This is a genomic window from Gallibacterium faecale (assembly GCF_027920745.1).
Lineage (GTDB): Bacteria > Pseudomonadota > Gammaproteobacteria > Enterobacterales > Pasteurellaceae > Gallibacterium > Gallibacterium faecale.
The window spans coordinates 1-52,389 of record NZ_JAQIBB010000023.1; the positions used below are offsets into that span (position 1 = coordinate 1).

At 37.4% G+C, this 52,389-nt stretch carries 65 protein-coding genes, 9 tRNA genes and 1 CRISPR repeat array; of the genes, 61 read left to right on the forward strand and 13 right to left on the reverse strand.

Annotated elements, in window-relative coordinates; genetic code table 11:
* Positions 1-98: 98 nt before the first annotated feature.
* Genes PF272_RS01660 through PF272_RS01670 form a run of 3 tightly spaced genes read right to left on the reverse strand, consistent with a single transcriptional unit; the run spans position 99 to position 2,538 of the window.
* Positions 99-293 (reverse strand): hypothetical protein, encoded by a 195-nt coding sequence (locus PF272_RS01660; protein ID WP_271141394.1) that lies wholly within the window; start codon positions 291-293, stop codon positions 99-101.
* Positions 294-295: 2 nt separating this feature from the next.
* On the reverse strand, positions 296-2,263 hold the full coding sequence (locus PF272_RS01665; RefSeq protein ID WP_271141395.1) for a Mu transposase C-terminal domain-containing protein: 1,968 nt from the start codon (positions 2,261-2,263) through the stop codon (positions 296-298).
* 8 nt (positions 2,264-2,271) lie between these two features.
* Entirely contained in the window at positions 2,272-2,538 is a 267-nt protein-coding gene (locus PF272_RS01670; protein ID WP_271141396.1) for a helix-turn-helix domain-containing protein, read from the reverse strand.
* Positions 2,539-2,724: 186 nt separating this feature from the next.
* On the opposite strand from PF272_RS01670, the gene PF272_RS01675 reads away from it, so the two are divergent.
* From PF272_RS01675 to cgtA, 10 genes are all read left to right on the forward strand, one after another.
* Positions 2,725-3,420 (forward strand): XRE family transcriptional regulator, encoded by a 696-nt coding sequence (locus PF272_RS01675; RefSeq protein WP_271141397.1) that lies wholly within the window; start codon positions 2,725-2,727, stop codon positions 3,418-3,420.
* A 224-nt stretch (positions 3,421-3,644) separates the two neighbouring features.
* The gene (locus PF272_RS01680) at positions 3,645-3,833 is read left to right on the forward strand and encodes a 5-deoxy-glucuronate isomerase (protein WP_413789411.1); all 189 of its coding nucleotides are present in this window, start codon (positions 3,645-3,647) and stop codon (positions 3,831-3,833) included.
* A 47-nt stretch (positions 3,834-3,880) separates the two neighbouring features.
* Positions 3,881-4,867 carry a TRAP transporter substrate-binding protein gene (locus tag PF272_RS01685; RefSeq protein ID WP_271141398.1) on the forward strand — a complete coding sequence of 329 codons (987 nt, stop codon included), beginning with the start codon at positions 3,881-3,883 and terminating at the stop codon, positions 4,865-4,867.
* A 66-nt stretch (positions 4,868-4,933) separates the two neighbouring features.
* Positions 4,934-5,419 (forward strand): TRAP transporter small permease, encoded by a 486-nt coding sequence (locus PF272_RS01690; RefSeq protein WP_271141399.1) that lies wholly within the window; start codon positions 4,934-4,936, stop codon positions 5,417-5,419.
* Between the two features lie 22 nt (positions 5,420-5,441).
* Complete coding sequence (locus PF272_RS01695; protein WP_271141400.1) at positions 5,442-6,749, forward strand: TRAP transporter large permease; 1,308 nt, start codon at positions 5,442-5,444, stop codon at positions 6,747-6,749.
* Between the two features lie 26 nt (positions 6,750-6,775).
* The gene (locus PF272_RS01700) at positions 6,776-7,192 is read left to right on the forward strand and encodes a YgjV family protein (protein ID WP_271141401.1); all 417 of its coding nucleotides are present in this window, start codon (positions 6,776-6,778) and stop codon (positions 7,190-7,192) included.
* A gap of 217 nt (positions 7,193-7,409) precedes the next feature.
* Positions 7,410-7,646: a 50S ribosomal protein L28 gene (gene rpmB, locus PF272_RS01705; protein ID WP_065234023.1), complete on the forward strand. Its 237-nt coding sequence runs from the start codon at positions 7,410-7,412 to the stop codon at positions 7,644-7,646.
* 11 nt (positions 7,647-7,657) lie between these two features.
* Positions 7,658-7,828, forward strand: coding sequence for a 50S ribosomal protein L33 (gene rpmG / locus PF272_RS01710; RefSeq protein ID WP_065234024.1), 171 nt, complete (start codon positions 7,658-7,660; stop codon positions 7,826-7,828).
* Positions 7,829-7,995: 167 nt separating this feature from the next.
* On the forward strand, positions 7,996-8,949 hold the full coding sequence (locus PF272_RS01715; RefSeq protein ID WP_271141402.1) for a DMT family transporter: 954 nt from the start codon (positions 7,996-7,998) through the stop codon (positions 8,947-8,949).
* A 3-nt stretch (positions 8,950-8,952) separates the two neighbouring features.
* Positions 8,953-10,122, forward strand: coding sequence for an Obg family GTPase CgtA (cgtA, locus tag PF272_RS01720; protein WP_271141403.1), 1,170 nt, complete (start codon positions 8,953-8,955; stop codon positions 10,120-10,122).
* A 26-nt stretch (positions 10,123-10,148) separates the two neighbouring features.
* Here the strand turns inward: cgtA and murQ are convergent, their stop codons facing one another.
* The 6 genes from murQ to PF272_RS01750 all read right to left on the reverse strand — a co-directional run bounded on the left by murQ (position 10,149) and on the right by PF272_RS01750 (position 12,693).
* Positions 10,149-11,072: an N-acetylmuramic acid 6-phosphate etherase gene (gene murQ / locus PF272_RS01725; RefSeq protein WP_271141404.1), complete on the reverse strand. Its 924-nt coding sequence runs from the start codon at positions 11,070-11,072 to the stop codon at positions 10,149-10,151.
* 9 nt (positions 11,073-11,081) lie between these two features.
* Entirely contained in the window at positions 11,082-12,203 is a 1,122-nt protein-coding gene (locus PF272_RS01730) for an anhydro-N-acetylmuramic acid kinase (RefSeq protein WP_271141405.1), read from the reverse strand.
* Between the two features lie 104 nt (positions 12,204-12,307).
* Positions 12,308-12,383: transfer RNA gene (locus PF272_RS01735), tRNA-Val, on the reverse strand.
* 32 nt (positions 12,384-12,415) lie between these two features.
* A tRNA-Val gene (locus tag PF272_RS01740) sits at positions 12,416-12,491 on the reverse strand.
* A gap of 29 nt (positions 12,492-12,520) precedes the next feature.
* A tRNA-Val gene (locus tag PF272_RS01745) sits at positions 12,521-12,596 on the reverse strand.
* A 21-nt stretch (positions 12,597-12,617) separates the two neighbouring features.
* Positions 12,618-12,693: transfer RNA gene (locus tag PF272_RS01750), tRNA-Val, on the reverse strand.
* A gap of 179 nt (positions 12,694-12,872) precedes the next feature.
* Between PF272_RS01750 and gltX the strand changes: the two genes are divergently transcribed.
* The 46 genes from gltX (at position 12,873) to murA (ending at position 45,780) form a co-directional block, all read left to right on the forward strand.
* Complete coding sequence (gene gltX / locus PF272_RS01755) at positions 12,873-14,321, forward strand: glutamate--tRNA ligase (RefSeq protein WP_271141406.1); 1,449 nt, start codon at positions 12,873-12,875, stop codon at positions 14,319-14,321.
* Positions 14,322-14,425: 104 nt separating this feature from the next.
* Positions 14,426-14,501, forward strand: a tRNA-Ala gene (locus PF272_RS01760).
* Positions 14,502-14,670: 169 nt separating this feature from the next.
* The gene (gene speA / locus PF272_RS01765) at positions 14,671-16,602 is read left to right on the forward strand and encodes a biosynthetic arginine decarboxylase (protein ID WP_156545357.1); all 1,932 of its coding nucleotides are present in this window, start codon (positions 14,671-14,673) and stop codon (positions 16,600-16,602) included.
* A 5-nt stretch (positions 16,603-16,607) separates the two neighbouring features.
* A complete protein-coding gene (gene speB, locus PF272_RS01770) occupies positions 16,608-17,525 on the forward strand; it encodes an agmatinase (protein ID WP_271141407.1) in 918 nt (305 codons plus the stop codon).
* Positions 17,526-17,789: 264 nt separating this feature from the next.
* Positions 17,790-18,641, forward strand: a complete 852-nt coding sequence (gene alsR, locus PF272_RS01775; RefSeq protein ID WP_271141408.1) for a transcriptional repressor AlsR — start codon at positions 17,790-17,792, stop codon at positions 18,639-18,641.
* Between the two features lie 10 nt (positions 18,642-18,651).
* Entirely contained in the window at positions 18,652-19,590 is a 939-nt protein-coding gene (alsB, locus tag PF272_RS01780) for a D-allose transporter substrate-binding protein (protein WP_271141409.1), read from the forward strand.
* Between the two features lie 144 nt (positions 19,591-19,734).
* Positions 19,735-21,276 carry a D-allose ABC transporter ATP-binding protein AlsA gene (alsA, locus tag PF272_RS01785; protein WP_271141410.1) on the forward strand — a complete coding sequence of 514 codons (1,542 nt, stop codon included), beginning with the start codon at positions 19,735-19,737 and terminating at the stop codon, positions 21,274-21,276.
* Positions 21,269-22,210 (forward strand): D-allose ABC transporter permease, encoded by a 942-nt coding sequence (alsC, locus tag PF272_RS01790; protein WP_271141411.1) that lies wholly within the window; start codon positions 21,269-21,271, stop codon positions 22,208-22,210. Before alsA ends, alsC begins: the two co-directional genes overlap by 8 nt.
* Before the next feature lie 13 nt (positions 22,211-22,223).
* Positions 22,224-22,904: a D-allulose 6-phosphate 3-epimerase gene (gene alsE, locus PF272_RS01795; protein ID WP_271141412.1), complete on the forward strand. Its 681-nt coding sequence runs from the start codon at positions 22,224-22,226 to the stop codon at positions 22,902-22,904.
* Between the two features lie 16 nt (positions 22,905-22,920).
* Positions 22,921-23,805 carry an allose kinase gene (alsK, locus tag PF272_RS01800; protein ID WP_271141413.1) on the forward strand — a complete coding sequence of 295 codons (885 nt, stop codon included), beginning with the start codon at positions 22,921-22,923 and terminating at the stop codon, positions 23,803-23,805.
* A gap of 8 nt (positions 23,806-23,813) precedes the next feature.
* Complete coding sequence (rpiB, locus tag PF272_RS01805; protein WP_271141414.1) at positions 23,814-24,263, forward strand: ribose 5-phosphate isomerase B; 450 nt, start codon at positions 23,814-23,816, stop codon at positions 24,261-24,263.
* A gap of 139 nt (positions 24,264-24,402) precedes the next feature.
* The gene (locus PF272_RS01810) at positions 24,403-24,996 is read left to right on the forward strand and encodes an XTP/dITP diphosphatase (RefSeq protein WP_271141415.1); all 594 of its coding nucleotides are present in this window, start codon (positions 24,403-24,405) and stop codon (positions 24,994-24,996) included.
* Positions 24,993-26,129, forward strand: coding sequence for a radical SAM family heme chaperone HemW (hemW, locus tag PF272_RS01815; RefSeq protein ID WP_271141416.1), 1,137 nt, complete (start codon positions 24,993-24,995; stop codon positions 26,127-26,129). The genes PF272_RS01810 and hemW overlap by 4 nt, the downstream gene beginning before the upstream one ends.
* Before the next feature lie 17 nt (positions 26,130-26,146).
* Positions 26,147-26,806, forward strand: a complete 660-nt coding sequence (gene rpiA, locus PF272_RS01820) for a ribose-5-phosphate isomerase RpiA (RefSeq protein ID WP_065234034.1) — start codon at positions 26,147-26,149, stop codon at positions 26,804-26,806.
* Positions 26,807-26,833: 27 nt separating this feature from the next.
* Entirely contained in the window at positions 26,834-28,072 is a 1,239-nt protein-coding gene (gene serA / locus PF272_RS01825) for a phosphoglycerate dehydrogenase (protein ID WP_065237305.1), read from the forward strand.
* A 182-nt stretch (positions 28,073-28,254) separates the two neighbouring features.
* Positions 28,255-28,944, forward strand: a complete 690-nt coding sequence (locus tag PF272_RS01830) for a pirin family protein (RefSeq protein WP_271141417.1) — start codon at positions 28,255-28,257, stop codon at positions 28,942-28,944.
* Between the two features lie 267 nt (positions 28,945-29,211).
* Positions 29,212-29,523, forward strand: a complete 312-nt coding sequence (gene rpsJ / locus PF272_RS01835) for a 30S ribosomal protein S10 (protein ID WP_001181005.1) — start codon at positions 29,212-29,214, stop codon at positions 29,521-29,523.
* Between the two features lie 17 nt (positions 29,524-29,540).
* Positions 29,541-30,170, forward strand: coding sequence for a 50S ribosomal protein L3 (rplC, locus tag PF272_RS01840; RefSeq protein WP_065231803.1), 630 nt, complete (start codon positions 29,541-29,543; stop codon positions 30,168-30,170).
* Between the two features lie 15 nt (positions 30,171-30,185).
* Positions 30,186-30,791 (forward strand): 50S ribosomal protein L4, encoded by a 606-nt coding sequence (gene rplD / locus PF272_RS01845; RefSeq protein WP_065234037.1) that lies wholly within the window; start codon positions 30,186-30,188, stop codon positions 30,789-30,791.
* Complete coding sequence (rplW, locus tag PF272_RS01850; protein ID WP_065234038.1) at positions 30,788-31,087, forward strand: 50S ribosomal protein L23; 300 nt, start codon at positions 30,788-30,790, stop codon at positions 31,085-31,087. Before rplD ends, rplW begins: the two co-directional genes overlap by 4 nt.
* A 16-nt stretch (positions 31,088-31,103) precedes the next feature.
* Positions 31,104-31,925, forward strand: coding sequence for a 50S ribosomal protein L2 (gene rplB / locus PF272_RS01855; RefSeq protein ID WP_065234039.1), 822 nt, complete (start codon positions 31,104-31,106; stop codon positions 31,923-31,925).
* Between the two features lie 27 nt (positions 31,926-31,952).
* Positions 31,953-32,228 (forward strand): 30S ribosomal protein S19, encoded by a 276-nt coding sequence (gene rpsS, locus PF272_RS01860; RefSeq protein ID WP_013745959.1) that lies wholly within the window; start codon positions 31,953-31,955, stop codon positions 32,226-32,228.
* 10 nt (positions 32,229-32,238) lie between these two features.
* The gene (gene rplV, locus PF272_RS01865) at positions 32,239-32,571 is read left to right on the forward strand and encodes a 50S ribosomal protein L22 (protein WP_013745958.1); all 333 of its coding nucleotides are present in this window, start codon (positions 32,239-32,241) and stop codon (positions 32,569-32,571) included.
* 18 nt (positions 32,572-32,589) lie between these two features.
* Positions 32,590-33,297, forward strand: a complete 708-nt coding sequence (rpsC, locus tag PF272_RS01870) for a 30S ribosomal protein S3 (RefSeq protein ID WP_065231801.1) — start codon at positions 32,590-32,592, stop codon at positions 33,295-33,297.
* A 13-nt stretch (positions 33,298-33,310) separates the two neighbouring features.
* On the forward strand, positions 33,311-33,721 hold the full coding sequence (rplP, locus tag PF272_RS01875) for a 50S ribosomal protein L16 (RefSeq protein ID WP_013745956.1): 411 nt from the start codon (positions 33,311-33,313) through the stop codon (positions 33,719-33,721).
* The gene (gene rpmC / locus PF272_RS01880; RefSeq protein ID WP_066108030.1) at positions 33,721-33,912 is read left to right on the forward strand and encodes a 50S ribosomal protein L29; all 192 of its coding nucleotides are present in this window, start codon (positions 33,721-33,723) and stop codon (positions 33,910-33,912) included. Before rplP ends, rpmC begins: the two co-directional genes overlap by 1 nt.
* Entirely contained in the window at positions 33,912-34,166 is a 255-nt protein-coding gene (gene rpsQ / locus PF272_RS01885; protein WP_065231800.1) for a 30S ribosomal protein S17, read from the forward strand. Before rpmC ends, rpsQ begins: the two co-directional genes overlap by 1 nt.
* Positions 34,167-34,498: 332 nt before the next feature.
* Positions 34,499-34,870, forward strand: coding sequence for a 50S ribosomal protein L14 (rplN, locus tag PF272_RS01890; RefSeq protein ID WP_013745953.1), 372 nt, complete (start codon positions 34,499-34,501; stop codon positions 34,868-34,870).
* 13 nt (positions 34,871-34,883) lie between these two features.
* Positions 34,884-35,207, forward strand: coding sequence for a 50S ribosomal protein L24 (gene rplX / locus PF272_RS01895; protein WP_065231799.1), 324 nt, complete (start codon positions 34,884-34,886; stop codon positions 35,205-35,207).
* A 14-nt stretch (positions 35,208-35,221) separates the two neighbouring features.
* Positions 35,222-35,761 carry a 50S ribosomal protein L5 gene (gene rplE, locus PF272_RS01900; protein ID WP_065231798.1) on the forward strand — a complete coding sequence of 180 codons (540 nt, stop codon included), beginning with the start codon at positions 35,222-35,224 and terminating at the stop codon, positions 35,759-35,761.
* Positions 35,762-35,772: 11 nt separating this feature from the next.
* Entirely contained in the window at positions 35,773-36,078 is a 306-nt protein-coding gene (gene rpsN, locus PF272_RS01905; protein WP_065231797.1) for a 30S ribosomal protein S14, read from the forward strand.
* 38 nt (positions 36,079-36,116) lie between these two features.
* A complete protein-coding gene (gene rpsH / locus PF272_RS01910) occupies positions 36,117-36,509 on the forward strand; it encodes a 30S ribosomal protein S8 (RefSeq protein WP_065231796.1) in 393 nt (130 codons plus the stop codon).
* A 14-nt stretch (positions 36,510-36,523) separates the two neighbouring features.
* A complete protein-coding gene (rplF, locus tag PF272_RS01915; RefSeq protein ID WP_271141418.1) occupies positions 36,524-37,057 on the forward strand; it encodes a 50S ribosomal protein L6 in 534 nt (177 codons plus the stop codon).
* A 13-nt stretch (positions 37,058-37,070) separates the two neighbouring features.
* Entirely contained in the window at positions 37,071-37,424 is a 354-nt protein-coding gene (gene rplR / locus PF272_RS01920) for a 50S ribosomal protein L18 (RefSeq protein WP_013745947.1), read from the forward strand.
* Positions 37,425-37,439: 15 nt separating this feature from the next.
* Positions 37,440-37,940 carry a 30S ribosomal protein S5 gene (gene rpsE, locus PF272_RS01925; protein WP_065234040.1) on the forward strand — a complete coding sequence of 167 codons (501 nt, stop codon included), beginning with the start codon at positions 37,440-37,442 and terminating at the stop codon, positions 37,938-37,940.
* 6 nt (positions 37,941-37,946) lie between these two features.
* A complete protein-coding gene (gene rpmD, locus PF272_RS01930; RefSeq protein WP_013745945.1) occupies positions 37,947-38,126 on the forward strand; it encodes a 50S ribosomal protein L30 in 180 nt (59 codons plus the stop codon).
* Between the two features lie 3 nt (positions 38,127-38,129).
* Entirely contained in the window at positions 38,130-38,564 is a 435-nt protein-coding gene (gene rplO / locus PF272_RS01935; protein ID WP_065234041.1) for a 50S ribosomal protein L15, read from the forward strand.
* A 7-nt stretch (positions 38,565-38,571) separates the two neighbouring features.
* Entirely contained in the window at positions 38,572-39,894 is a 1,323-nt protein-coding gene (gene secY, locus PF272_RS01940) for a preprotein translocase subunit SecY (RefSeq protein WP_065234042.1), read from the forward strand.
* Between the two features lie 37 nt (positions 39,895-39,931).
* A complete protein-coding gene (gene rpmJ / locus PF272_RS01945; protein ID WP_005548767.1) occupies positions 39,932-40,045 on the forward strand; it encodes a 50S ribosomal protein L36 in 114 nt (37 codons plus the stop codon).
* A gap of 148 nt (positions 40,046-40,193) precedes the next feature.
* Positions 40,194-40,550 carry a 30S ribosomal protein S13 gene (gene rpsM, locus PF272_RS01950; RefSeq protein WP_013745942.1) on the forward strand — a complete coding sequence of 119 codons (357 nt, stop codon included), beginning with the start codon at positions 40,194-40,196 and terminating at the stop codon, positions 40,548-40,550.
* A 15-nt stretch (positions 40,551-40,565) separates the two neighbouring features.
* Positions 40,566-40,955 carry a 30S ribosomal protein S11 gene (gene rpsK / locus PF272_RS01955; RefSeq protein ID WP_012072238.1) on the forward strand — a complete coding sequence of 130 codons (390 nt, stop codon included), beginning with the start codon at positions 40,566-40,568 and terminating at the stop codon, positions 40,953-40,955.
* A 28-nt stretch (positions 40,956-40,983) separates the two neighbouring features.
* Positions 40,984-41,604, forward strand: coding sequence for a 30S ribosomal protein S4 (rpsD, locus tag PF272_RS01960; RefSeq protein ID WP_065234043.1), 621 nt, complete (start codon positions 40,984-40,986; stop codon positions 41,602-41,604).
* Positions 41,605-41,632: 28 nt separating this feature from the next.
* Entirely contained in the window at positions 41,633-42,616 is a 984-nt protein-coding gene (locus tag PF272_RS01965) for a DNA-directed RNA polymerase subunit alpha (protein ID WP_065234044.1), read from the forward strand.
* Positions 42,617-42,657: 41 nt separating this feature from the next.
* Positions 42,658-43,047, forward strand: a complete 390-nt coding sequence (gene rplQ / locus PF272_RS01970; RefSeq protein WP_271141419.1) for a 50S ribosomal protein L17 — start codon at positions 42,658-42,660, stop codon at positions 43,045-43,047.
* Positions 43,048-43,322: 275 nt separating this feature from the next.
* Positions 43,323-44,333: an extracellular solute-binding protein gene (locus PF272_RS01975; RefSeq protein WP_413789412.1), complete on the forward strand. Its 1,011-nt coding sequence runs from the start codon at positions 43,323-43,325 to the stop codon at positions 44,331-44,333.
* Positions 44,334-44,505: 172 nt separating this feature from the next.
* On the forward strand, positions 44,506-45,780 hold the full coding sequence (gene murA, locus PF272_RS01980) for a UDP-N-acetylglucosamine 1-carboxyvinyltransferase (RefSeq protein ID WP_271141421.1): 1,275 nt from the start codon (positions 44,506-44,508) through the stop codon (positions 45,778-45,780).
* A gap of 220 nt (positions 45,781-46,000) precedes the next feature.
* Positions 46,001-46,963: direct repeats of the CRISPR family, unit length 32 nt; unit sequence GCAGCTACGTTCACGTAGCTGTGTGTTGAAAC.
* Positions 46,964-47,068: 105 nt separating this feature from the next.
* Here the strand turns inward: murA and pyrG are convergent.
* The 3 genes from pyrG to PF272_RS01995 form a co-directional block, all read right to left on the reverse strand.
* Positions 47,069-48,706 carry a glutamine hydrolyzing CTP synthase gene (gene pyrG / locus PF272_RS01985; protein ID WP_065234048.1) on the reverse strand — a complete coding sequence of 546 codons (1,638 nt, stop codon included), beginning with the start codon at positions 48,704-48,706 and terminating at the stop codon, positions 47,069-47,071.
* Positions 48,707-48,851: 145 nt separating this feature from the next.
* A complete protein-coding gene (locus PF272_RS01990; protein ID WP_065239076.1) occupies positions 48,852-49,625 on the reverse strand; it encodes an ABC transporter permease in 774 nt (257 codons plus the stop codon).
* Positions 49,618-50,250 carry an ABC transporter ATP-binding protein gene (locus PF272_RS01995; RefSeq protein WP_271141422.1) on the reverse strand — a complete coding sequence of 211 codons (633 nt, stop codon included), beginning with the start codon at positions 50,248-50,250 and terminating at the stop codon, positions 49,618-49,620. Before PF272_RS01995 ends, PF272_RS01990 begins: the two co-directional genes overlap by 8 nt.
* Positions 50,251-50,299: 49 nt before the next feature.
* On the opposite strand from PF272_RS01995, the gene PF272_RS02000 reads away from it, so the two are divergent.
* Positions 50,300-50,614, forward strand: a complete 315-nt coding sequence (locus PF272_RS02000; RefSeq protein ID WP_065235153.1) for a DUF2322 family protein — start codon at positions 50,300-50,302, stop codon at positions 50,612-50,614.
* A gap of 3 nt (positions 50,615-50,617) precedes the next feature.
* On the opposite strand, the gene coaA is transcribed toward PF272_RS02000, so the two are convergent.
* Positions 50,618-51,550: a type I pantothenate kinase gene (gene coaA / locus PF272_RS02005; protein WP_271141423.1), complete on the reverse strand. Its 933-nt coding sequence runs from the start codon at positions 51,548-51,550 to the stop codon at positions 50,618-50,620.
* A 363-nt stretch (positions 51,551-51,913) separates the two neighbouring features.
* Here coaA and PF272_RS02010 point away from each other — a divergent pair.
* From PF272_RS02010 to PF272_RS02025, 4 genes are all read left to right on the forward strand, one after another.
* A tRNA-Thr gene (locus PF272_RS02010) sits at positions 51,914-51,989 on the forward strand.
* Between the two features lie 32 nt (positions 51,990-52,021).
* Positions 52,022-52,106, forward strand: a tRNA-Tyr gene (locus PF272_RS02015).
* 28 nt (positions 52,107-52,134) lie between these two features.
* Positions 52,135-52,209 (forward strand) — tRNA-Gly (locus PF272_RS02020).
* Between the two features lies 1 nt (position 52,210).
* A tRNA-Thr gene (locus PF272_RS02025) sits at positions 52,211-52,286 on the forward strand.
* Positions 52,287-52,389: the final 103 nt, after the last annotated feature.

Sequence of the window (52,389 nt, forward strand, 5' to 3'; positions counted from 1 at the left end):
CGTTTTACCCAAACCTGCTGCACCGGTGATAACATTAATGTCGCCCTCAACATGAGCAAAATGCACAACATCTTGGCAACGGCGAGCTGCAAACGTCATCACAAAGGTTGCGTTAAACTGACGCTCTGACGTTCGAGTAAGCGTTTGACCGCTTCGTCAACATCATCAGTTCGTCCCGCATAAGTGCCCTTTAAATATTGATTAATTACCGCCACACTTTTACCCAACGCTTTAGCGACTTGTGTTTGTGTTGACCTCGTTTGTTCCATGTAATGCAATAATTGTTCTTTCATCTTTATGCTCCCATTGCTTTTTTGCGTTGATATTCAAGCTCTGACGGCAGTATTGCGACCCGTTCTTCGTTTTTCTGTTTTATGACTTGGTTTAAACCGTGCAATAAATCAGTACTTGGTTGATGTTCAATCGTAATAACTGGATTGGCTTCAGCTCTGATTTCATCGACTTGTTCTTGTTTAAGTTTCATTCGGCGTTGATGACGTTCTTTGCGAGCTTTATCCACAAACGTTTCAGCAAATGCGGCACGTTTATTACCGTTCCAGATAGCTTCACAAAGATAAGTGCCGTCTTGTTTGCGGATAATCACACTGTTGGCGTCGTGGATATCAAACGCAACAACCACTTTTTCGCCGTCAACATCCAGCAATCTTTGACTAAAGTAATCGTTGTTAAAGAGTGATACCCAACCACGTTGAGCAACACGCAACACTTGCGGTCTAAACATATCGCGAGCTTCAATCGGCGTAACTCTAATAATGTCGTCATCATTTAATAACTGTTGACGTTTACGAGCGGGCGTCATACCGATTTCGCGGTGGATATGTTCGTTGTTGTACCAATCCACCCCAATTTGCACCGCATCGATAAACTGTTGCCAGGTTGGCAATTTGCCTTTTGCCCACTGCTGTTTATCGGTTAATTCGGTTCGTCCATCTCTTAAAGCCTTGTCTAAACTAATGACAGCGGTTGAGGTTTTACGCACTGTTTCGCGGTCTGCTCCTGTGCCGTGATAAGTGGCAAATTGGCGAGCAATGCGTAACGCTAAGGTTTGGTTTACACGTTCAATAATCCCACGTGCCTGCGGATTACCCGGTATCCCGGTTTGGTGATTAATACCTAGTCTTGGTAAAATCCCTGTAATGTCTGCATCTAACATCCAGTTTTTCTCACCACCACCGTTATCTGAGTAGTAAATTGCCGGGATACCGTGTTTTTCGACACCGTAGCGGATTGCGTCAGCCACAGCTAAACAGTTTTCCGCGAGTGATACCGACCAACCAACAATAAAGCGACTTGCGGTATCCATCACTAAGGTTAATTCAGGGATAAACGGGCGACCGTGTTCAAGGTGAGCAACTTTCATCTTCATTGAATGACCATCACCAACCCAGACATCATTGGCTCTTAATACTGACCAGTCGCGTTTTACATAGGTATTTAATGCACGTAATTCCGCACCCGTTTTACGTCCAATCGCTCGCATATACGGATTAAGTTTTTTCAATCCACGTCTTACAGCAGAGAGCGATGGCAAAATTTCAAGCATATAAGGCTGATCTGCATAATGTTCCGCTGCTTGTGAGATATATTGAGTATAGGCTTCGGCAATATTGACGCCGTTCGTGTTGCGATACACCGCTAAAAAGTGTGGCAACCAAACCAACTCATTGAGCTCTTTTTCTCGTCTTTGTAGAGGAGCAAGACGTTGTAATCTTTCGGCTGGGGTTTTACATTTTTCGTAATCAAGTACCCATTGATTGAGAGTTCTAGTAGAGAGCGTTCTATTACTTTTACCATCTTTATTACGTGCATTAGCAATATTGACTAACTCTTGTACGTGTTCAGGTAGCGTATTTTGTTTTGCCTGTTCGCAAAAATATTGGATTGCTTTATAACGTACATGTAATTGTTCCAACTGTTTTACATAAGCAACGATAGCCATTCTTGCATCAGCGATAGCACGTTGTTTATCTGTAAGCTCATCTATATTTACAGGCTTAGTAACAACTTCACTTTTTGGTTTTGTCATTACTGATACAGCAAGTTTTTGTTTAATTTCATCTTGCACGTCTCGAGGTAATGATGCTAATTCATATTCATAACCACCACCTTTACCAACTCGTTTACGACCAATCCAAAATTGTTTTTTAGCTTGATGATTTACTCCTTGCCTTGTATTAGGTAAACAGGCTAAACTTAAATTAGCTAATTCAGTGGCGGTGTAATGCGTTTTTAGGTTATTCATGTTTTTTCTTAACCTCTATTCGCGTACTTTTTACTTTTACGGTGAGCATAACGTTCTGGCCAGATTTTCTCTGGTGGTTCGCCAATAGCTTCCGCAATAATGCGTTCTCCTTTTAACCAAGGTCGATCAAAAGCATTTTTTAAAGTACTGCCATTGCTATATCCGTGATATAGAGATAGTTGTCTTAAAGACCATCCTTTTTTAGCTAATGCAGCTTTGATGTCTTCCCTATGCCAATCAAAAGCTGCTTTTTTATCGTTAATTAATGTCCGCATTAGATAACTCCTTTCGTTTAATCTATGCGGTAAACATATACCTGTTTTCAGGTAAAGCAAGCTGTAAAACAACTCTTTTACAGTTAAAAAATAATAAAATTAACCTGTAATTTGGTAATTTATTGATTTTCAAACAAATTTTTTAACTGTAAAAAGTGAAAAAATAAATGTAGAGATTTTCTGGTTATGGATTTTAACTGTAAAAAGGTTAATGGATTAGGTGAACGCATTAGGAATTGCCGAGAAATAGCTAAATTGTCTAGGGCAGCAGTATCTGAAAGATTAAATGTTGCAACATCAACTTTGCAAGCATGGGAAAGTGGGGAGAGAGAACCTCCTGCTTCAGGGATAGTTGGTCTAGCAGAAATACTAAACACTTCAATAAATTATTTACTGTATGGGGTAGAGTTACAAAATACCGATATTCAGGTAAATACAACACCAGATGTATTACAAGACGAATATGATGGCTCCGTATGTATAAATGATTATAGGAATATTTTCGTTTCGGCTGGCTTTGGGCGATTTAACGAAGAAGTGAGAAACCCTGACTATGTTCGTATTGATTCTAACTGGGTAAAAAGTAGGGGGTTTAAAGCCAGTGAATTAGCTATGTTCAAAGTTAGTGGGGATAGCATGTACCCTACACTCAAAGATGAAGAAGATATTATTATTCATACTGCACAGAAAAAACTCAAAGAAGGGAAAATATATGTCATTAATCATCAAGGAGCAATGTGGGTTAAAAAAATTAGATTTGAACTAAGTGGTGTTAAGTTAATTAGTGATAACCCAATGTATCCACCAATCCCATTAACTTGGGATGAAGCTAACGCTTTAATTGTTATTGGGCAAGTTGTTAGAGGATATAGAGATTTTTAAAATTTAAAAGTGATCACACGATTTTTAAAAACAGATTAAAACGTTTTTAAACGTGGATCACTTTATGCAAAAAATAACGCATTTTTCGCTCATTTCTGATCAAATTCATTTCCTTTATATTTTGCATAAAATATCAAAGATTTCCACAGCAAGTCATTGTTTCCTTTAAATTTTTTTTCGACCAATTCATATTCTTTTTTTGTTTTTATTTTTATGCAAAATCAATCAGTACCCCACATGAGCCAACAGAAACTCGTCATATTGTAGTACGAGATAAACAATTAATTATTTCACCAAGCTGGTCAATTCATTCTGGTTGCGGTACGAAGAATTACAGCTTTGTTTGGGGTATGGCTGGCGAAAACCAAACTTTTGATGATATGGATTTTATTCCAATGCAAGAGTTACGTTAGCAATATTTCTTTATTTTTATACACACTATCCAATACAGGAGAGCAATATGAAAATCTTCAAATTATCAAAAAAAGCTACACTTTTAGCAACAGCCATTACAGCACTTTATTCTTCTTATGTTACCGCCGCAACAGAATTAAAAGTGGCTTTTAATCAGTCAGATAAACATCCGCAATATCAAGCATTAAAACAGTTTGGTGAAGATCTTGCAAAAGCGACCGATGGTCGTTACAAAGTGAGTGTATTTCCGAATGAATTATTAGGTGACCAACGTGCTTCATTAGAATTAGTACAAAATGGTGCTATTCAAATGGCTGTTGTTGCAAATCCATTAGTTGAAAATTTTGATAAAACATTTGCGGTATTGGGGATTCCTTATGTTTATGCAAATACAGCACACCAAGAAAAAGTCTTTACTTCTGGTATCTTAGATGAGTTATTTGCTTCAACCAAAAAATTCGGCTTTGAGGTATTAACCGCATATACCGCAGGTGCAAGAAGTCTTTATACCAAAGGCGCACCAATTAAAACAAAAGAAGATTTAAAAGGTAAGAAAATCCGTGTATTACAATCAGATACGATGATTAAGATGCTTGCTTGTATGGGTGGTACGGGTGTTCCGATGAACCAAGGTGAAGTTTACACTGCAATTCAACAAGGTGTATTAGATGGAGCAGAAAATAACGAAATTACCTATGCAGATTTAAAACAATATGAAGTCGCACCTTATTTCTCTCGTACAGGGCATTTACGCGTTGCTGACTTATTAGTCGTGAGTGAATCATTCTTATCTTCAATGACACCAGAAGATCAAGCTACTTTGAAAAAATTAGCGAAAGAAAGTACTAAAAAAGAATTTGAATTATGGAATGCTCAAATTAAAAAAGCGGAAGCTTTGGCTAAAGAAAAAGGTGCAACCTTTGTGGAAGTAGATACTACGCCATTCCAAGAAAGCTGCAAACCATTACAAGAAGAATTAATTAAGACGCCAACCCAAAAAGCGTTATACGAAAAGATTATCGCATTGAAATAAGCAAAAAAGAGGATAGGTGAAATATGCCTATCCTTATTTATTTGAGGCGATGCGTGGAGGTGTGTGGTGTTTAAAGCATTATTTGCAATTAAAAAGATACTGGATAAGGTCATTGAAGGAATCTGTATTTTCATTGTTGGTTTAATGACAATTCTGATTACTTATCAATTTGTTGTCCGTTATGTATTTAATAGTCCAAGTGCAGTTAGTGAAATTTTATCTCGTTATTTATTTGTTTGGTTAATTCTATTTGCGGGTGCTTATGTTTTTGGATTAAGAGAGCATATGGAAATTGGTTTCTTAAAAAATAAGCTTCCACCAAAATTACAAATTGTTGCTGATTCTATTTCAGAACTTGCGATTGCTGCATTTGCAATTGGAGTAATGATTATTGGTGGTTATAGCGCCACAGTTAGACAAATGTTTCAACTTGATTCGGCGTTACAAATTCCAATCGGTTTTATTTATTCAGCGATTCCAATTAGTGGTGGAATCATCGTTTTTTATTCAATCTGTAATTTAGTGAAATTTTATCAACGTCCAAAAGCGTAGATAGATCTAGAAGGAATATATTATGGATTTAGCAACAACTGCCGCCTTAATCATGCTTGTCGGCACAGTCTTTTTCTTAGTAATAGGTGCGCCTATTAGTATTAGTGTTGGAATTTCCTCTGTTGCTGCAATGTTAGCAATATTGCCGTTTCAAGGAGGAATGGTCACTTCTGCACAACGTATTTTTGTTGGCTTAGATTCTTTTGCCTTATTAGCAATACCATTTTTTATTTTAGCTGGAAATATAATGAATAGTGGTGGAATTGCTATCCGTTTAATTAATTTTGCTAAGATTTTTAGTCATTTCTTACCAGGTTCATTAGCACAAACCACAATAATTTCTAATATGTTATTCGGTTCTATTAGTGGATCTGGTGTTGCTTCTGCGGCAGCGGTGGGCGGAATCATGACGCCAATTGAGAAAAAAGAGGGATATGATCCACGCTATAGTGCAGCGGTAAATATTGCATCTGCACCAACGGGTATGTTGATTCCGCCAAGTAATACGGTGATTGTATATGCAACGGTTGCTGGAAGTGTATCTGTGTCTGCATTATTTATGGCAGGTTATTTACCAGGTATTCTATGGGGCGTTGCGGTGATGATTATAGCTGGATTCATGGCAAAGAAACGTGGATATGTGGCAAAAGAAAAAATCACCTGTGCTGAAAGTGTGAAAGTAGCGTTAGCAGCCATTCCAAGTCTTTCATTAGTTATTATTGTTATTGGAGGAATCTTGGCAGGAGTTTTCACTGCAACAGAAGCTTCTGCAATAGCGGTGGTTTACTCTTTATTTTTGAGTTTATGTTATCGTACATTCTCTCTTAAAATGTTACCGCAAATTTTCTTACAAACTGCAAAAATGTCTGCCATAGTGATTTTTATGTTGGCGACTTCATCAGTAATGTCGTGGGTAATGGCATTTACACAAATTCCTAATATGATCGCATCTGGATTATTGTCTGTTACCGATAATCCAATCTTAATTTTATTAATTATTAATGTGATTCTGTTGTTGGTGGGAACGTTTATGGATCCAACACCTGCCGTGTTGATCTTTACACCGATTTTCTTACCAATTTGTACCTCTTTAGGAATGAGTCCTGTACAATTCGGAATTTTACTCGTATTTAATCTTTCATTAGGTACAATTACCCCACCAGTTGGACCAATTCTATTTACTGGTTGTAAGGTAGGAAATGTTGAAATTGAGCAGGTAATCAAAACATTATTACCTTTCTTTTTCGCGATTTTCGTGACTTTAATGTTAGTGACTTATATTCCTGCTATTTCAATGTCTATTCCAGAGTTAATGGGATTAGTTAAATAAGAGGGATTCAGGGAGATTAATGCTATATGTTGGAGCAGCTGTTTAATCTACCGCACTTTCTCTTACTTGGCTCGCAGGTGTCGGCACTGAGTTCTCTGTTATCAGCGTGCCGTACGGCAACAGCGATCTATGTTTCTTCTAAATATGTAGCCCTGTTTTTTGTGATTATTGGGATTACATTTGGTTATGTTGTTTCAGATTCAATTTGGCAATTTTTTCCAATTTTAGGTACTACAATAGGAACAATTTCACTATTTCTATTGAAAGGAATTCCGATGCGATTATTAATGTTGGTTGGATCGGGGTGTTGGTTGACAAATAACATTATCGTGGGATCTTTGGGTGGAATTCTGCTCGAATCTACTGTGATAGTGATGAATTCAATCACTATTTTACGTTTAGTGTTACAAAATAAAGAAAAACAGCGAGTTATCTCTGAATAGAAGAAATTTAGGTAAAATATTCATCTTTTTAGCGATCTATTTTTATGATCAGGCTTGAGAAATCAAGATAAAGTGAGTATAATCCACGACCTTTAATATAGTTAGTAGCGGGTCGGGTTTCATACCTGACGAGGTAGCTAACAAATCTAAACCAATTAGAATGTTGGTAATCCGAACCGTAGAGCTTAAGCTTTAGTTAATTATTGGAGAATTACAAATGTCCAGAGTCTGTCAAGTAACAGGCAAACGCCCGGCAGTTGGTAACAATCGTTCACATGCGATGAATGCAACTCGTCGTCGTTTTTTACCAAACCTTCACACTCACCGTTTCTGGGTTGAAAGTGAAAACCGTTTCGTAACTTTACGCTTAACAGCGAAAGGTATGCGTATTATTGATAAAAAAGGCATCGATGCAGTTTTAGCTGATCTTCGTGCTAACGGCGAAAAAATCTAAGGAGCTGAAAAATGGCAGCAAAAGGTGCTCGTGAGAAAATCAAACTTGTTTCTACTGCAGAAACAGGTCATTTCTACACTACAACTAAAAATAAACGTAACATGCCAGAAAAAATGGAAATCAAAAAATATGATCCAGTTGTTCGTAAGCATGTTATTTATAAAGAAGCAAAAATTAAATAATCGCTTTTTTATAAGACACATTTTTTAAATTTAACTGCACCCAACGGTATTTACTGATGGGTGCAGTTTTTTATCTATTATGGAATAGCTTAATACTATTTCCTTCATTGAGTCAGAGTGTAATCGGTAGTATTCTGAACTATAACGTAAGTTATTAAGGAAAACTAATGAGGCAAGTCGAACGACCATTATCAGGTTTTTTATTGGCATTAACGACAGCGATTTGTTGGGGATCACTGCCGCTTGCTTTACAACGAGTATTAACCGTTTTAGATAGTTATACCATTGTATGGCTACGCTTTCTGATTGCGATGTTAGGTTTAGCAGTTATCTTAACGGTAATAAGGAAATTGCCAAAATTTAAGATTGCATTTAATCGCCGTTTTCGTTGGATTACCCTAGTAGGATGTATTGGGCTCGCTGTTAATTTTATCTTGTTTAATACATCGCTGGAGTATATTAACCCTTCTGTTTCTCAAGTTTTGGGGCAGGTATCGCCTTTCTTTATGATGTTGGCAGGGGTAATTATTTTTAAAGAGAAGTTAAAGTGGAACCAAAAATTAGGGGCAGTGTTACTATTTATTGGTTTATTAACTTTTTTTAATGAGCGTTTAATAGAATTATTTACCAGTTTAACGACCTATACCAAGGGTGTGCTAATTTGTGTTTCAGCGGCAATTATTTGGGTATCATATGCGATTGCACAAAAATTACTATTACGCCGTTTTAATTCACAACAAATTTTATTCATCTTTTATATTGGTGCAGCACTAATTTTTACGCCATTTAGTCGCCCGACAAGCCTATCGGGATTAAATTGGGTTACGGGATTATGTTTGGTCTATTGTTGTTTAAATACTTTAGTGGCATATGGTGCATATGCAGAAGCATTAAACCGCTGGGAAGTTGCAAAAGTCAGCTCAATTATCACGTTAACGCCGTTATTTACAATTGTCTTTGTTGAGATATTTCATCGTATGTTCCCTGATGTTGTTGCTGCATCTAACTTGAATTTTTTGGCATATGTCGGGGCATTTATTGTAGTATTAGGCGCATTGTGTTCAGCGGCGGGGCACAAATTAATTAAAACACGTCGGTTTGACGTCATAGGAGATAAATAAAGTATGAAGTTTATTGATGAAGCATTAATTAGAGTGGAAGCTGGTGATGGTGGTAATGGTTGTGTCAGCTTCCGCCGTGAAAAGTATATTCCAAAAGGTGGCCCTGATGGCGGTGATGGCGGTGATGGTGGTGATGTCTATTTAATTGCTGATGAAAACTTAAATACACTTGTTGATTACCGTTTTGAAAAGCGTTTTGCGGCTGGACGTGGTGAAAATGGCCGTAGTTCAAATTGTACAGGACATCGTGGTAATGATATTACATTACGTGTACCAGTCGGAACACGAGCAGTAGATAACGATACTCGTGAAGTGTTGGGCGATTTAACTGAACATAATATGAAACTACTCGTGGCAAAAGGTGGTTATCATGGTTTGGGAAATACACGTTTTAAATCTTCTGTGAATCGAGCACCACGCCAAAAAACTAATGGAACACCTGGTGAAAAGCGCGATTTACAATTAGAACTGATGCTATTAGCGGATGTAGGCATGTTAGGGTTGCCAAATGCAGGTAAATCAACGTTTATTCGTGCTGTATCCGCAGCGAAGCCAAAAGTAGCAGATTATCCATTTACAACATTGGTACCAAGCCTTGGTGTGGTGAAAATTGATGCCAATCGTAGTTTTGTGATTGCTGATATTCCTGGATTAATTGAAGGTGCTTCTGAAGGGGCAGGCTTAGGAACACGTTTCTTAAAGCACTTAGAGCGTTGTCGCGTATTAATTCATTTGGTTGATTTATTGCCAATTGATGAAAGTGATCCTGCAGATAATATTGCAATTATTGAAACAGAATTATTCCAATACAGTGAAAAATTAGCAGATAAACCTCGTTGGTTAGTATTTAATAAGATTGATACGATGGATGATGCAGAAGCACAACAACGAGCAGCTGATATTGTTGAACGTATTGGTTGGGAAGAGGATTATTATTTAATTTCTGCGGCGACAGGACGTAATGTACCTGATTTAGTACGCGATGTAATGGACTTTATTGAAGCAAATCCTCGTGAAAAAGCTGTTGTTCCTGAGAATGAAGAAGTTAAGTTTAAATGGGAAGACTATCATCAACAACAATTGGCAGATGCAGATATTGAGGATGACGATGATTGGGATGATGATTGGTCAGAAGAAGATGAGGAAGGGGTAGAGATCATCTATAAACCTTAAATGAATGAATTGATGTAAATGGCGGATTACTCCGCCATTTTTATTTGTTGTAATGCAGCTTTTAAATGACCTTGTGTCCCTTGTAATAATTGTTCTGCGTCTGAACGAGAGAGTTGACCTAAAATCATCATAATAGCCAGTTTGGCTTGATTATCGGCTAGTTTTAGGTAATGAGCTGCCGTTTGTTGATCACAATCTGTTGCTTGCATCACAATCTTCACGGCACGATGGCGTAACTTTTCATTTGTTGCTTGTACATCAACCATTAAGTTTTGATAACACTTACCCATTTGTACCATACTTGCTGTGGAGAGCATATTGAGAACCATTTTTTGTGCAGTACCTGCCTTTAAGCGTGAAGAACCAGTTAATATTTCTGCACCTACAACGGGGGTAATTGCGATATCAGCGATTTTTGCCATAGCAGAATTTGGATTACAACTTATGGCAATTGTTGTAGCTCCGATTTGTTTTGCGTATTTTAGTCCACCTAACACATAGGGTGTTCTGCCACTAACCGCTAAGCCCACTAAAATATCTTTTTCTGAACATTGTAACTGTTGAAGATCAGTTTCTCCGGCACGTTCATTATCTTCGGCATTTTCAACTGCTTGGCGAATAGCAGTATCACCACCAGCAATAATACCGATAACTTGTGTTGGCTTGACACCAAACGTAGGTGGACATTCCGAGGCATCTAAAACACCAAGACGACCGCTTGTACCAGCCCCTTGATAAATTAAACGACCACCGTGGCGAAATGCTTTCACAATTGCATCAACGGCCAAGGCAATGTAAGGAAGCTGTGATTGTACGGCTAAAGCGACTTGTTGATCTTCATTATTCATTAGTGTGACTAATTCGAGTGAAGACAGCTGATCGAGATGCCAAGAGTTGGGATTACGTTGTTCAGAGGTTAATTGATCAAGTGTATGAGTAAGAGAAGACATATTATTTCCCTAAGAAAAGAAAGTATCGGCTAAATGAATTGCTCCTAGAATAGCAGGCTGTGATGCACCAGTAACCGCAGGTAGATTTCCTGGTTGATGATGCATAGTTTGATAGGCTAGCCAAGCAAAAGCAGTAGCTTCAACAAAATCAATATCAATGCCTTTGGCATTAGTGGTGAGAATTTGCCATTGTGGTAATAGGTATTGTAAGCGTTGCATTAATAATTGATTTTTAGCACCACCGCCACAGACCAGTAATTGATAAGGTTGTGATTCGGTTATTTGGGGTAATTGTTGTGCGATCGATTGTGCTGTTAATTCAACTAATGTAGCTTGAATATCAACAGGCGAGATAGGTGGTAATGAAGCCAGTTTCTGTTGTAACCAAGTTAGATTGAATAACTCTCTGCCGGTACTTTTGGGCGGTAATAGTTGAAAGTAATTTTCATTAAGACAGGCTTTTAGAAGTGTATCATTTATTCTGCCCTGTGCAGCCCATTCTCCATTTTTGTCAAAGCGTTGCCCTTGGTGTTGTTGGATCCAATTATCAAGTAGCGTATTACCTGGACCTGTATCAAATCCAGCGACAGTACCATTAGGTGGTAAGAGTGTAATATTACTGATTCCTCCGATATTCAGTACCACAGTAAATGCGTTAGGCTGTGAAAAAATTGCTTGATGAAAAGCAGGAACGAGTGGAGCACCTTGCCCACCATAAGCCATATCTTTACGGCGGAAATCTGTGATAGTCGTAATGCCTGTTTTGGCGGCAATTAAGTTACCGTCAACGAGCTGCATAGTAAAAGGATATTTTCCTTGTGGAGAATGCCAAACAGTTTGTCCGTGACAGCCAATCGCACAAATTTGTTGTGGTTTAAGTTTTGTAGTTTGTAATAAGTGCTGAATCTGTTCAATGTAACAGTAGGAAAGTTGTTGTTCGATTTCACCTAATTGCTGCAAATTTGTCTGACCTTGCATTAGTTTATTTAAGGTATGCCGTAATGAGTCTGGCATAGGGGAAAATTGCGTAGCAACCATGTGTGGTTGTTTATTTGTAAAATCCAGTAATGCAAGATCAATACCATCTAGGCTGGTACCTGACATAATGCCGATATAAAGAGAGGATTGCATATTATTATTTATAACTATGTAATGAAAAAAACGAAGTTATTATAAACAATAAATTTGTGTGTTGTTTAGAAAACGTAAATAAATGAATAAAGAGATAGAGAAGATGGTGGGCGATACCGGTCTCGAACCAGTGACCCCCTCCTTGTAAGGGAGGTGCTCTCCCAACTGAGCTAATCGCCCGAATAGAAAATATTCGTTGCTATTAACAAGCGTGGTGGGCGATACCGGTCTCGAACCAGTGACCCCCTCCTTGTAAGGGAGGTGCTCTCCCAACTGAGCTAATCGCCCACGCTGTTAATCTTGGGTGATGTCATAAGTGGTGGGCGATACCGGTCTCGAACCAGTGACCCCCTCCTTGTAAGGGAGGTGCTCTCCCAACTGAGCTAATCGCCCTTATGACAAAAAAACAAAATATGGTGGGCGATACCGGTCTCGAACCAGTGACCCCCTCCTTGTAAGGGAGGTGCTCTCCCAACTGAGCTAATCGCCCATATTTTGTGTTCGAGGCATTATAATTATAATTTATAAGCAGTCAATCGCTTTTTATAGCTTTAGTGTTAATTGTTGTAAAAGTAAGCATAAAATAGAACTTTTTGTTAAGAATCACGCCAAGTCGTAGTAAAATAACGCGGTTTTTTGACATTGAATTATGATTAATAGGCAAAGACGATGGAAATCAAAAGTTTATTTAATTTAGATCCTAATGTGAAAGTGCGTACTCGTTTTGCCCCGAGTCCAACAGGTTATTTGCATGTAGGTGGTGCAAGAACAGCACTTTATTCTTGGTTATATGCAAAACATAATCAAGGTGAGTTTGTATTACGCATTGAAGATACTGATTTAGAGCGTTCAACGCAACAAGCAACAGATGCTATTTTAGATAGTATGGCATGGTTAGGACTTTCTTGGGAACATGGTCCTTATTACCAAACCAAACGTTTTGATCGTTACAATCAAGTGATTGATCAAATGTTAGAACAAGGATTGGCATATCGTTGTTATTGTAGTAAAGAGCGTTTAGAAGCGTTAAGAGAAGAACAAGAAAAAAATAAAGAAAAACCGCGTTATGACCGTCATTGTTTACATGACGATAGCCATGATCCAAGTGAGCCGCATGTGGTGCGCTTTAAAAATCCTACTGAGGGTTCAGTTATTTTTGATGATGCAGTACGTGGTAAAATCGAAATCAGTAATAGCGAATTGGATGACTTAATTATTCGCCGTACTGATGGTTCTCCAACCTATAATTTCTGTGTCGTTGTGGATGACTGGGATATGGGAATTACCCATGTTATTCGTGGTGAGGATCATATTAATAATACACCTCGTCAAATTAATATCTTAAAAGCATTAAATGCACCTATTCCACAATATGCACATGTATCAATGATTCTTGGGGATGATGGACAAAAATTATCAAAACGTCATGGTGCAGTGAGTGTAATGCAGTATCGTGATGAAGGTTATTTACCAGAAGCACTATTGAATTATTTGGTGCGTTTAGGTTGGGGGCATGGCGATCAAGAAGTCTTTTCAATTGAAGAGATGATTGAGTATTTTGATATTCATGGAGTGAGCCGTTCTGCAAGTGCGTTTAATACAGAAAAATTGTTATGGTTAAATCATCACTATATTCGTGAGTTGCCAGCAGAAAAAGTAGCGAAGTATCTTGAATGGCATATGCAGGATCAAAATATTGATACTACTCATGGTCCAGCATTGACAGAGATTGTGAAGGCGTTAGGTGAGCGCTGTAAGACCTTAAAAGAAATGGTTGCTTCTAGTCGTTATTTCTATGAAGATTTTACTGAATTTGATGAAGCTGCCGCGAAAAAACATCTAAAATCTGCTGCTTTAGCACCATTATCTGAAGTATTAGAACAGTTAGATTTACTAGAAACATGGGAGGCTCATCAATTACACCAAATCATTGAGCAAACTGCGGCGAAATTAGAAATTGGTATGGGTAAAGTCGGTATGCCTTTACGTGTTGCTGTTACAGGTGCAGGACAATCGCCATCACTTGATATTACGATGGAGTTAATTGGTAAAACACGTTGTTTAGCCCGTATTCAACAAGCAATAGACTTTATTAAGAATAAAGCAGAAGCCGTATAATATGGTTTCTTTTTAGCCAAAAGGGAAGTCGAAATTCCTTTTTGGCTAAATTACATTGACATCCAGAAAGGTGACAATTAATATTAGCAACGTTCAATATATGTGGGGATATAGCTCAGTTGGGAGAGCGTTTGAATGGCATTCAAAAGGTCGTCGGTTCGATCCCGATTATCTCCACCATCCTAAATTCTTTTACTTCACTTATTTCTCTCCAAAAAATAATTTAGTCACTGATCCCTAGCATTGAAGATACTTTTGCTTTATTCTTGCATTTCTATTTTTTAGTCTAATGGCTATGTTATAGCTGTTCATTTTGCATACATTGTTCAAAATAAGGAGCCTTAAATCAGTGGAAAAAACTGTCCTCAATCCTGAACTCCAAGCTGTTTCTAGTAATGCTGATACTATTCGTGAAGCCTGCAATATTAATTATTGGGGAATGAATTACTACAATGTGGATGAGAATGGTGAAATTTATGTTTGCCCTAATCCAGAAAAGCCAAATAGCAGAGTGTCTTTAGCTAAATTAGCTGAAAATATGCAGCAGCAAGGTGCTCGCCTACCAACATTATTCTGTTTCCCACAAATTATTCAGCACAGACTTCGTTCTATTAATGCTGCTTTTGCTCAAGCAAGAGAGGAGTTTGGCTATGAAGGGAATTACTTTTTGGTTTATCCAATTAAAGTAAATCAGTATCGTCGGATTATTGAATCATTGATTACTTCAGGGCAACCACTAGGATTAGAGGCGGGATCTAAAGCTGAATTAATGGCTGTGCTGGCTCATGCGGGTCAAACTAAAACAGTGATTGTCTGTAATGGTTATAAAGATCGTGAATATATCCGTTTTGCGCTAATGGGAGAAAAATTAGGGCATAAAGTTTATTTGGTGATTGAGAAAATTTCTGAGATTTTCTTAGTATTGGAAGAGTCAAAGAAACTTAATGTGCGTCCTCGTTTAGGCGTAAGAGCAAGATTAGCTTCACAAGGTTCTGGAAAATGGCAATCCTCTGGTGGTGAAAAATCAAAATTCGGTTTATCTGCTTCTCAAGTATTAGAGTTAGTGAATTTATTGAAAGAACAATCAAGTTTGGATTGTTTACAGTTATTGCATTTCCACTTAGGTTCTCAACTAGGCAATATTCGTGATGTAGCAACGGGTGTACGTGAAAGTGCACGTTTTTATGTTGAATTACATCGTTTAGGGGTAAATATTCAGTGCTTTGATGTGGGTGGCGGTTTAGGTGTTGATTACGACGGTAATCGTACTGAATCTGATTGTTCAGTGAATTATGGGTTACGTGAATATGCTGAAACCGTAGTTTGGGGAATTGGGCAAGCTTGTCGAGAACATAATTTACCACACCCAACGATTATTACGGAATCAGGACGTGCAGTGACCGCACATCATGCAGTATTAGTATCTAATGTGATTGGGGTTGAACGCTATTTACCAACAGAATTGGCTCCGCCAAAAGAGAGTGATCCGCGTGTATTACACAGTATGTGGGAAACCTGGACAGATATTTTATCTTCGCGGGAAAAACGTTCTTTACGCAGTTGGATTCATGAGAGTCAATTCGACCTTTCTGATGTACATAACCAATATAACGTTGGTTTAATTAACTTAGAGCAACGTGCTTGGGCAGAGCAATTATATTTAAATATTTGTCATGAAGTAGGAGAGTTATTTAGTGAACGCCATCGTTCACACCGTACTATTATTGACGAATTACAAGAACGCTTTGCGGATAAACTTTACGTGAATTTTTCTTTATTTCAATCGCTACCAGATGCTTGGGGAATCGATCAATTATTTCCAGTATGTCCACTGACTCAATTAAATGAACCTGTGAGTCGTCGAGCAGTATTGTTAGATATTACTTGTGATTCGGATGGTACCATTGATCACTATATTGATGGTGACGGGATTACAACAACGATGCCAATGCCAAATTATGCAGTCGATAATCCACCGTTAGTCGGCTTCTTTATGGTGGGTGCATATCAAGAAATTTTAGGTAATATGCATAATTTATTTGGTGATACCACAACAATTGATATTGTGTTAGATGATCAAGGTGAAGTAAAAGTATTAGCGCATGATGCAGGTAATACAGTGGCGGATATGTTGCATTATGTGTATTTAGATCCTAAACAATTAATCGCGCGTTATCGTGAACAGATAGAACATTCAACATTACCAGCTTCGGAAGCCTTACAATTCTTAAAAGAGTTGGAAGATGGGTTAAACGGTTATACTTATTTGGAAGAAGAGTAAAGCGTATGTTTAATACACTTGGTCATAAAGAAGATATTTCATTAGTTTCTAATAATTTTGGCTTTTTGCGTTTGCCATTAAATTTTATGCCACAACAAAGTGATGCAGACTGGGTGATTACTGGAGTGCCTTTTGATGCCTCTGTATCAGGGCGTTCAGGGACACGCTTTGGTGCGGAGGCAATACGCCGTGCATCAGTTAATTTAGCGTGGGAACATTGCCGTTTCCCGTGGCATTTTGATGTTCGTGAAAAATTAAAGATTGTTGATTGTGGGGATTTAGTTTATTCCTACGGAGATAATCAAGATTTTGTTGAACAATTAGAAGCACACATCAGTTCGTTATTACAAGCCGGAAAACGTTGCTTAACGTTAGGTGGCGATCATTTTATTACGTTGCCTGTATTACGTGCATATGCCAAACAATTTGGTAAATTGGCAATGATCCATTTTGATGCACATACAGATACGTATGAAAATGGCAGTCGTTATGATCACGGTACGATGTTTTATCATGCCCCTAAAGAAGGGCTGATTGATCCTAAACATTCTATACAAATTGGGATTCGTACAGAATATGATCGTCATTTAGACTTTACTGTGTTAGATGCTCCATTAGTTAATGATCTTAGTGTAGAAGAGGTTGTTAACCGAATTAAACAGACAGTAGGTTCTGAATTACCAGTTTATTTAACCTTTGATATCGACTGTTTAGATCCAGCCTTTGCACCAGGTACAGGAACACCAGTGTGTGGCGGTTTAACCACCGATAAAGCATTAAAAATTTTACGTGGTTTGGCGGATGTGAATATTGTAGGAATGGATGTGGTAGAAGTATCTCCTGCGTATGATCAGTCTGATATTACAGCATTAGCAGGTGCAACAATCGCATTAGAAATGTTGTATTTGCAAGGTAGTAAATAGCAACATAATAGATAAAAAAGTGCATTTGTTTTATGCATGGCAAAGACAAATGTACTTTATTTATATGAAGCCTATAAGCTATATTCATTAATATTTTTATTGTCTTATATACCCATTCATTTTTAAATTTTTATCATCTTTTTTCTTATTTCAGAACAAACTTTATTAAAATTTTAATTTTGTGAAGTTGATCTCTTTTTAAAACCATTTTATATGGTATAAAGTGATTAATTTTTACAAAATTAAAATTTTTATAAAGTTTATATGAATACTGAAAATTCGATTATTCCTCAAATAAGAATGATGCAAGAGCAGATGACAGTGACAGAAAGAAAGGTTATTGATTATCTGCTAAGTCCTAGTAATTTTGAACAGCATACCTCATTAAAAGAAATTGCAGATAGATTGAGTGTTTCTGAAGCACTAATTGTTAAAGTAGCAAAAATTTTAGGTTTTAAAGGATTTAGAGAATTAAGAACTATTTTAGTGGAACAGTTACAATCTCAAGAGATAGGAAGCTTTGAATTATCCCAAAATGATAGTACTCAAGATTTAATTAATAAAGTATTTAATCTGTCATATCAAACAATCTCTGAGGGTAAATCTATTATTTCTCCTCTTATTATGGAACAGGCTGCAAAATGTTTTTTTGAAGCCAAGCAACGCGATCTCTATGCAGTTGGAGGTTCTAATACCATTTGTGATGATATATTTCATAAATTTTTACGTATTGGTGTACGTTGTAATAGTTATAGAGATATTCATTTGATGATGATGTCTGCCTCTTTGTTGACAAAAGATGATGTTGTATTAGTTGTGTCACATTCAGGAAAAACAAGTGATTTATTACGTGCTATAAAAATTGCAAAACAAAATGGGGCAAAAATTATTTGTATTACTCATAGTAATATTTCACCCATTGCAGCCCTTGCTGATTTTGTGATTTGCACACCTGCACCGAATACCCCTCTATTGGGTAAAAATGCATCTGCTCGGATTTTACAATTAATCCTAGTGGATGCTTTCTTTGTTTCTGTTGCTAAACAGGATCTTCAATTTTCAGAAAGAAATTTGGAGAAAACTTCACTAGTGACAGAATATTTTAGGCAAAAATGAGGACTAAATTATGAATAAACCAATGAAAAAATTTCTCACTTATTTTGCTGCTGCTGGTCTATTTTGCTCAATGAATAGCTTTGCAGCAGATTATGCGGTGATTTTAAAGACATTATCTAATCCATTTTGGGTAGGAATGAAGCAAGGTATTGAAGAACAAGCAAAAACAATGAATGTGGAAGTTGATGTTTTTGCTTCGCCGTCAGAAGGTGATTACCAATCACAGCTTCAATTATTTGAAGATTTGATTAATAAAAATTATAAGGGGATTGCATTTGCACCGCTTTCCCCAGCAAACCTTGTCATTCCTACAGCAAAAGCCTACCAGAAAGGTATCTATTTAGTCAATTTAGATGAAAAAATTGATTTAGATAATCTTCATAAAGCAAAAGGTAATGTAGAAGCTTTTATTACTACTGATAATGTTGCTGTTGGTGCAAAAGCTGCACAATTTATTGTCGATCAGTTAGGCTCACAAGGCGGGGAGGTTGCAATTATTGAAGGTAAAGCTGGAAATGCCTCTGGTGAAGCGAGACGCCGTGGAGCAAAAGAAGTTTTTGAGAAAAATCCACAAATTAAATTAGTTGCTAGTCAACCAGCAGACTGGGATCGCATTAAAGCATTAGATGTAGCGACAAATGTTCTTTCACGTAATCCAAACATTAAAGCTTTTTATGCGGCTAACGATACTATGGCAATGGGAGCAGCGCAAGCAGTAGCTAATGTTGGTAAATTAGATAAGGTTATTGTTGTTGGTACTGATGGTGTACCAGAAGCTAGAAAAATGGTTACTGAAGGAAAGTTAACGGCAACTGTAGCTCAAGATCCAGCTAAAATTGGAGCGAGGGGACTAGAATTATTAGTTGAATCTGTTAAATCAGGTAAAAAAATTACAGTCAATCAAGAACCAAAATTTGAAACAGTTGATTCTATCTTAATTACAAAATAAGCGTTTTTAATAGAGAAAATGTATTCAGCATTGTAGTAAATGGAATAAAAGGTCTCGTTTACGCATAATTTTATTAAAGGCAGATTGTTAAATTGCTTATAGGGTAATGATCTGCCTAAAAATTAGTGATTAGGAGGAATTACCATGTCAGAACTTTTGGTAAAGATGCAAGGTATTGCCAAAAATTTTGGTGTAGTACAAGCATTAAAAAAAGTGGATCTTGATATTTATACTCATGAAATTCATGCTTTATTGGGTGAAAATGGGGCAGGTAAATCTACACTGATGAAAGCTCTTTCTGGATTACATCGCCCAAGTGCAGGCGAAATAATTATTAAAGAAAAATCTTATTCATATCTTGATCATAAAACAGCAGCAGAATTAGGTATAGGAATTATTTACCAAGAACTAAGCTTAATTGATGAGCTTTCGGTATTGGAAAATCTCTATATTGGAAGATTACCTTATAAAACGGTATGTGGAATTCGTCTAGTTGATTGGCAAAAAATGCGAAAGCAAGCAGCTATTACATTACTACGTTTAGGAATTAAAGTCGATCTAGATGAAAAAGTAGCAAATCTATCTATTTCATATAAACAGATGGTTGAAATTGCTAAAGTGCTAATTTCTGATGTAAATATTATTATTATGGATGAGCCTACCTCATCGTTAACTAATACAGAAATTGAGTTTTTGTTTGTAGTTATGCGGCAACTAAAAGCTGATGGTAAGGCTATTATCTATATATCTCATAAATTAAATGAAATTAGGCAAATTTGTGATCGTTATACTGTTTTAAAAGATGGTAGCAGTGTAGCATCAGGAATGATCAGTAACGTCAGTAATGATGACATTATCAAATTGATGGTGGGGCGTGAGTTACAATCTCGTTTTACTATTGCATCACATAAATCATCTAACGAAATAATCTTTTCCGTACAAAACCTTACAAGTAAAAAAATAAGGCAAGTTAATGATGTTTCTTTTGAACTTAAAAAAGGCGAAATTCTAGGATTTGCAGGTCTAGTTGGTTCAGGAAGAACAGAATTAATGAATTGTATTTTTGGTGTAGATAGAAAAGTAAGAGGTAAAGTCTATTTATATCAACAAGAAATTACACCTGATTCACCATTTCAAGCTGTTAAACGTGGGATGGCATATATTACTGAGAATCGGAGAGGTAATGGATTTTTTGCCAATTTTTCTATTCAACAAAATATTGCTATTAGTAAAAGTCTTAAAGCTAGCAAATTCAGAGGGACATTAGGTTTTATAAATTTCTCATTAGAACAAGAGATAGCTGAGCAACAGCAACAAAATCTACAAATTAAATGTTCTTCAATAAAACAAAATATTACGGAGCTATCTGGCGGTAATCAACAAAAAGTCATTATTGGTAAGTGGATTGCATGCCAACCTGATGTATTGATTTTTGATGAGCCAACACGTGGTATTGATGTGGGGGCTAAAGCAGAAATTTACAAAATTATGCGGGAGTTGGCAGCAGCAGGTAAAGCTATTTTAATGGTTTCATCAGAATTACCAGAGATTATGGCGGTATGTGATCGAATTGCTGTTTATCGAGAAGGCAGAATAGCTACTATTCTAGAGAATACTGATTTACTTAGTGAGGAACAAATTATGAAATATGCTTTTCCTATCACTTCAGGAGTTGTTTATGAATAAGATTAACTTCCCACAATTTTGGGATAAGTATGGTACGTTTTTTATTCTTAGTATTATTGTAGTGATTTTTGGTTTTCTATCACCTCAATATTTTTTAACTGTAAATAATATTCAGCAAATTCTTGTACAGAGCTCTGTGACTGTATTAATTGGCGTTGGAGAGTTTTTTGCTATTTTAATTGCAGGTATTGACCTTTCTGTAGGAGCTATTCTGGCTCTTTCTGGCATGGTAACAGCAAAACTTATGCTATCTGGAATAGATCCTTTCTTGGCAGCATTAATAGGGAGCTTTATTGTCGGTGGTGGCTTAGGAGCAATTAATGGATTGCTTGTGAATTACACAGGGCTACATCCATTCATTATTACATTGGGTACAAATGCCATTTTTAGGGGGATTACTTTAGTAATTTCTGATGCAAATTCTGTTTATGGATTTTCTTTCGAGTTTGTTAACTTTTTTGCACAGGACCTAATAGGTATTCCTGTTCCAGTTATTTGTGCATTGATAGTTGCAATAATACTTTGGGTTCTTACTACAAAAATGCGTTTAGGTAGAAATATTTATGCTTTAGGAGGGAATCGCGAGTCAGCTTATTATTCAGGTATTGATGTTAAATTCCATACTTTAGTTGTCTTTATTATTTCAGGTATCTGTGCTGGGTTTGCAGGAGTTGTTTCTACTGCTCGGTTGGGAGCAGCTGAACCTTTAGCTGGTATTGGGTTTGAAACTTATGCCATTGCGAGTGCCATTATTGGTGGAACAAGTTTTTTTGGTGGTAAAGGTCGTATTTTTTCTGTTGTGATTGGCGGTTTAATTATTGGTGTTATCAATAATGGTTTGAATATTCTACAAGTACAAACCTATTATCAATTAGTTGTGATGGGTGGTTTGATTATTGCTGCAGTCGCTCTTGATCGTCTGATTAGTCGTTAAAAAGGATTATAAAATGAAAAAAGTATTAATTTCCCCATCTTTAATGTGTATGGATCTACTTAAGTTTAAAGAACAAATTGAATTTCTTGATCAGCATGTTGATTATTTTCATATTGATATCATGGATGGGCATTATGTGCCTAATCTGACATTATCACCATTTTTTGTACAACAAGTTAACCGTATTGCAACGAAGCCTTTAGATTGTCATTTGATGGTAACAAAACCAGAAAATTATATAGATGATTTAGCTAGAGCTGGGGCTGATATGATTACTTTACATGTAGAGACTATTTCAGGACAGGCTTTTCGTTTGTTTGATAAGATTAATAATTTAGGCATGAAGATAGGTCTAATTTTTAATCCTGAAACTTCATTAGAATCAGCAAAATATTATTTACATAAAGTGGATAAGGTTACGGTTCTTACGGTTGATCCTGGTTTTGCGGGACAGTCTTTTATTCCAGAGATGTTACAAAAAATTGAGGAGCTAAAACAATATCGTCAACAACAACAACTAAATTATCAAATTGAAATAGATGGTTCTTGTAATCCAAGCACATTCCAAAGTCTACTCAATTCTGGAGCTGATGTGCTAATCGTGGGTTCATCAGGTTTATTTAATAATGATCCAGATATTGTTAAAGCTTGGCAAGTTATGCAAGATGCAATCAACGCTGTTTGTTGGAAATAATTTTTAAGGGGGCAATATGGATAAAGATATTGTTGTTGGTATTGATATGGGAGCAACACATATTCGTATTTGTATAATGAATTTATGCCAACAAGTTTTTTTAACTCAAAAAAGTCGTACTTCAGATGTTATAAATAGAGGCTTATTAGATGGAATTCGTGATTTTATTCAACAATACTGTGTATCCTATACGATTAGAAAAATTGTGATAGGGCTACCTGCTGCTATATCTAGAGATCGTAAGCATATTCTTTCAGTACCAAATTTAGTTCTTGATCAAACTCAGATAGAACAATTGGTTGTTTATCTTCAGGATATGTTTAACTGCTCTGTACAGTTAGAACGGGATGTTAACTTACAATTACTTTATGATGTACATCATTTTGAATTGCAAAATAAAAATGTTGTTGGTGTTTATCTAGGAACAGGATTAGGCTTCGCAATTTATCAGCAAGGTAACTTATATTTAGGGCAGCATGGTGTTGCTGGTGAGTTGGGGCATATTCCTTATGGTGATACTAAAAAGCAGTGTCAATGTGGAAATTATGGATGTTTAGAAACGAGCTGTTCAGGTAAAGCATTAAAAGAATGGTATGAGCAAGAGGAAAGAGATTATTTATTTGAAGATACGTTCAAAGAAGTAATAAATTCAGAGTTTATTCAGCAATACCTACATCATCTTGCAAGGGCTCTTGCAACAGTAATTAATCTTTTTGACCCTGATTGTATTGTTTTAGGTGGTGGGGTAATAGATATGTATGGATTCCCATATCAGCAATTAAAACAACAGTGTTTAGCTATGGTAAGAAAACCCTTACCACATGATCAAATTTGTTTTTATCAGGCTCAGTCTTCAGACTTTAATGGTGCTATTGGTGCAGCCTTGCAAGCAACAGTATAGGTGAAAAAATGAAAAAAATTGCAATTGGTTCAGATCATATAGGTTTAAATCATAAAACATTTTTAATAGAGAAGTTAACAACACAAGGTTATGAATTATTAGATGTAGGTACGTTCGATGAGAAAAGAACAGATTATCCTCTTTATGCAGAAAAAGTTGCTTTAGCAATACAAGATGGAAAAGTTGAGCGAGGCATTCTTATTTGTGGTACAGGAATTGGAATTTCAATTGCTGCAAATAAATTTTCTCATATTCGTTGTGCATTGTGTAGTGATGAATATAGTGCATTAATGTCTAGAGAGCATAATGATAGTAATGTGATTGCTTTTGGTGCAAAGGTAATCTCTCCAGAAAAATCTTTATCATTAGCAACGCTTTGGCTTAATACACTATATGAGGGTGGAAGGCATCAACAACGTTTAGATATGATTAACATATTTGAACAATACCATCATTAATGATAACTATTTTACAAGGAGTAATTAATTTATTGATATTGATGAAATATTGTTGAATCTTTATACTATATTAAAATGTATAAGCGCACGCCAATACTATATTGTGCGTGCGTTTGTTTTTATTAAATTTGAGATAGTTATGACAAAACAAAAAATCGTATTAGCTACAGGTAATCCAGGTAAAGTCAGTGAAATGGCAAATGTATTAGCTGAGTTTGGTTTTGAGGTAGTGGCACAAACTGAATTAGGAATTGAGAGCCCAGAAGAAACAGGATTAACATTTGTTGAAAATGCCTTAATTAAAGCTCGCCATGCTGCAAAAGTAAGTGGACTACCAGCGATAGCAGATGATTCTGGATTAGCCGTAGATAGTCTTAATGGTGCACCAGGGTTGTATTCAGCACGTTATGCTGGTGAAAATGCCAATGATGCAGAAAATCGGGCAAAATTGTTGGCTGCGTTAGCAGGCGTACCAACAGAAAAACGAACAGCTAAATTTGTTAGTTGTATTGTTTTGCTGTGTTCAGCTGAAGATCCTGTGCCAATTATTGCTGAGGGAGAGTGCGTTGGACGTATTACAGAGAAAGAAATAGGTGAAAATGGTTTTGGTTATGACGCACTATTTTTCTATCCTGAGAAACAACGTACGTTTGCACAATTAACTAAAGAAGAAAAACAACAAGTTTCCCATCGTGCGAGAGCTTTAGTTCAACTACAACAAAAATTAAGATGATTGTTTTACCTCCATTAAGCCTTTATGTTCATATTCCTTGGTGTGTGCAGAAATGTCCTTATTGTGATTTTAATTCGCATGCACAAAAAGGAGTCATTCCAGAACAAGACTATCTTCAACACCTTTTAGCGGATTTAGACCAGCAATTAGCGTTTGTGCAAGGAAGGCAACTCCATTCTATTTTTATTGGTGGTGGCACACCGAGTTTATTCTCTGCAGAAAGTATTGAATATTTGCTCACAGAGATAGCAAAAAGAATTGAATTTCGACAAGATATTGAAATTACTTTAGAAGCGAATCCTGGTACAGCAGAGGCAAGGCGTTTTATTGGCTATCGACAAGCTGGCGTTACTCGGCTTTCTATGGGGGTGCAAAGTTTTGATGACGGTAAATTACAGCAGTTAGGACGTATTCATAATAGTGTTGAAGCCAAAGTTGCCGTGGATTTTGCAAAAGCAGCAGAATTTACTCGTTTTAACCTTGATTTAATGCACGGATTACCAAATCAAACGTTATCAGAAGCATTATCCGATTTACAACAGGCGATTGAATTAAGCCCACCTCACCTTTCTTGGTATCAATTAACAATTGAACCGAACACGCTATTTGCAAGTAAGCCACCTCTCTTACCTGATGATGATACTTTGTGGGATATTTTTGCGGAAGGACATCGTAAATTAACTGCGGCGGGTTATCAGCAATATGAAACTTCTGCGTATGCGAAAGAAGGGTATCAATGTGAACATAATTTGAACTATTGGCGATTTGGTGATTATTTAGCTATTGGTTGTGGTGCACATGGTAAAGTGAGTTTTACTGACGGGCGGATTTTAAGGTATTCACAGACCAAACATCCGCAAGGTTATCTGGCAGGAAACTATCGTTATCAACAGCATGAAGTGGCAATAGCAGATCGTCCGTTTGAATTTTTTATGAATCGATTTCGATTATTGGAACCTGTTCCCAAACAAGACTTTCAGCAATTAACGGGACTTTCATTAACGGTAATTGAAAAGCAAATAGACGAGGCATTAAAACAAGATTATATTGTAGAACAAAAGGAATGCTGGCAAATTACGGAACATGGCAAATTATTTTTAAATGATTTGCTGACACTTTTTTTATCTGAATAAATTGAAAGGATAATGGCATGGATCAATTAACAATGAAGAAAATGGCGGCAAATGCTGCCTTACAATATGTTCAAGCAGATTCGATTGTTGGTGTGGGGAGTGGCTCAACAGTAAACTGCTTTATTGAAGCACTTGGTACAATTAAACATAAGATTAAAGGTGCAGTAGCGGCATCTAAAAATTCTGAGGCATTATTACGTGAACAAGGGATTGAAGTGTTCAGTGCGAATGATGTATCTGGATTAGATATTTATGTAGATGGAGCTGATGAAATTACCCCGCATAAAATGATGATTAAAGGTGGTGGTGCAGCATTAACTCGAGAAAAAATTGTGGCTGCTTTAGCAAAAACATTTATCTGTATTGTTGATAAATCTAAACAAGTTGATGTGTTGGGTTCTACCTTTCCATTACCTGTAGAAGTGATTCCAATGGCTCGATCACAAGTGGCTCGTAAGCTTGTCGCGTTAGGTGGTTCGCCAGAGTATCGTGAAGGAGTTGTTACAGATAATGGGAATATCATTTTAGATGTACATAATTTTAAAATTATTAATCCTATTGAGATGGAAAAAGAATTAAATAATGTTGCAGGCGTAGTAACAAATGGTATTTTTGCGTTACGTCCCGCTAATATTGTGATTGTGGGTACGCCTGAAGGGGCTCAAATTCTTAAATAAACTTAATAAAGAAAGGAAAATGCAAACATGACAGCGAAAGTATCTTTAGATAAAGCAAAGATTAAATTTTTATTGTTGGAAGGTGTACATAATAGTGCATTAGAAGTACTACATAATGCAGGATATTCAAATATTGAATATCACAAAAAAGCATTGGATGAAGAAGAATTAATTGAAGCAATTAAAGATGCACATTTTATCGGTATTCGTTCACGTACGCATCTTACGGAGAAAGTTTTACAGCACGCACATAAATTGATTGCAATTGGTTGTTTCTGTATTGGTACGAATCAAGTTGATCTTGAAGCAGCAAAACAACGTGGTATTCCGGTATTTAATGCACCATTTTCTAATACGCGTTCTGTGGCAGAGCTTGTGTTAGGAGAAATCTTGCTATTGATGCGTAATGTACCGAAAGCAAACTTTGAAGTACATCGTGGTGTGTGGAATAAGTCTGCTGAGGGTTCTAATGAAGCAAGAGGTAAGATTTTAGGTATCGTAGGTTATGGACATATTGGCTCACAATTAAGTGTGATTGCAGAATCATTAGGGATGAAAGTCTATTTCTATGATATTGAAAATAAATTACCACTAGGTAATGCACAACAAGTAAGAACATTAGAAGAATTATTAACAATGAGTGATGTGGTTTCTCTCCATGTTCCAGAAAATAATTCAACTAAGAATTTAATGAGTGCAGAACGGATTTCCCAATTAAAACAAGGGGCTATTTTAATTAATGCTGCACGTGGAACAGTAGTCGATATTGATGCGCTTGCGAAAGCATTAGATGAAGGGAAATTGCGCGGTGCAGCAATAGATGTATTCCCGAAAGAACCAGCGTCAATTAATGAAGTATTTGAATCTCCTTTACGCCGTTTTGAAAATGTGATTTTGACACCACATATTGGTGGCTCAACAGCAGAAGCACAAGAAAATATTGGTACAGAAGTAGCAAGCAAATTTGTGAAATATTCTGATAATGGTTCGACTGTAACCGCAGTAAACTTCCCTGAAGTATCCTTACCAAGCCATAGTTTAGCGAAAGCAAAACGTTTATTACATATCCACCATAATCGTCCAGGTATCTTGAATAAGATTAACCAAATCTTCGTGGATAATGGTGTAAATATTGCAGCACAATATCTACAAACTGATGAAGCGATTGGCTATGTTGTGGTTGATGTAGAGTCAGATAATACAGAAAGTTTACAACAAAAACTTAAGCAAATTGATGGGACTATCAAAGCCCGTGTTTTATATTAATTAATCATTAATCTCCATAAAGCAATTCACTTTATGGAGATTTTTTTTGTTTGATGTTTCCTTATCTAATTTAGGTTTGTTTCCAATTTGGAAATGAATTGTTGCTAAATGCCACCTTAATTTCCTATTTGTTGATTGCTAGAATGTGTCATTACTTATGAATAATTAGGGAATCACTTAATATGTTATATGTTAGAAAAGCAAATCAACGTGGACATGCTAATCATGGATGGTTAGATACTTATCACACTTTTTCATTCGCTGGGTATTATGATCCTCGCTTTATGGGATTTTCTCATTTAAGAGTTATTAATGAAGACAAAATTATGCAAGGTAAAGGATTTGGTACACATCCGCACCAAAATATGGAAATTCTTACTTATGTATTAGAAGGAACCGTAGCGCATAAGGATAGTATGGGAAATATAAAGGAACTGAAAGCGGGAGAGTTCCAAATTATGTCGGCAGGGACAGGTATTACCCATTCTGAATTTAATCCAAGCCAAACTGAGGGTTTACATCTATATCAAATTTGGATTGAACCTAATCAAAGAAATATTACACCGCGCTATGAGCAGAAAGCATTTCCAGCACAAGAAGGTGCAACATTGATTCTATCGCCACAAGCGGAGGGAAATTCATTTAAAGTATTCCAAGAGATGAAATTATGGCGTTATCAATTCAATAATACCAAACAACAGCTATTGGATATTAAGGCAAATCGCCATTATTGGTTGCAAATGGTAAAAGGAAAAATCATGTTGAATGGGGTAGAAGTGCAAGCAAGTGATGGGGTTGCTATTACTAAAGAAACGCAATTATCTTTGGAAATGATAGAAAAAACAGAGTTTTTACTGTTTGAGTTGGTATAACTGGTAAAATACAAAGCTTCTTTGTCTGAAAAGATCAAAAAAGTGCTTGCTATTTTGTTAAGGTTATATAAAATACACAGGCTTTTTTAAGCCATTTGATGTAATCATTTATCAAATGATGGCAACACAGGCTTTATTATTGTTGTCATAAGAAAATGTTCCCGATTTGGGAGCTAAAATAGGTTAGTCGCACTTCTTTCCAAGATAAATTGGAATTTGAGGTGTGAATTTTTTTATTAATCATTTTTTGAATGGAGCTCTGGTCTCATGCAGAACCAAAGAATCCGTATCCGCTTAAAAGCATTTGATCATCGTTTAATTGATCAATCTACAGCGGAAATCGTAGAAACGGCAAAACGTACAGGTGCTCAAGTTCGTGGTCCAATTCCACTACCAACCCGTAAAGAACGTTTCACAGTATTGATTTCTCCACACGTAAACAAAGATGCGCGTGACCAATATGAAATTCGTACTCACAAACGTTTGGTTGATATCGTTGAGCCTACTGAAAAAACTGTTGACGCTTTAATGCGTTTAGATCTGGCTGCCGGTGTTGATGTGCAGATCAGCCTAGGTTAATTTAAGAGGTTATTACAATGATTGGTTTAATCGGTCGTAAAGTTGGTATGACTCGTATCTTCAATGAAGATGGTGTGTCTATTCCAGTTACAGTAATCGAAATCGAAGCCAACCGCGTTACTCAAGTGAAAACCCTTGAAACAGATGGCTACTGTGCAGTTCAAGTTACTACTGGCTCAAAGAAAGCAAGTCGTGTAACTAAACCTGAAGCAGGTCATTTTGTTAAAGCAGGTGTTGAAGCTGGTCGCGGTTTATGGGAATTCCGTGTGGCTGAAGGTGAAGAATTCACTTTAGGTCAAGAAATTAATGTTGATATCTTCGCAGACGTGAAGAAAGTTGATGTTACAGGTACTTCAAAAGGTAAAGGCTTTGCAGGTACTGTAAAACGTTGGAACTTCCGTACTCAAGATGCTACACATGGTAACTCTTTGTCTCACCGTGTTCCTGGTTCTATTGGTCAAAACCAAACACCAGGTCGTGTATTCAAAGGCAAAAAAATGTCTGGTCACTTAGGGAATGAACGTGTAACTGTTCAATCTTTAGAAGTGGTTCGTGTTGATGCTGAACGTAAATTACTATTAGTTAAAGGCGCTGTTCCTGGTGCAACTGGTGGTGATTTAATCGTTAAACCAGCAGTGAAAGCATAAGTCTAGGAGATAGGAATGGAATTAGTAACTAAAGATGCACAAAGTGCATTAACTGTTTCTGAAACTACCTTCGGACGTGAGTTTAACGAAGCGTTGGTTCACCAAGTTGTTGTTGCTTATGCAGCAGGTGCTCGCCAAGGTTCTCGTGCACAAAAAACTCGTGCTGAAGTGTCTGGTTCAGGTAAAAAACCATGGCGTCAAAAGGGTACAGGTCGTGCTCGTTCAGGTGACATCAAAAGCCCAATTTGGCGTTCTGGTGGTGTGACTTTTGCGGCTAAGCCACAAGATCATAGCCAAAAAGTGAACAAAAAAATGTATCGTGGTGCAATCAAGAGCATTCTTTCTGAATTAGTTCGTCAAGATCGTCTCGTTGTTGTTGAGAAGTTCGAAGTTGAAGCACCTAAGACTAAAGTTTTAGTTCAAAAATTAAAACAAATGGCACTTGATGATGTACTTATCATCACAGCAAATGTAGATGAGAATTTATATTTAGCTGCACGTAATTTATATAAAGTAGATGTACGTGATGTTCAAGGTATCGATCCAGTCAGCTTAATTGCTTTTGAGAAAGTAGTTATGACTGTGGACGCAGTGAAGCAAGTTGAGGAGATGTTAGCATGAGTCAAGAACGTTTGCTAAAAGTGCTTAAAGCACCACATATCTCTGAGAAAGCAACAAATAATACTGAGAAGTCAAACACTATCGTTTTCAAAGTTGCATTAGATGCAAACAAAGCAGAAATTGCTAAAGCAGTATCTGAATTATTTGAAGTGAAAGTGGATTCTGTTCGTACTGTGGTTGTTAAGGGTAAAACTAAACGTCACGGTGCAAGAATGGGACGTCGCAGTGACTGGAAAAAAGCTTATGTAACACTTGCTGAAGGTCAAAGTTTAGACCTTGCAGAAAGTGCAGAGTAATCAGAGGAGATAATCAATGGCTATCGTTAAATGTAAGCCGACCTCCGCTGGTCGTCGTCACGTTGTAAAAGTTGTCAATCCTGAATTATATAAGGGTAAACCTTATGCGCCACTTTTAGAAAAAAATGCTAAAACTGGTGGTCGTAACAATTTAGGTCGTATTACTACTCGCCATATCGGTGGTGGTCATAAACAACATTACCGTTTAGTAGATTTCAAACGTAACAAGTTAGATATCCCAGCGGTTGTAGAGCGTTTAGAATATGATCCAAATCGTTCTGCTAATATTGCATTAGTATTATATAAAGACGGTGAACGTCGTTATATTTTGGCACCAAAAGGATTGTCAGTTGGAGATCAAATCCAATCTGGTGTAAATGCACCAATTAAAGTTGGTAATTCATTACCAATGCGTAGTATTCCAGTGGGTACAACTGTACACAATGTGGAATTAAAACCAGGTAAAGGCGGTCAAATTGCACGTTCTGCGGGCGCATATGTACAAATCATTGCTCGTGAAGGTAATTATGTGACTTTACGTCTTCGTTCTGGTGAAATGCGTAAAGTATTAGCTGAGTGCCACGCAACCGTAGGTGAAGTAGGTAACTCTGAGCATATGTTACGCGTATTAGGTAAAGCTGGTGCTAACCGTTGGAGAGGTGTTCGTCCAACTGTTCGTGGTACCGCAATGAACCCAGTAGATCACCCACACGGTGGTGGTGAAGGTCGTAACTTTGGTAAACACCCTGTTACTCCATGGGGCGTTCAAACTAAAGGTAAGAAAACTCGCCATAACAAACGTACTGATAAATATATCGTACGCCGTCGTGGTAAATAATTTTTAATTGAATAAAGAGGATAAGCCATGCCACGTTCTCTCAAGAAGGGTCCTTTCCTTGACCTACACTTGTTGAAGAAGGTAGAGAAAGCGGTGGAAAGCGGGGATAAAAAACCAATCAAAACTTGGTCCCGTCGTTCAATGATCATTCCAAGTATGATCGGATTGACCATCGCAGTCCATAATGGTCGTCAGCACGTTCCTGTTTATGTTACTGATGAAATGATTGGTCATAAATTAGGTGAGTTTGCACCGACTCGTACTTACCGCGGTCATGCCGCAGATAAGAAAGCTAAGAAGTAAGGGGTAGATGATGGAAACTATTGCAAAACATCGTTTCGCTCGCACCTCAGCACAAAAAGCTCGCTTAGTTGCTGATTTAATTCGCGGTAAAAAAGTAGCGCAAGCATTAGAAATTCTTACTTACACTAACAAAAAAGCAGCAGCGTTAGTGAAGAAAGTGCTTGAATCAGCTATCGCTAATGCAGAGCACAATGACGGTGCAGATATCGATGATCTTAAAGTCGCGAAAATCTTCGTTGATGAAGGTCCTAGCATGAAACGCGTAATGCCACGTGCTAAAGGTCGCGCAGATCGTATTTTAAAACGTACTAGCCACATCACTGTGGTTGTGTCAGATCGTTAATCAGTAGGAGAATAGCAAATGGGTCAAAAAGTTCATCCACATGGTATTCGCCTAGGTATTGTTAAACCTTGGTCATCTACTTGGTATGCGAATACACAAGATTTCGCCGATAACTTAGACGGCGACTTTAAAGTACGTCAATTCTTGAATAAAGAATTAGCGAATGCTTCTGTTTCACGTATCACTATTGAACGTCCAGCAAAAAGTATTCGTGTAACAATTCATACTGCTCGCCCAGGTATCGTTATTGGTAAGAAAGGTGAGGATGTTGAAAAATTACGCAACGCAGTTGCAGCGATTGCAGGTGTTCCAGCGCAAATTAATATTGCGGAAGTGAAAAAACCTGAATTAGATGCAAAATTAGTTGCAGAGAGCATTGCCTCTCAATTAGAACGCCGTGTAATGTTCCGCCGTGCTATGAAACGTGCAGTTCAAAATGCAATGCGTTTAGGTGCAAAAGGTATCAAAGTTGAAGTTAGCGGTCGTTTAGGCGGTGCAGAAATTGCACGTTCTGAATGGTATCGTGAAGGTCGTGTACCATTGCATACTTTACGTGCGGATATCGATTACAATACTGCTGAAGCTAATACTACTTATGGCGTCATTGGCGTTAAAGTATGGATCTTCAAAGGTGAGATTCTTGGTGGAATGGCTGCAGTTATGCAATCAGAACAACAACAACCTGCGGATAAACCGAAAAAAGCTCCGCGTAAAGGTCGTAAGTAAGGAGATTCGCTAAATGTTGCAACCAAAACGTACTAAATTCCGTAAAATCCACAAAGGTCGTAACCGTGGTATTGCGGCAGGTACTGATGTAAGTTTCGGTACCTTTGGTTTGAAAGCAATTGGTCGTGGTCGTTTAACAGCTCGTCAAATCGAAGCGGCTCGTCGTGCGATGACTCGTGCGGTTAAACGTCAAGGTAAAATCTGGATTCGTGTATTCCCAGATAAACCAATTACTGAAAAACCATTAGAAGTCCGTATGGGTAAAGGTAAAGGTAACGTTGAGTACTGGGTAGCCTTAATCCAACCGGGTAAAGTTCTATATGAAATGGATGGTGTGTCTGAAGAAATCGCAAGAGAAGCGTTTGCATTAGCAGCGGCTAAATTGCCTATCAAGACCACTTTCGTAACTAAGACGGTGATGTAATGAAAGCTCAAGAACTACGTGCAAAAAGTGTTGAAGAGCTGAATGCTGAATTGGTTAACTTGTTAGGTGAGCAATTCAAGTTGCGTATGCAAGCAGCCACCGGTCAGCTTCAACAAACTCATCAGTTAAAACAAGTGCGTCGTCAAATTGCAGTTGTTAAGACTATTCTAACTGAGAAGGCGGGTGAGTAATGACTGATAAAATTCGTACAGTACAAGGTAAAGTGATCAGCGATAAAATGGAAAAATCTTTTGTTATCGCTATCGAACGTATGGTTAAACACCCAATCTATGGTAAGTTTATCCGTCGTACAACTAAATTACATGTACACGATGAAAACAACGAAGCAAAAGTTGGTGATATTGTAGAGATTCGTGAATGTCGTCCTATCTCTAAAACAAAATCATGGACTTTAGTTCGTGTAGTAGAAAAAGCAGTAATCTAATCTATTGCTGTTTATAAATAATTTGATTAAAAGCCCTTGGCCACAATGCTAAGGGCTTTTTATTTTCTCTTTTATCCAAATTATTCTATTTATTAAGTAGATGATTTCGATAAAGATGTCGTCTGTAGCAACAGAAAATAATAAATATTTTGATTGCTTAATTCTTTCTTAGTCACTCAATATATAGACTAATTTTATTTACTGCTATTTTCTATAAAATCAGGTTGCTTTTTGTCTATACGTTATGCTAGAATCCGCACCCTATCCGCCTATAGGCGAGGTAGAGGTAAATTTGTCCCGAAAGGGTTTTTTAATTTTAGCGGAGTATTAACATGATCCAAGAACAGACTATGCTGGACGTTGCTGATAACTCAGGCGCTCGTAGCGTAATGTGTATCAAGGTTCTAGGTGGATCGCACCGTCGTTATGCTGCTGTTGGTGATATCATCAAAGTTACTGTGAAAGAAGCAATTCCACGCGGTAAAGTGAAAAAAGGTGATGTACTTAAAGCAGTTGTAGTGCGCACCAAGAAGGGTGTTCGTCGCCCAGACGGGTCAGTTATTCGCTTCGATGGTAATGCTTGCGTTATTTTAAATAATAATAGTGAGCAACCAATCGGTACACGTATTTTCGGACCGGTAACTCGTGAACTTCGTTCTGAGAAGTTTATGAAGATTATCTCTTTAGCTCCAGAAGTACTGTGAGGAGAAGTGAGAAATGGCTGCAAAAATCCGTCAAAATGATGAAGTGATTATGATCACTGGTAGCGTTGCCAAAGGTAAAGGTAAACGCGGTAAAGTAACAAAGGTATTACCTAACGGTAAAGTAATCGTTGAAGGTTTAAATTTAGTTGCTAAACATGAGAAACCAGTTCCTGCATTAGGAAAACAAGGTGGTATCGTGCGTAAAGAAGCACCAATTGATGTTTCTAACGTAGCAATTTTCAATCCTTCTACAAACAAGGCTGACCGTGTAGGTTTCAGATTTGAAGATGGCAAAAAAGTTCGTTTCTTCAAATCTACTGGTGAAACAATTAAATAAACTGGAGTAATGCGATGGCGAAACTGCATGATTACTACAGAGATCAAGTAGTAAACGAATTAAAAACTAAATTCGGCTACAAATCTGTCATGCAAGTCCCACGAATCGAGAAGATAACCCTAAACATGGGTGTGGGTGAAGCATTGACCGACAAAAAATTGCTAGATAATGCAGTAGCAGATTTAGCAGCAATTAGCGGTCAAAAACCTTTAATCACTAAAGCTCGCAAATCTGTTGCTGGCTTTAAGATTCGTCAGGGATATCCGATCGGTTGTAAAGTAACCCTACGCGGCGAGCGTATGTGGGAATTCTTTGAACGATTAATTTCTATTGCTGTTCCACGTATCCGTGACTTCCGTGGTTTAAATGCGAAGTCTTTTGATGGTCGTGGTAACTACAGCATGGGTGTGCGTGAACAAATCATCTTCCCTGAAATCAATTACGATAAAGTGGATCGTGTACGTGGTTTAGATATTACTATTACCACTACTGCGAAGACAGATGAAGAAGGTCAAGCACTACTTGCTGCCTTTAACTTCCCATTCCGTAAATAAGGCAGGTTCTAATGGCAAAACAATCAATGAAAGCACGTGATGTAAAACGTGTTGAATTAGCTGAAAAATATTACGCAAAACGTCAAGAATTAAAGAGAATTATCTCTGATGTTAATTCTTCTGATGAAGAGCGTTGGAATGCAGTGTTAAAGTTACAAACTTTACCACGCGATTCAAGCCCAATTCGTCAACGTAATCGTTGCCGTCAGACAGGTCGTCCACACGGTGTATTGCGTAAATTTGGTTTAAGCCGTATTAAGGTTCGTGAAGCAGCAATGCGCGGAGAAATTCCAGGCCTTAGAAAAGCGAGTTGGTAATATACCACTTTATTTTGGAATCATGGGAGTAAAGAAACATGAGCATGCAAGATCCAATAGCAGATATGTTGACTCGTATTCGTAACGGTCAAGCTGCAAATAAGATCGCGATCAACATGCCTTCATCCAAGCTAAAAGTGGCAATTGCCGACGTTCTAGCTAAAGAAGGTTATATTGAGAGCTTCAAAGTTATTGAAGGTGTAAAACCTGAATTGGAAATTACTTTAAAATATTTCCAAGGAAAACCAGTTGTAGAAAGTATTCAACGTGTAAGCCGTCCTGGTCTTCGTATTTATAAACGTAAAGACGAATTACCTAAAGTATTAGGTGGTTTAGGTATTGCTGTTGTTTCTACATCTAAAGGTGTTATGACTGACCGTGCTGCACGTCAAGCAGGATTGGGCGGTGAAATCATTTGTTATGTAGCTTAATAGTGAGGTAGGAAATGTCTCGTGTCGCAAAAGCACCTGTTAATATTCCTGCCGGTGTAGAGGTAAAACTCGACGGACAGCTATTAACAGTAAAAGGTAAAAATGGCGAGTTAACTCGCAACATTCATAAAGCAGTTGAAGTTACAATTGATAACAATGCATTACATTTTTCACCTCGTTTAGAAATGGCTGGTGCTGATGCACAAGCTGGTACAGCGAGAGCATTAGTAAATGCAATGGTTATTGGTGTTACTGAAGGATTCACTAAAAAATTACAATTGGTTGGTGTTGGTTACAGAGCACAAATCAAAGGTAATGTGCTTGCATTAAGCTTAGGATATTCTCATCCAGTTGAGCACACTTTACCAGCAGGCATTTTAGCGGAATGTCCTTCTCAAACTGAAATTATTTTGAAAGGCGCTGATAAGCAATTAATCGGGCAAGTTGCTGCAGATATTCGTGCTTACCGTCGTCCTGAATCTTATAAAGGTAAGGGAGTACGTTACGCTGATGAAGTAGTTCGTACTAAAGAGGCTAAGAAGAAATAAGTAGGGTAACACTATGGATAAAAAATTGGCTCGTATTCGTCGTGCAACCCGTGCACGCCGTATGATTAAAGAGCAAGGTGCAACACGTTTGGTAGTACACCGTACTCCACGTCATATTTATGCTCAAGTTATTGCACCTAACGGTTCAGAAGTGCTTGCTACAGCTTCTACTCTTGAGAAAGCGATCCGTGAGCAAGTGAAATATACTGGTAATAAAGAAGCTGCAGCGGTAGTTGGTAAATTAGTTGCTGAACGTGCTTTAGAAAAAGGTATTAAAGAAGTTGCCTTTGATCGTTCAGGTTTTAAATATCATGGTCGTGTGCAGTCGTTAGCAGACGCTGCTCGTGAAGCTGGTCTACAGTTCTAATAGAGGTAATTTGAGATGGCAAGCATCGAAAAACAAGCTGGTGAACTGCAAGAGAAGCTAATCGCAGTAAACCGTGTGTCCAAAACAGTAAAAGGTGGTCGTATTATGAGCTTTACTGCTTTAACAGTAGTAGGTGATGGTAATGGCCGTGTTGGTTTTGGCTATGGTAAAGCACGCGAAGTTCCGGCAGCGATCCAAAAAGCGATGGAAAAAGCTCGTCGCAATATGGTAAACGTAGCTTTGAATGAAGGTACATTACAACATCCTATCAAAGGTAGTCACACAGGTTCTCGCGTATTTATGCAACCTGCAAGCGAAGGTACTGGTATCATCGCTGGTGGTGCAATGCGTGCAGTATTAGAGGTGGCTGGTATTCGTAACGTACTATCAAAAGCTTACGGTTCAACAAACCCAATCAACGTAGTTCGTGCTACGATTGATGCGTTAGCTAATATGAAATCACCAGAAATGGTCGCAGCTAAACGTGGTAAAACAGTTGATGAAATTTTGGGGTAATTGATCATGGCAAAAACTATTAAAGTAACTCAAACTCGTAGTTCAATTGGTCGTTTACCAAAACATAAAGCTACTTTACGTGGTTTAGGTCTTCGTCATCTTAACCACACTGTTGAGTTAGTTGATACTGCAGCAGTTAGAGGTATGATCAATCAAGTATCATACATGGTTAAAGTGGAGGAGTAATAAATGCGTTTAAATACTCTATCTCCGGCTGAAGGTTCTAAACACAGTGCTAAACGTCTTGGACGTGGTATTGGTTCTGGTTTAGGTAAAACTGGTGGTCGTGGTCATAAAGGTCAAAAAGCACGTACCGGCGGTGGTGTAAGACGTGGTTTTGAAGGTGGTCAAATGCCTTTATACCGTCGTTTGCCTAAGTTTGGTTTCACTTCAATGAAAGCAGCTGTAACAGCTGAAGTACGTTTAAGTGATTTAGCAAAAGTTTCTGGTAATGAAATTACATTAGAATCTCTTAAAGAAGCTAAAGTGATTTCTTCAGAAATCCAATTCGCTAAGATTATTCTTTCAGGTGAAGTTAAGTCTGGCGTCGTTGTTCGTGGTTTACGAGTGACTAAAGGTGCTAAAGCAGCAATTGAAGCTGCTGGCGGTTCAATTGAGGAATAATTAACAGATGGCTAAACAACCGGGATATCAAAATAGAAGTACTCATAGCGGTACAAGTGAATTAAAGCGCCGTTTATTATTTGTTTTAGGTGCACTGATTGTATTCCGCATTGGATCTTTCATCCCGGTTCCTGGCATTGATTCTGCCGTATTGGCTCAAGTTATTGAACAACAAAAAGGTACTATCGTGGATATGTTCAACATGTTCTCTGGTGGTGCCTTGAGCCGTGCGTCAGTATTTGCTTTAGGGATCATGCCATATATTTCGGCATCGATCATTATTCAGCTATTGACGTCTGTTTATCCTGCATTAGCAGAGTTAAAGAAAGAAGGTGAAGCAGGAAGACGTAAGATTAGCAAATATACTCGCTATTCTACGTTGGCACTTGCAACCATTCAGGCAATTGGTATCTCAACAGGGTTACCAAATATGTTACCTGGATTGGTACCTAATTTAGGATTTGGTTTCTACTTTACTGCAGTTATCAGTTTGGTAACAGGAACAATGTTCTTAATGTGGTTAGGGGAACAAATTACTGAAAGAGGTGTTGGTAACGGTATTTCTTTAATTATTTTTGCAGGGATTGTTGCAGGATTACCTGCAGCAATTGCGCATACAATTGAACAAGCTCGTCAAGGTCAGATGCATCTGCTAGTTCTCTTATTAATTGCTGTTGTTGTATTTGCAGTAACTTATTTTGTTGTATTTGTAGAACGTGGACAAAGAAGATTAGTCGTTAACTATGCAAAACGTCAACAAGGACGTCATATGTTAGCTGCGCAAAGTTCACATTTACCTCTTAAGGTTAATATGGCAGGGGTTATCCCAGCAATCTTTGCGTCAAGTATTATTTTGTTCCCAGCAACAATTACACAATGGTTTGGTCAAGGACAAGGTTTAGATTGGTTAAATGATTTATCTATGTTGTTACATCCAGGACAACCTTTATACTTGATTTTATATGCAGTAGCGATTATATTCTTCAGCTTTTTCTATTCTGCGATGCAATATAATCCTAGAGATACAGCGGATAATTTGAAAAAATCTGGTGCATTTTTGCCAGGAATTAGACCGGGGGAACAAACATCACGTTACATTGATAAGATAATGACTCGTTTAGCATTAATTGGCGGTCTTTATGTTACCTTTGTATGTTTAGTTCCGTACATTATGACATCAGCATGGAATGTTCAATTCTATTTTGGCGGTACTTCTTTACTGATTGTTGTAGTGGTAATTATGGATTTCATCGCTCAGGTTCAAAGTCACTTGATGTCAAGTCAGTATGAATCAGTGTTGAAAAAAGCAAACCTTAAAGGGACAAGATAATAGATAATATTATCTTCCAAATTAAAAAGGATAAGCAATGAAAGTTCGTGCGTCCGTAAAGAAATTATGTCGTAACTGTAAGATTGTTAAACGTGAAGGCGTAGTTCGTGTGCTTTGCAGCGATCCTAAACATAAACAACGTCAAGGTTAATTGATATATTTTTCTTGAAAAGAATTGGTTGAGTAGGTATACTGCTCGACTCCTTTATATAGTGTATTGGTATGTTGTTTGAGTATCCTGAAACGGGCTTTTCAGATCAACATACCAGATTTTAGTAATCAAAAAATAGGAGTGCATAGTGGCCCGTATTGCAGGCATTAACATTCCTGATCATAAACACGCTGTAATTGCTTTAACAGCAATCTATGGTATCGGTAAAACCCGTGCTCAACATATTTGTGATGCAGTGGGTATTGCAGGAAGCGTTAAGATCAGCGAATTGTCTGAAGAGCAGATTGATAAACTGCGTGACGAAGTTGGTAAATTTACTGTTGAAGGTGATTTACGCCGTGAAGTAACACTAAACATCAAACGTCTTTTAGACTTAGGATGCTACCGTGGATTACGTCATCGTCGTAGCTTACCGGTACGTGGTCAACGTACTAAAACTAACGCGCGTACCCGTAAGGGCCCACGCAAACCGATCAAGAAATAATCGGGGTAAATGATAATGGCTAAAACACCAGTTCGTGCGCGTAAGCGTGTAAAAAAACAAGTTGTAGATGGCGTGGCTCATATTCATGCTTCTTTCAACAATACTATTGTTACGATCACTGATCGCCAAGGTAATGCTCTAGCATGGGCTACTGCAGGTGGTTCAGGTTTCCGTGGTTCTCGTAAATCTACTCCGTTTGCTGCACAAGTTGCTGCAGAACGTTGTGCCGAAATGGTTAAAGAATTCGGCTTAAAGAACTTGGAAGTTATGGTTAAAGGACCTGGTCCTGGTCGTGAGTCAACAATCCGTGCATTAAATGCTGCAGGATTCCGCATCACTAACATTACTGATGTGACTCCGATTCCTCATAACGGTTGTCGTCCACCGAAAAAACGTCGTGTGTAAGACGTGTTAGGATAGTTGGAGAAAGAAAATGGCAAGATATTTGGGGCCTAAGCTCAAACTAAGCCGTCGTGAGGGCACAGACTTATTTTTGAAGTCAGGTGTTCGTGCGATTGAGTCAAAATGTAAAATTGATACTGCACCAGGTCAACACGGTGCACGTAAGCCACGTTTATCTGACTATGGTAGTCAATTACGTGAGAAACAAAAAGTTCGTCGTATGTACGGCATTTTAGAACGTCAATTCCGTAACTATTACAAAGAAGCTAACCGCTTGAAAGGTAACACCGGTGAAAACCTATTAGTGTTATTGGAAGGTCGTTTAGACAATGTTGTATATCGTATGGGATTTGCAGCAACACGTGCAGAAGCTCGTCAATTAGTTAGCCACAAGGCTATCGTTGTTAATGGACGTGTAGTAAACATTCCTTCTTACCAAGTTTCTGTTGATGATGTTATCGCAGTGCGTGAAAAATCTAAAAAACAAGCTCGTATTAAAGCATCATTAGAATTAGCAGAACAAAGAGAAAAACCAACTTGGTTAGAAGTCGATGCTGCTAAAATGGAAGGTGTTTTCAAACGTATTCCAGAACGTTCTGATTTATCAGCAGACATTAACGAACATCTGATCGTTGAGCTTTACTCTAAATAATAAAGCTTAACAGCAAAGAGAGGATAAAATGCAGGGTTCTGTTACAGAATTTTTAAAGCCACACTTAGTAGATATTGAGCAAATTAGCTCTACCCATGCTAAAGTGACCTTAGAGCCGTTAGAACGTGGCTTTGGCCATACATTGGGTAATGCATTACGTCGTATTCTTTTGTCATCTATGCCTGGTTGTGCAGTGACAGAAGTTGAAATTGATGGTGTATTGCATGAGTACAGCAGTAAAGAAGGGGTTCAAGAAGATATTCTTGAAGTGCTTTTAAACTTAAAAGGTCTAGCGGTTAAAGTGCAGAATAAAGATGACGTATTTCTGACACTAACAAAATCTGGAATTGGCCCTGTTGTTGCCGCGGACATCACTCATGATGGTGATGTTGAAATCGTAAATCCGGATCATGTCATTTGTCATTTGACAGATGAAAATGCCTCTATTAATATGCGCATTCGTGTACAACGTGGTAGAGGATATGTTCCTGCATCAGCACGTGTACATGATGAAGAACGCCCAATTGGTCGTTTATTAGTGGATGCGTGTTATAGTCCAGTTGACCGTATTGCTTATAATGTGGAAGCAGCACGTGTTGAACAACGTACTGACTTAGATAAGTTAGTTATTGAAATGGAAACTAATGGCACATTGGATCCAGAAGAAGCGATTCGTCGAGCAGCAACAATTTTAGCAGAACAGCTTGATGCATTCGTTGATTTGCGTGATGTTCGTCAACCTGAAGTCAAAGAAGAAAAACCAGAGTTTGATCCGATTTTACTTCGTCCAGTGGATGACTTAGAGTTGACAGTTCGTTCTGCTAACTGTTTGAAAGCAGAAACAATTCACTATATCGGTGATCTAGTTCAACGTACAGAAGTTGAGTTACTTAAAACACCTAATCTTGGTAAGAAATCTCTTACTGAAATTAAGGATGTGCTCGCTTCTCGTGGCTTATCACTTGGTATGCGCCTTGAGAATTGGCCACCGGCAGGTATTGCCGAAGACTAGTTTGGTCATAGGTTAAAGATTTTTCTGAGAAGGATAAGGTCATGCGCCATCGTAAGAGTGGTCGTCAACTAAACCGTAATAGCAGTCATCGCCAAGCGATGTTTCGTAATATGGCAAGTTCTTTAGTTAGTCATGAAATCATCAAGACTACATTGCCTAAAGCAAAAGAATTACGTCGTGTAGTTGAGCCGTTAATTACTTTAGCTAAAGTAGATAGCGTTGCAAATCGCCGTCTAGCTTTTGCTCGTGTTCGCGACAACGCAGTTGTTGCTAAATTATTTAATGAATTAGGTCCACGTTTTGCTGAACGTGCGGGTGGTTATACTCGTATCTTAAAATGTGGTTTCCGTGCCGGTGATAATGCAGCAATGGCATACATTGAATTAGTTGATCGTCAAGTTACTGAAGAAGCAGCTGTAGCGGCAGAATAATTCAAAATTCATTTTCTATAAAAAACTGCATCCCAATGGATGCAGTTTTTTTATCTCTTGATTTAGCTATTCTTGATTTAGCTATTACTTTCTATTCTTAATAACAAATTAGCATAAAGTTTCTAGACTTTACGAACGTTTTTTATTTTTAAAGTCACTAATAAGTTGCTATACTCAGCAAGTTTTTTAACTAATCGCTATTTTGCTGTATAAAAAGCAAGCTTTGGAGGACTTATAAATTGAAATTTTTATCTTTTTCTCAGCTATCTAAAACAATTCTACTTTCTTTTCCTATCTTATTTAGTTCATCTCTTCTTGCAGAAAAACTCTACATTTATAACTGGACAGAATATATTCCTACATCATTACTTAATCAATTTACTAAAGAAACTGGAATTGAAATTGTGTATTCAACTTTTGAAAGTAATGAAGAAATGTATTCGAAGATGAAATTAACTAATGGGGGAGAATATGATTTAGTTTTCCCATCTAGTTATTACATCGGTAAGATGGCAAAGGAAGGAATGTTAGAGAAATTAGATAAGAGTAAGTTAAAAAATTTTTCTCAAATTACACCGGATTTATTAAATAAGCATTTTGATCCTAATAATCAATACTCTTTACCATATGTCTATGGTTTGACAGGAATTGGTCTGAACACAGCAGAAATTGAGCCAAGTAAAGTAACAAGTTGGTCTGATTTATGGAATCCTGAATATAAAGGTAAAGTATTATTAACTACTGATTCACGAGAAGTATTTCATATTGCTTTATTACTAAAAGGATTCTCTCCTAATACAAAAAATGAAAAAGAGATTGAATCTGCCTATCATCTATTACAAAAACTCATTCCAAATGTACTCGCATTTAATTCTGATTCACCAGATGTTCCTTATTTACAAGGCGAAGTTTCATTGGGGATGATTTGGAATGGTTCCGCATTCCGTGCGCATAAAGAGAATGAAAATATTAAATTTGTTTATCCAAAAGAAGGCGTCATTATTTGGATGGATAATTATGCAATTCCTAAAAATGCAAAACATAAAAGTGCTGCATATAAGTTCATTGATTTTATGTTAAGACCTGAAAGTGCCAAAGAAGTGATAGAAACAATGGGGTTTTCTATGCCAAATGAAGGTGTAAAAACACTCCTTTCAGGAGAAGATGTTAATGATCCAACATTATTTCCAAGCAAAGAAGAGCTTCAAAAGGGTATTTTACAAGAGGATGTTGGTGATGCTATTGATATTTATGAAAAATATTGGAATAAGTTAAAAACTAATTAAGGTTTTTCGGCGATTTCCTCTCAAGAAATGTATATAATTATGCATATGCTTAAAGCTCCCTCATTATGTTTGCCCATAGTGAGGGAGTTATATTAATCAAATCTTTCAGAAAGTTTTACTTATTATCCTTCCATTATTAGTGGATTAAATTAGACATTTTATAGGAATTATTATGGAAAAGTTTCGTGTTCATGGGCGAGCTTGCTTAAAAGGTACAGTTAATATTTCTGGTGCGAAAAATGCGGCATTACCAATTCTATTTGCTTCAATTCTTGCTGAAGAACCAGTGACATTACACAATGTTCCTCGCCTACGTGATATTGAAACCACATTAAAAATTTTACGTAAATTGGGAATTAAAGCAGATTGGTGTGGTGAACAGACAGTTTGTATTGATGCAAACAATGTGACTAGCTTTGTTACACCTTATGAATTAGTTAAAACAATGCGTGCATCAATTTGGGCATTAGCACCATTGACAGCACGTTTTAACCAAGGACAAGTATCTTTACCGGGTGGTTGTTCGATTGGAGCAAGACCAGTTGATTTACATATTTCTGGGTTAGAAAAATTAGGTGCAAAAATTACTTTGGAAGATGGGTATGTGAAATCATTCGTTTCTTCCCGTTTACAAGGAACCCGCATTGTTATCGATAAAGTCAGTGTAGGTGCAACTATTTCTATTATGACTGCAGCGGTGTTAGCGAAAGGGACAAGTGTTATTGAAAATGCTGCAAGAGAGCCAGAAATTGTGGATACTGCAGAGTTTTTGAATAAGATGGGAGCAAAAATTCAAGGGGCTGGTACAGATACTATTACAGTAGAAGGTGTCGAACGTTTAGGGGGCTGCGAACATACCGTGATCCCTGATCGTATTGAAACAGGAACGTTTCTTGTGGCAGCAGCTGTATCAGGTGGACGAGTTGAATGTCTTGGTACACGAGCTAATACACTTGAAGTAGTGATTGAAAAACTACGAGAAGCAGGTGCACAAATTGATGTAACAGAGAATAGTATTACCTTAGATATGTTTGGTCAGCGTCCTAAAGCAGTCAATATTCGTACTGCACCCCATCCAGGTTTCCCAACAGATATGCAAGCACAATTTACTTTATTGAATATGGTTGCCTGCGGGACAGGGATTATTACTGAAACCATCTTTGAAAATCGTTTTATGCATATTCCAGAATTAATTCGGATGGGAGCAAAAGTCGAAATTGAAGGTAATACTGCAATTTGTCATGGCGTGGATCATCTTAGTGGTGCTGAAGTAATGGCAACAGATCTCCGCGCTTCTGCTAGTTTAGTTATTGCAGGGTGTATTGCACAAGGTGAAACTATTGTTGACCGGATTTATCACATTGATCGTGGTTATGAACATATTGAGGAAAAGTTACGTGGATTAGGTGCTCGTATCGAGCGTTTTTCTGATGCGGAAACTGCATAGATATATTCGTTATTAATTTAATTTGTCGAATCGCTAATCTCTTGTTCTCATAAAAAAAGCAATAGGTTAGCGATTTTTTTTCAGGTATTGTAATACTTGAATTAAACAAAATAAGTGTAACAAGAAAAGTAGGTTATACTTATGTTTGATCCCTATTTTGGATAAGTTAGCGAATGAAGTATTGTATAGACTTGATTTGCAAGCTTTAGTGAAGTAGGGAGCAGCTACGTTCACGTAGCTGTGTGTTGAAACACCATAATGAGTTGTGAGAAGAACAAATTAATAAGGCAGCTACGTTCACGTAGCTGTGTGTTGAAACACGGGCTGAGTTAAAAGCTAAAAATACCTCATGCGCAGCTACGTTCACGTAGCTGTGTGTTGAAACCATTCAGTGGCAGACAACCACCAATGGCAACAGGGCAGCTACGTTCACGTAGCTGTGTGTTGAAACCTCCTTTTGTGTATGGAGGCTTTACCATAATACAGCAGCTACGTTCACGTAGCTGTGTGTTGAAACTAGTGATTTTTATGCTATTTTTGCGGTTCCTCGTGAGCAGCTACGTTCACGTAGCTGTGTGTTGAAACATAAAAAAGAGGCTAAAGACGATGAGCAGAATAGGCAGCTACGTTCACGTAGCTGTGTGTTGAAACATCCTCTGCCATCTGCAATATTTGCCTTAACGAAAGCAGCTACGTTCACGTAGCTGTGTGTTGAAACACACACCTCAAAGAAAGACGGAAATCCGTCTATGCAGCTACGTTCACGTAGCTGTGTGTTGAAACTTTAATCTTGTGGGAAAAATAAGATATACACAAAAGCAGCTACGTTCACGTAGCTGTGTGTTGAAACTCGGTCTCCAGAACCAAAATCAGCAAGCCAATCAGCAGCTACGTTCACGTAGCTGTGTGTTGAAACTGACTCGTTGTAAAGTCGATGAAATGATTTAAAAGCAGCTACGTTCACGTAGCTGTGTGTTGAAACCATTGCATAGAATAACTATTAACTGCGGGTACTGGCAGCTACGTTCACGTAGCTGTGTGTTGAAACGTTTTAGATTGCAACATAATCACATACTGATTAGGCAGCTACATTCGCGTAGCTGTGTGTTGAAACAAAATCTAACAAAGCTATTATATGGATCGTCTGGAAGGCAGCTACGTTCACGTAGCTGTGTGCTAAAACAGCTACTTTCGTGTACCCAAATGCCAAACAATAAAAAATCTGCGCTTTAATGTAGTAATAATTAAAGTGCAGATCATTTAAAAAAGTTGGGTTTAGTTAAATAACTTAATTTTTTTGTTGTTTTTGATAAGCGTAAGCTGCTTTAATAAATCCTTCAAATAATGGATGTCCATCACGAGGTGTTGAGGTAAATTCTGGATGGAATTGGCAAGCGACAAACCAAGGATGATTTGGCACTTCAATAATCTCAACTAATTTCTTATCAGCTGACCAACCAGTAACTTTTAAGCCCGCTTTTTCGATTTGTGGAAGTAACTTATTGTTTACTTCATAACGATGACGATGACGTTCTTCAATGGTTTCTTTACCATATAATTGGCGAGCTAGGCTACCTTCCACAAGATGGCATTGTTGCGCACCAAGACGCATTGTACCGCCAAGATCAGATTTATCACTGCGTACTTCAACATTACCATCAGCATCTTGCCATTCAGTAATTAAGCCAATTACAGGTTGTGGACAGTTCTTATCAAACTCTGATGAACTCGCCTCTTTCATACCAGCGACATGACGAGCATATTCGATAAGAGCAATTTGCATACCTAAACAAATACCTAAATAAGGAATATTATTCTCGCGTGCATATTGAGCAGTTAATATCTTTCCTTCAATTCCACGATAACCGAAACCACCTGGAACAAGAATAGCATCAAGACCTTTTAATAATTCGGTGCCTTTTGATTCAATATCTTGAGAATCAATATATTTGATATTGACACTTAAGCGATTTTTTAAGCCACCATGTTTTAAAGCTTCATTAACCGATTTATAAGCATCTGGCAATTCAGTATATTTACCAACCATACCAATCGTAACTTCACCAATTGGGTTAGCTTCTTGATAGAGTACATTTTCCCATTCAGAAAGATCTGCTTCTGGACAGTCTAAATGGAAACGTTGGCAAATAAAGTCGTCCAGCCCTTGAGATTTTAATAAAGCTGGGATTTGATAAATTGAGTTTACATCTTTTAATGAAATAACCGCTTTTTCTGGCACGTTACAGAAAAGAGCAATTTTTGCACGTTCATTTGGTGGAATAATACGATCAGAACGACAAATTAATACATCAGGTTGAATACCGATTGATAATAACTCTTTAACAGAGTGTTGAGTTGGTTTAGTTTTTACTTCACCTGCGGTAGCAATATAAGGTACCAGCGTTAAGTGCATGAATAGCGTTCTTTCACGCCCAACTTGCACAGCGAGTTGACGCAATGCTTCTAAGAATGGTAACGATTCAATATCACCAACAGTTCCGCCAACTTCCACAATCACAACATCATGGCCTGCTGCGCCTTCGATAACTTTAGCTTTAATTTCATTAGTAATATGGGGAATCACTTGAATTGTTGCACCAAGATAGTCGCCACGACGTTCTTTACGTAAAACTTCAGAATAAATTTTCCCAGTCGTAAAGTTATTACGTTTTGTCATTTTAGTACGAATAAAGCGTTCATAATGGCCTAAGTCAAGATCTGTTTCGGCGCCGTCTTGAGTAACAAATACCTCACCATGTTGTGTTGGGCTCATAGTACCTGGATCAACGTTAATATAAGGATCCAGTTTCATCATCGTAACGTTTAGCCCACGAGCTTCTAAAATAGCTGCAAGAGATGCCGCTGCAATGCCTTTACCTAAAGAAGAAACGACACCGCCTGTGACAAAAATATAATTGGTTGCCATTGTTTATGCCTATTTAATAAAAAGTGAGTGGAAATTTAAGATTAAGAGATACGCAAGTATCAAGACGGGATGATAGTTTACAGGATTTATAAATTTAACTCAATCATAGAATCGGGAGATTGCCTTTGCGGGCAATCTCTCTTTCTTACCAAGTCATTTGTTGATCCTTATTATATAAGGAGCGGTAACCAAAATAGAGTGAACCAAAAACAGACAAACAAACGGCAGTACAAATCGCAATCATAATTGCAATTTGATACAAAATAGCGGTACTAGGTAAAGTTCCCGAAAGAATTTGCCCGGTCATTAATCCAGGGAGAGCAACGATTCCCATACCAACCATTGAGTTAAGTGTAGGTAAAAGAGCACTCTCTAAGGCTTGGTTTACAAAAGGCGTTAAAATACGTTGTGGTGTAGTACCAAAATTCAATAAGGTTTCAATCCGTTGACGTTCGCTTGCAAGGCTTTCTCGAAAAGTTTTTACTCCAAGATTCACGCCTGTCATCGCATTTCCCATAATCATTCCGCTTAGTGGAATCACATATTGTGGATGGAAAAGGTTTTCATTGACGACAACAAGAATAAAGAAAGCTAATACAGCAAGTCCAGAAAATGAAATCGAACCAATAATAGCGTATTTGAAACGAGTATTAATATTAGGGTTCTTTGATAAGACACGGTGTACAGCAAAAATGATCATTGCTAATAAATAAAGCACCGTAAAAATAGGATGGGGATTCTGAAAAATATAAGTCAAAATAAATCCGGCAAGAATAAGTTGTAACGTCATTCTTAAACTTGCTACGAACAATAATTTAGATTGATTGATCTGACACTTTTTCATAATGAAAAGGACGATCAAAAGCAGAAGGTAAACCAGACTAAAATTAAAAAGATGAATTTCAGCAATATTATTCATAATGACCTCGATGGTTTAATTCAATAATTTTGTCAGCGTAACGTTGAGTGAGCGAATGATCGTGGCTAATAATAATCAGTGTTGTATTAGGCAGACAAAATTGTTTAATTTGTTGTATCACTTGAGTTGCTACGGTGGGATCTAATGCTGATGTAGGTTCATCTAACATTAAGACTTTTGCGTTAAAGCTCAACGCAATCGCTAGAAATACACGCTGTTTTTCACCGCCAGAAAGATGCGCAACATTTTGATTTAGCGGAAAGGGAATATGGCAAATATCAAGATATTGTTGTAGCTGTTTATGTTCTGGCAGTGTATTTTCACGATAGTGATGATACTGTTGAAAATTATCTAAAATGGATCCTGGAAATAGATAAGATTGTTGTGAAGCAAGTAATACTTCGCGGCGTAATATAATTTTGTCTAATTGTTGAATATCACGATTTTGGTATAAAATTTTTCCTTCTGTGATCGGTAAGGTGTCATTAAATAGATGGAGTAAAGTGCTCTTACCACAACCACTTGGCCCTTGTAGAAAAGTTGCTTGTCCTTCAGGAATTTCAATGTTGGGATAATAGATTTTTTGCTGAAAAACAACATTTTCAGCTGATAAGATAGCGGACATAATTGATACCTAATATTTTTACATAATGATTTTATAGGAGAAATTTTATATGAATTTCCAACAAATTTTGATGACCTTGCCGCCTATTGATGAGATTCGTCAAATTGATATTTTGAATCAGAAGGGAGAAATTATACATTCTATTCCTGCAATAGCAGGAAAGTTAGGCTCGCTACGAGTTTATCATGCACTTGCACAAAAGTTTGCTGGAAAACTGGATAGTGAAAGTGCAGAGCAGGGATTAATTTGGTTTGCCGAACATTGTGATGATGCGCGTCAATATCCGGGAAAACACCCAAATATAGATCTATTATTTGCTGTGATTAAACAGCAACAGCAGTTACAAATTAATGTAATCCGTTGATAGTTATTTTCTTAATTTCACTGTATTAATGGCGTGGTCTTCACCTTTTACCAAAATTAAACTGGCTCGTTCTTTGGTTGGTAAGATATTTTCATGAAGATTTACGCCATTGATAGTATCCCAAATGTGAGAAGCAATCTCTATCGCTTCTTTTTCTGATAATTTTGCATAATGATGGAAATAAGAGTTTGGATCCGCAAACGCACTCTTACGAAATTTTAAAAAACGTTTGATATACCAACTTTTTAGCAATGTTTCTTCAGCATCAACAAAAATAGAAAAATCGACAAAGTCTGAAACGAATAAATTATGAGCCTTATGGCCGCGTTGAAGAACATTTAACCCTTCAATAATTAAGATGTCGGGCTGATTGATTTCAGTATATTGCCCTGGAATGATGTCATAAGTGAGATGTGAATACACGGGTGCTTTAACAGCCTTTTTTCCTGATTTAATATCAGAAACAAATTGGATTAAAGCATGGGTATCATACGAAACAGGGAATCCCTTCTTTCCTAATAAATCCAGTTGTTTTAACTTTTCTAAAGGATACAAAAATCCATCCGTGGTAATTAAATCAACTCGGCGATTAGCTTGCGTTAATAGTGCTTGTAGAATTCGAGCAGTGGTACTTTTCCCTACCGCAACACTTCCTGCAATACTAATAATGTAAGGGACTTTGGGATTATCGATACCAAGAAAACGTTGAATAACGGTATGACGCTGTAAATTTTCTTCTATATAGTAATTTAGCAAACGCACCAGAGGCAGATAAATAGAACTTACTTCATCTAAAGACAGTTCATCATTAAAACTAAGCAAGGGTTTTAAATCTTGTTCTGTTAATGAGAGAGGCACAGATTTTCTTAATGCTGCCCATTGTTCTCGTGCAAAAGTTAAAAAAGGAGAAAAGTTATTTACAGGCTGATTAATCACAATGTCCTTCTTATGAAGTTAATAGAGAGATTATGGCGGTATGTTATAGAAAGCGAGAACAAAAGGCAAAATTTATCTATTTATTAGCAGAGCAAGGTAAATATTAATAAAAAGAGTAGTTAATAGATGAAAGTAGATAAAAATAAAGAAATTAAGCAGTAAAAGGAGTAATTGAAAGCATATATACAGTACTTATTTTGATATCGTGTTATCGCATACTGTTGGGATTTTAGACGGAAACTGTAAAAAACAGACAATTTTTGCTTGAGATTTAGGCTACCGATAAAAAATCCTATTTTTTTTCAAAAAAAGTCTTGCCAGAAGAAAAAAGATCCCTATAATACGCCTCACTTGCTTAACGATGCCGACTTAGCTCAGCAGGTAGAGCAACTGACTTGTAATCAGTAGGTCACCAGTTCGATTCCGGTAGTCGGCACCATCTTCTCAAGTAAGTATTAGCATTAGCGTTGTGGAGGGATTCCCGAGCGGCCAAAGGGGGCAGACTGTAAATCTGTTGGCTCAGCCTTCGAAGGTTCGAATCCTTCTCCCTCCACCATTTTATGATGGGACAGATGAATATAGGTGCGGGCATCGTATAATGGCTATTACCTCAGCCTTCCAAGCTGATGATGCGGGTTCGATTCCCGCTGCCCGCTCCACGCTGATATAGCTCAGTTGGTAGAGCGCACCCTTGGTAAGGGTGAGGTCGGCGGTTCAAATCCGCCTATCAGCACCACCTCTATTTTTCTTTCCTTTTTTATTCAAATCCTGTAATTATCTTTGGTTAATGTGGTAGTTATACGCCATCGATAACCGTGTTTTTTTTAGGGGACTTTCCA

What these genes read in the sequence shown, in the direction of transcription:
- PF272_RS01660 (WP_271141394.1), bottom strand. Translation starts at nt 293, where the DNA reads ATGAAAGAACAATTATTGCATTACATGGAACAAACGAGGTCAACACAA.
- PF272_RS01665 (WP_271141395.1), bottom strand. Translation starts at nt 2,263, where the DNA reads ATGAATAACCTAAAAACGCATTACACCGCCACTGAATTAGCTAATTTA.
- PF272_RS01670 (WP_271141396.1), bottom strand. Translation starts at nt 2,538, where the DNA reads ATGCGGACATTAATTAACGATAAAAAAGCAGCTTTTGATTGGCATAGG.
- PF272_RS01675 (WP_271141397.1), top strand. Translation starts at nt 2,725, where the DNA reads ATGGATTTTAACTGTAAAAAGGTTAATGGATTAGGTGAACGCATTAGG.
- PF272_RS01685 (WP_271141398.1), top strand. Translation starts at nt 3,881, where the DNA reads ATGAAAATCTTCAAATTATCAAAAAAAGCTACACTTTTAGCAACAGCC.
- PF272_RS01695 (WP_271141400.1), top strand. Translation starts at nt 5,442, where the DNA reads ATGGATTTAGCAACAACTGCCGCCTTAATCATGCTTGTCGGCACAGTC.
- PF272_RS01700 (WP_271141401.1), top strand. Translation starts at nt 6,776, where the DNA reads ATGTTGGAGCAGCTGTTTAATCTACCGCACTTTCTCTTACTTGGCTCG.
- rpmB (WP_065234023.1), top strand. Translation starts at nt 7,410, where the DNA reads ATGTCCAGAGTCTGTCAAGTAACAGGCAAACGCCCGGCAGTTGGTAAC.
- rpmG (WP_065234024.1), top strand. Translation starts at nt 7,658, where the DNA reads ATGGCAGCAAAAGGTGCTCGTGAGAAAATCAAACTTGTTTCTACTGCA.
- PF272_RS01715 (WP_271141402.1), top strand. Translation starts at nt 7,996, where the DNA reads ATGAGGCAAGTCGAACGACCATTATCAGGTTTTTTATTGGCATTAACG.
- cgtA (WP_271141403.1), top strand. Translation starts at nt 8,953, where the DNA reads ATGAAGTTTATTGATGAAGCATTAATTAGAGTGGAAGCTGGTGATGGT.
- murQ (WP_271141404.1), bottom strand. Translation starts at nt 11,072, where the DNA reads ATGTCTTCTCTTACTCATACACTTGATCAATTAACCTCTGAACAACGT.
- PF272_RS01730 (WP_271141405.1), bottom strand. Translation starts at nt 12,203, where the DNA reads ATGCAATCCTCTCTTTATATCGGCATTATGTCAGGTACCAGCCTAGAT.
- gltX (WP_271141406.1), top strand. Translation starts at nt 12,873, where the DNA reads ATGGAAATCAAAAGTTTATTTAATTTAGATCCTAATGTGAAAGTGCGT.
- speB (WP_271141407.1), top strand. Translation starts at nt 16,608, where the DNA reads ATGTTTAATACACTTGGTCATAAAGAAGATATTTCATTAGTTTCTAAT.
- alsR (WP_271141408.1), top strand. Translation starts at nt 17,790, where the DNA reads ATGAATACTGAAAATTCGATTATTCCTCAAATAAGAATGATGCAAGAG.
- alsB (WP_271141409.1), top strand. Translation starts at nt 18,652, where the DNA reads ATGAATAAACCAATGAAAAAATTTCTCACTTATTTTGCTGCTGCTGGT.
- alsA (WP_271141410.1), top strand. Translation starts at nt 19,735, where the DNA reads ATGTCAGAACTTTTGGTAAAGATGCAAGGTATTGCCAAAAATTTTGGT.
- alsC (WP_271141411.1), top strand. Translation starts at nt 21,269, where the DNA reads ATGAATAAGATTAACTTCCCACAATTTTGGGATAAGTATGGTACGTTT.
- alsE (WP_271141412.1), top strand. Translation starts at nt 22,224, where the DNA reads ATGAAAAAAGTATTAATTTCCCCATCTTTAATGTGTATGGATCTACTT.
- alsK (WP_271141413.1), top strand. Translation starts at nt 22,921, where the DNA reads ATGGATAAAGATATTGTTGTTGGTATTGATATGGGAGCAACACATATT.
- rpiB (WP_271141414.1), top strand. Translation starts at nt 23,814, where the DNA reads ATGAAAAAAATTGCAATTGGTTCAGATCATATAGGTTTAAATCATAAA.
- PF272_RS01810 (WP_271141415.1), top strand. Translation starts at nt 24,403, where the DNA reads ATGACAAAACAAAAAATCGTATTAGCTACAGGTAATCCAGGTAAAGTC.
- hemW (WP_271141416.1), top strand. Translation starts at nt 24,993, where the DNA reads ATGATTGTTTTACCTCCATTAAGCCTTTATGTTCATATTCCTTGGTGT.
- rpiA (WP_065234034.1), top strand. Translation starts at nt 26,147, where the DNA reads ATGGATCAATTAACAATGAAGAAAATGGCGGCAAATGCTGCCTTACAA.
- serA (WP_065237305.1), top strand. Translation starts at nt 26,834, where the DNA reads ATGACAGCGAAAGTATCTTTAGATAAAGCAAAGATTAAATTTTTATTG.
- PF272_RS01830 (WP_271141417.1), top strand. Translation starts at nt 28,255, where the DNA reads ATGTTATATGTTAGAAAAGCAAATCAACGTGGACATGCTAATCATGGA.
- rpsJ (WP_001181005.1), top strand. Translation starts at nt 29,212, where the DNA reads ATGCAGAACCAAAGAATCCGTATCCGCTTAAAAGCATTTGATCATCGT.
- rplC (WP_065231803.1), top strand. Translation starts at nt 29,541, where the DNA reads ATGATTGGTTTAATCGGTCGTAAAGTTGGTATGACTCGTATCTTCAAT.
- rplD (WP_065234037.1), top strand. Translation starts at nt 30,186, where the DNA reads ATGGAATTAGTAACTAAAGATGCACAAAGTGCATTAACTGTTTCTGAA.
- rplW (WP_065234038.1), top strand. Translation starts at nt 30,788, where the DNA reads ATGAGTCAAGAACGTTTGCTAAAAGTGCTTAAAGCACCACATATCTCT.
- rplB (WP_065234039.1), top strand. Translation starts at nt 31,104, where the DNA reads ATGGCTATCGTTAAATGTAAGCCGACCTCCGCTGGTCGTCGTCACGTT.
- rpsS (WP_013745959.1), top strand. Translation starts at nt 31,953, where the DNA reads ATGCCACGTTCTCTCAAGAAGGGTCCTTTCCTTGACCTACACTTGTTG.
- rplV (WP_013745958.1), top strand. Translation starts at nt 32,239, where the DNA reads ATGGAAACTATTGCAAAACATCGTTTCGCTCGCACCTCAGCACAAAAA.
- rpsC (WP_065231801.1), top strand. Translation starts at nt 32,590, where the DNA reads ATGGGTCAAAAAGTTCATCCACATGGTATTCGCCTAGGTATTGTTAAA.
- rplP (WP_013745956.1), top strand. Translation starts at nt 33,311, where the DNA reads ATGTTGCAACCAAAACGTACTAAATTCCGTAAAATCCACAAAGGTCGT.
- rpmC (WP_066108030.1), top strand. Translation starts at nt 33,721, where the DNA reads ATGAAAGCTCAAGAACTACGTGCAAAAAGTGTTGAAGAGCTGAATGCT.
- rpsQ (WP_065231800.1), top strand. Translation starts at nt 33,912, where the DNA reads ATGACTGATAAAATTCGTACAGTACAAGGTAAAGTGATCAGCGATAAA.
- rplN (WP_013745953.1), top strand. Translation starts at nt 34,499, where the DNA reads ATGATCCAAGAACAGACTATGCTGGACGTTGCTGATAACTCAGGCGCT.
- rplX (WP_065231799.1), top strand. Translation starts at nt 34,884, where the DNA reads ATGGCTGCAAAAATCCGTCAAAATGATGAAGTGATTATGATCACTGGT.
- rplE (WP_065231798.1), top strand. Translation starts at nt 35,222, where the DNA reads ATGGCGAAACTGCATGATTACTACAGAGATCAAGTAGTAAACGAATTA.
- rpsN (WP_065231797.1), top strand. Translation starts at nt 35,773, where the DNA reads ATGGCAAAACAATCAATGAAAGCACGTGATGTAAAACGTGTTGAATTA.
- rpsH (WP_065231796.1), top strand. Translation starts at nt 36,117, where the DNA reads ATGAGCATGCAAGATCCAATAGCAGATATGTTGACTCGTATTCGTAAC.
- rplF (WP_271141418.1), top strand. Translation starts at nt 36,524, where the DNA reads ATGTCTCGTGTCGCAAAAGCACCTGTTAATATTCCTGCCGGTGTAGAG.
- rplR (WP_013745947.1), top strand. Translation starts at nt 37,071, where the DNA reads ATGGATAAAAAATTGGCTCGTATTCGTCGTGCAACCCGTGCACGCCGT.
- rpsE (WP_065234040.1), top strand. Translation starts at nt 37,440, where the DNA reads ATGGCAAGCATCGAAAAACAAGCTGGTGAACTGCAAGAGAAGCTAATC.
- rpmD (WP_013745945.1), top strand. Translation starts at nt 37,947, where the DNA reads ATGGCAAAAACTATTAAAGTAACTCAAACTCGTAGTTCAATTGGTCGT.
- rplO (WP_065234041.1), top strand. Translation starts at nt 38,130, where the DNA reads ATGCGTTTAAATACTCTATCTCCGGCTGAAGGTTCTAAACACAGTGCT.
- secY (WP_065234042.1), top strand. Translation starts at nt 38,572, where the DNA reads ATGGCTAAACAACCGGGATATCAAAATAGAAGTACTCATAGCGGTACA.
- rpmJ (WP_005548767.1), top strand. Translation starts at nt 39,932, where the DNA reads ATGAAAGTTCGTGCGTCCGTAAAGAAATTATGTCGTAACTGTAAGATT.
- rpsK (WP_012072238.1), top strand. Translation starts at nt 40,566, where the DNA reads ATGGCTAAAACACCAGTTCGTGCGCGTAAGCGTGTAAAAAAACAAGTT.
- rpsD (WP_065234043.1), top strand. Translation starts at nt 40,984, where the DNA reads ATGGCAAGATATTTGGGGCCTAAGCTCAAACTAAGCCGTCGTGAGGGC.
- PF272_RS01965 (WP_065234044.1), top strand. Translation starts at nt 41,633, where the DNA reads ATGCAGGGTTCTGTTACAGAATTTTTAAAGCCACACTTAGTAGATATT.
- rplQ (WP_271141419.1), top strand. Translation starts at nt 42,658, where the DNA reads ATGCGCCATCGTAAGAGTGGTCGTCAACTAAACCGTAATAGCAGTCAT.
- murA (WP_271141421.1), top strand. Translation starts at nt 44,506, where the DNA reads ATGGAAAAGTTTCGTGTTCATGGGCGAGCTTGCTTAAAAGGTACAGTT.
- pyrG (WP_065234048.1), bottom strand. Translation starts at nt 48,706, where the DNA reads ATGGCAACCAATTATATTTTTGTCACAGGCGGTGTCGTTTCTTCTTTA.
- PF272_RS01990 (WP_065239076.1), bottom strand. Translation starts at nt 49,625, where the DNA reads ATGAATAATATTGCTGAAATTCATCTTTTTAATTTTAGTCTGGTTTAC.
- PF272_RS01995 (WP_271141422.1), bottom strand. Translation starts at nt 50,250, where the DNA reads ATGTCCGCTATCTTATCAGCTGAAAATGTTGTTTTTCAGCAAAAAATC.
- PF272_RS02000 (WP_065235153.1), top strand. Translation starts at nt 50,300, where the DNA reads ATGAATTTCCAACAAATTTTGATGACCTTGCCGCCTATTGATGAGATT.